We start from the raw sequence: 57,671 nt of genomic DNA, 5'->3' as shown, positions 1-57,671 counted from the left end.
CGGCATGATGATCATGATCGCTTCCATATTAAATTTTGGAGCGGTGAAGTTCGGGATCGCAAAGATCGGGGCAGCGGCAACCGCAGAGAAATCAACGATCCCACATGCAACGGCAGCGATATATCCGGCGATCACGGCGATCAGGATCGGGATAACAGATAAAAATCCCCGGAACAGGACAGAACCGAAAACGGCAAAGCCAAGTGTTACGAGGAACACGATCAGATTCTTCGGATCAATGGTCTCGTCCAAGAGTCCCGCGTTGCTTGCTGCGCTGGAGGAGAGCTCCAGACCGATCAGGGCTACGACCGGACCCATGGCAGCCGGTGGAAGAACGATGTCGATCCATTTATAACCGATCTTGTAAATGATGAATGCGAGGATACATCCGACGAAACCGACGGCAACGAATCCGCCGAGGGCATATTCATATCCGAACTTTGCGATCACGATACCGGCAGGAGCGAGAAACGCGAAGCTGGAACCGAGATAGGCGGGAGCTTTTCCCTTTGTGATAAAGATAAACATGAGGGTGCCGACACCGTTCATGAAAAGAACGATGGCTGGATTAATTCCGAATAAGAACGGAACGAGAACAGATGCGCCGAACATGGCGAACATGTGCTGGATGCTCAGGGGGATCAGAAGGTTAAAGGGAACCTTTTCGTCCACCTGAATGATCTTATGGCTTTCCATACGGGACCTCCTTGAGAACAATTGGTTTTTCAGTACTTGCGCCTGCGCCGGACGTTCCCGGTTTCAGGCATTTTTTCTATTCTATCACATTCTTGTTATTTGTCCAGAAAAATCAGGGGGAAATTGCAGGAAAGGATATGAAGTTAACGAATTTCAGGGCTTCCGCTCTTGACAAAGCTTTGGAATCTCCATATAATGACCCATATAGCCGCGTTAAAGCATGCGGTATATAATGGAAAAGCGATGAAGGGAACAAGTAGGGAAATGACCTGCTCCGCACAGAAAGCTGCCGGTGGATGAGAGGCGCGCGGACTTCTTTTTCTGAATACATCCCGGAGCTGCACACCGAAAGAGGAGACCGGATATTCCGGCGGAACGCGAGTAGGCTGTGACGGAACTGGCACCCGTTAGAAATGCCGGGGTCTTTTATGATGAGGACTCCATGAGCCGGAGCGTGCGAGCGTTTCGGGAACATCAGGTGGTAACACGAGCGTATGCCTCGTCCTTTTGGGAAACAAGGGACGGGGCTTTTTTGTACCTGTAAGGAGAATGTTCAGTGCCGGAATTGGCGGGGTGGACAGAGACTGAAAGAGTCAGGCAGCAGGAGAAAGAGCGCTTCGTCCGGATAGCAGGTCTTCATATAGAGACCAACACAGGCGGAAGAAACGAATATCCGCAGAAAATTACAGAAAAGGAGTAAACAAAAATGGGAGTTTACGAAGAGTTACAGGCCCGCGGACTGATCGCGCAGGTCACAAACGAAGAAGAGATCCGTAAAATGGTAAACGAGGGAAGGGCCGTATTCTACATCGGCTTTGACCCGACCGCGGACAGCCTTCATGTTGGACATTTCATGGCACTCTGCTTAATGAAACGTTTACAGATGGCAGGAAACAAGCCGATCGCGCTGATCGGCGGCGGCACAGGCATGGTCGGCGATCCGTCCGGACGTACCGATATGAGAACCATGATGACGGTTGAGACGATCCAGCACAACTGCGACTGCTTTAAAAAGCAGATGAGCCGTTTCATCGACTTCTCCGAGGGAAAAGCCATGATGGTAAACAATGCTGAGTGGCTTATGAACTTAAACTACATCGATTTCTTAAGAGAGATCGGACCGCACTTCTCCGTCAACAACATGCTCCGCGCGGAGTGCTATAAGCAGAGAATGGAGAAGGGCTTAAGCTTCTTAGAGTTCAACTACATGCTGATGCAGAGCTACGACTTCTACGAGCTGTTCCAGAGATACGGCTGTAATATGCAGTTCGGCGGCGATGACCAGTGGAGCAACATGCTCGGCGGTACAGAGCTTATCAGAAGAAAACTCGGAAAAGACGCTCATGCAATGACGATCACACTGCTCTTAAACTCTGAGGGCAAGAAGATGGGTAAGACCCAGTCCGGCGCTGTATGGCTGGATCCGAATAAGACGACTCCGTTTGAGTTCTACCAGTACTGGAGAAACGTCGGCGACGCAGACGTATTAAAGTGCCTGCGGATGCTCACATTCCTTCCGCTTGAGCAGATCGATGAGATGGACAAATGGGAAGGCAGCCAGTTAAATCAGGCGAAGGAGATCCTCGCATACGAGCTCACAAGCCTTGTTCACGGCGAGGAGGAAGCAAAGAAAGCACAGGAGAGCGCACGTGCATTATTCGCAGGCGGCGCTGCGGCAGAGATGCCGACAGCAGAGCTTTCCGACGCGGATCTTTCTGATGGTTCGATCGACCTCCTTTCCATCGTACAGAAATCCGGCCTCTGCGCATCACGTTCTGAGGCGAGAAGAAACGTAGAGCAGGGCGGCGTTTCCGTAGATGGTGAGATCGTGAAGGACATTAAGGCTGTATACACGAAAGAGCAGCTTTCCGGTGAAGGAATCGTTGTAAAGCGTGGTAAGAAGAACTTCCGCCGCGTGGTTGTTAAATAATATATTGCAGAATGCATTCACGAATGCAGTATGATCCGGAAGATTGGGTGAAGCCAGAGTTTTTCGGTAAATATTTTATAAAAAATAAGCTGCGCAGGGGGCTGGAATAAGTTCCCTGCGCGTGCTAATATAGAGCTGTCTGGGAACAGACATGCGCAGACGTAACTGTGGAAAAACGAAACAGTTATTGTAAATCTCAAACAGAAACGACGGATCTTACATCTTACTGGAAACAGAGTGGAAATAGCTTTCCGCCAGAATGGAGAAAACATGGATATTTTAAACGAGGCTAAGAAAAATTTTGACTACATGGTAAGGATCAGAAGACATATGCACGAGTATCCGGAAAACAGCGGTGTGGAGTATGAGACAGTAAAATATATTGCCTCTGAGCTCGATGCGCTGGGAATCGAGTATGTAGTCGTTCCGGAAGGTGGTATTATCGGACAGATCCACGGCGGAAAACCGGGAAAAACAGTTCTTCTCCGTGCCGATATGGACGCGCTTCCGATCAAGGAGAGCAAGACAAACCTCACAAAGGAAAAGGTCTGCATCTCCAAGAACGATGGAATCTCCCACGCCTGCGGACATGACGCCCACACAGCGATGCTTCTCGCCGAGGCAAAGATCTTAAACGAGAATAAGGAAGACTTAAACGGCAATATCGTCCTCCTCTTTGAGCGCGGCGAGGAAGCTGGCGGAAATATCAGAAATTTACTTCCGTATGCCGTTGAGACAATGAAATTAAAGATCGATACCTGTATGGCAACACATGTAAAATGGGATGTTCCGACAGGAACGATCTCCGCGGAGCCGGGCGCGGTATTCTCCGGTGCATACGGATTTATCATCAAGCTTCATGGCCAGGCCGGTCACGGATCCCGTCCGGATCTTGCCCACAGTGTTTTAGACTGCTTCAACAATATCTATAACCATATCAATATGATCCGCATGAAATATGTGGCTCCGACGGATATCCTGACCTGCTCCGTTGGTTTCGTAAACTGCGGAACCGTCCGCAACATTATTCCGGACGAGCTGACCTTCGGCGGTACGATCCGTACCTTCAATGTTGACGGTGCAGGCGCTCCGTTTGTAAAACAGCTGATGGATGTAGTTGAGAAAGAGTGCGAGCTCTGCCAGTGTACATATGAAATTCTTCATATGCCGGATCCGCTGTTCGAGTGCCAGAACAACGCAGTCTGCAGCGAGATCGCGAAGAACGCAGTAAGAAAATATATCGGTGAGGATGCTGTTACGGTTGCACAGCCGTGGATGGCATCTGAGAGCATGCAGGCATGCTTAAAGCTCTGGCCGGGTATCATCACCTTCACAGGTATCCAGAGCGAGGAGGCCGGAACCGGTGCAAACCATCACACACCGGAATTCGATGTGGATGAGCGCGGCATGATCTACGGTGTTGCAGCAGCACTTGGATACGTGAAAGATTTCTTAAATTACGATAAGGAGATCCCGTTCAAACCGTTCGAGGGAACCTTAAAGAATCTGGTTGAGAGAAATCTGTAAAAGCAGCAGAAATGATAAAAAATTATCCATTAACGGGTAAAAAGTCCGAATAGCAATATAAAGACCGGTGTATCAAGAAGAAATTTGATATACCGGTCTTTTTGCGCATCCGCGTGGGTACCGAGTTAAAGTCTGTGTTTGAACGAGAGATTGGCAACTGTCAAGCGGATATTCGCAATCCGCTTCGCTACTTGCTCATAACCGAATAACTGCTCCGCAGTTTATCAGAAGGAGCTTGCACTCCTCCTGATACAAGCAAGTCCCCACCCACTGCTTATTGCTTTTCGCAATTGAAGCTAGGACTTACTTGATTCGGTTAAAAAGACAGGGGCAATAAAAGCTGATAATAAGCCCCGTGTTCCGGTACAGCGCGGTTTCCGGCGGTAATGGATCCGCCAAGATAGTGGATGCCGGTCCATACAATCGAAAGACCAATTCCATTTTTTCCACCATTACCCTTATAAAAACGTTCAAAAATATGAGGGAGATCTTTCTCCAGGAATCCCGGACCATCATCCTGTATCAGAAGGATCAGCGAGTTACCATCTGTACTCATACGGATCAGAATTTCGTGCTCGGCATATCGCAGACAGTTTGAAAGAATATTTTGTATCACCCGCTTCAACAATTCCGGATCCGTGTGGATCATTAGTGGACGTGCGGCTTCAAGATGTATCACGCAGTCCTTTCGGATCGTACTCATGATATCCACGCACTCATCAAGAAACTCCATTACTTCCAGATCTGTCGGATGAAGGTCAAATGTGTGACTGTCCATTTTTGAGAGAGAAAGAATGCTTTCTACAAGGTCAGTCATGCGCAGACTTTCAGAAAGAATGATACTGGCAGCTTTCTGATGATCCTTTATGACATTGGAAACGATCCCCTGGGAATACCCGGTTATAGACGCAAGCGGCGTTTTCAGATCATGGGAAGCGTTTTGAAAAAACTGTCTTTTTTCTTCCTCAGATCTTCGGATCATTTCTTCCATCTGGTTATAGGAGCGTTTTAAAGATTCCAGTTCATTTAAAGAATAGGAATCCTGGATCTGTGCGTCTGTTTCTCCATTGATCCTCTGGATCTGAAGACAAAGATGCTGGATCGGGACAGAGATGGTTCTAGCGATTCCCCATACTAAAAAAGATGATAAAAACACAGAAGCGATTAAAATCGCAATATACAATTTCCATGCATAATTCCAGAAAACAGATGAATCCGGAATTTGGACAACAGAAACAAAATACTTTGCCCGTACAGGTGTACTGGACGGAAACACATACATACTGATGTACCAGAAGTCTTCAGAAAGTAAAATCCGGGACGGTTTTCCCGAAATCAGTTCACCTGACTGGATCATCTGTCGGCACTGTTCCTCTAAGGCAGATATCGGATAAATATTCTGGTCATTACTGGATTGAGGGAAGACAAGTTTTTGCTTGGAATTAAAAATCAAAAATATACCATTATAAGGCTGATCTCTGAGCTGCCGCCGGACAGAACGAAGCAAAGCTTTTGAAGATTCGCGCGTATTTTCCTTAGAATCTGAGGAAGTGTAAGCCGGGTCAGTGCTCAAACGATCCGACTCCGATTGAACCATTCTGATCAGATGCTCTGTTTCTTTCCTGGCAGTGTACTGTACATACCAACGAGAAGAAAGGAAAAAGGTGATTCCGACTCCGAAAGTCATCATAAAAATCACGAGAAAAACTGCAGAAAATAAACGTGTTTGGATACTCTTTCCAATCATATTGATTCGATCCCTTCTGGCTTTCGTTCGCTCATCCGATAACCAAAGCCCCATACCGTCTCGATCAAGGCAGTAGAACCGAAAGATAGTAGTTTTTTTCGAAGCCGTTTAATAAAATCCTCCGGCATATCTGCTTCAGGATTAGGACCTTGAAAATGCCAGATCTGTTCGGCTAATTCTTTTTTAGAAACAGCATTATCTGCCCGTTGTATCATATACAGCAGAAAATCAAATTCTGTCGGAGTTACATTGAGATCACGTTCCTGAATTGTGACTCTGTGGCTGACAGGAAAAAGGACCAGATTTCCACATATAAACCGAGTGACAGGATCGGTCATGCCGGCATCGTAAAAGTGCGGATCAGACCGGCGGAATAATGCTTTTACCCGCGCAACGAACTCTAATGGAAGAAAGGGCTTTGTAATATAGTCATCGCTTCCGAGAGTGATTCCCATAACACGGTCGAGCGGCGTATCTTTGGCAGATACAAAAATAATGGGAACGTGGCTTTGACGACGGAAATAGGTACATAGACTGAGACCATCGATTCCGGGCATCATGATGTCGAGGATCAGCATATTGGGTTCTTTTGCGGAAAAGGCCTGACAGGCTTCCTGACCATCTTTAAACGTCTCTACTGTAAAGCCTTCATTTTCAAGAAATAGCTGCATCATTGTACGGATATTTGACTCATCATCTACTACATAGATTAGTTTTGACATGATAAATTACCTCGTTTGTATTTATGTTTTCATATTAACATGAAAGTTTAAAACCGTAAATGATTGCCGCATTCTTGCCACACAGATGAACTGGTAATGCACACAGGGATAACGGTATGATAAACATATAAAATAATCTAATGATGGAGGTAACAAGATGAAGAAAGGTTTAAAAATTTTATGCGCGGCGTTATCGCTTACTGCAATCATGTCCTTCTCTGCGTTTGCGGCTGAGACAAGAAAAGAATATAGGGCGGAAGCGGAACCGATCCGTACTGAGATGAAAGTGATGGAGGAGCAGATGGATGCTCTCAGGGAATCCAATAAAGATTTCATGGAACATTTCAAAAATATTCATCAGAACAAAAAGGAGACAGGAGAGCTTCCGGTTGATAAGAGTGTGTGGAAAGAGGCAAAAACACTTCGTGGGAAAATCAAAACGATCCGTGAGGAAAACGGGGATTCCCAGGTAAAGAATCTTCGCGCAGAAGCGAAGGCGGCTGCCGAGAACAAAGATTTTGATACAGCAATCTTAAAATTAAAAGAAGCAGAAAAAGAAAAGGAAAAACGTCTGGAAATGCTGAAAGAGATCAATAGCATTTGGAAACAGATTGATGATCTTCTTTCTTCCGGACAATAAGTGGAGGAAATTTGTCAGAGCTGAAAATTCCAAGTGCACACAATGGATACCTTATGGCAGAATGGCATTTTTATGCATCCGGGCCGGATAAGATAAACGAAAAGAAGCTGTGGACTACGGGAACGGATGCTGAGAAAAAGCTGATTACAGATAAGATCCAGACGGCGCTTGCATGGCAGCAGCAGACGGGGATTCCGACATGGGTCGGAGCCTGGATGCCGGGAAACTATAATAAAGGAAATACATACAATGTAGAAGAGCAGACAGTATTTGCAGGATTTATGACGAAAGCATTGAGTGATGCAGGAATTCCGTTTGCGGTAAATGCAGATACAAAGTATTATAATGCGGCAGAGAATACATGGATCTCGTCCATGCAGCCGGTTTTTAAAACAATATTCCAATAAAAGAAGAAACTGTTACGAGCAGCGGAATGCGATCCGCTGCTCGTAGTAAATTATCTGAACAAACCCGCCTTTTTTTAGCGGAATCTTAACCTCTCAAAACATACTTTTCTCACAATTCCCATGTTATACTAAACATAATTCGCCGGTTACAGGATCGTGGCGCTGAAAGCCCGCATATCCTGTAACGGCATCCCCTGTTCGTGAAATACCTGGCGGAGAGAACACGAATGTGGAAAGAAACCAAGTAACAGGGCGGATTTTGAGAGAATGGGAATGTCTGCCTCAAAAAGACAGGAGAGTGGAATATTGGGAATGACAAAAAAACTGCGGGAGAAGTGGAATGAGGCGCTGCAGGCGGTACTGCCGATCATCGCGATCGTGCTGGTGCTCTGCTTTGTGATCGCGCCCATCTCCTCCAGCATCCTGCTCTGTTTCCTTTTGGGAGCAGTCCTTTTGCTTGCGGGAATGATGCTTTTTACACTTGGCGCAGAGCTTGCCATGTCACCGATGGGCGAGCGAGTGGGAACGTGCCTGACGAAGAGCCGGAAGCTTCCGGTGGTGATCGGGCTGTCCTTTCTCTTAGGCTTCATCATTACGATCTCGGAGCCGGATCTTCAGGTTCTGGCGAATCAGGTTCCGGCTGTGCCGAACATGATGCTGATCTTGTCCGTAGCATGCGGAGTCGGCGCATTTCTTGTTGTGGCACTGCTGCGAATGCTGTTCTCCGTGGCACTTCCGCCGTTGCTGCTTGTCTTTTACGGCGTGGTGTTTGTACTGGCGATGTTCGTGCCGAAGGATTTTTTAAGTGTGGCCTTTGACTCCGGCGGCGTTACGACGGGACCGATGACCGTGCCGTTTATCATGGCTCTCGGTGTCGGAATTTCTGCAACGCGAAGCGACCGTCACGCGGCGGACGACAGCTTTGGCCTTGTGGCGCTCTGCTCCATCGGACCGATCCTCGCAGTCATGATCTTAAGTATGATCTTCAAGGCGGACAGCAGCGCCTACACACCGCCGGTGATCCCGGAGATCGGTGATTCAAAAGAACTGTTCCTGCTCTTTGCGAGGGAACTTCCAGCCTACATGAAGGAGATCGCGGTCTCCTTACTGCCTATTATCTTATTTTTCATGATTTTCCAGATTTTCATGTTAAAATTAACAACAAGAAAATTAAAGAAGATCGCGATCGGTCTCGTCTATACATATGCGGGGCTGGTACTGTTCCTGACGGGAGTGAACGTGGGCTTTATGCCGGCGGGAAATTATCTCGGACAGGTGCTTGCGAAGTCTGCCCACCCGCTGTTCCTTGTTCCCATCGCAATGATCATGGGATACTTCATCGTAAAGGCAGAGCCGGCCGTGTACGTTCTCAATAAACAGGTTGAGGAGATCACGGACGGAGCGATCTCCTCGAAGGCCATGGGAATGGGACTTTCCCTGGGTGTTGCGGTTTCTCTCGGACTTGCGATGGTGCGGGTACTCACAGGGATCTCGATCCTGTGGTTTCTCATTCCGGGATACGCGATCGCGTTGGGAATCTCGTTTTTTGTGCCGAAGATCTATACAGCAATCGCCTTCGACTCCGGCGGCGTGGCATCGGGACCGATGACGGCAGCGTTTCTGCTTCCGATGGCACAGGGAGCCTGCTCCGCTCTTGGAGGAAACATCGTCACAGATGCCTTCGGTGTGGTCGCGATGGTTGCCATGACACCGCTTATCACGATCCAGGTCATGGGGCTGGCTTCGAGAATAAGAGCGAAGCGCGGAGCGCAGGAAGGAATGTCCGCGGCTCATGGACAGTCCGAGGCATACGCGGCGTTTGAGCTGCTGGATGATGACGCGATTATTGAATTGTAGGAGGTTTTATGAGCGAATTATACTTGATGGCGACGATCAGTGACCGGAACCAGAGCCGGAGATTCCTCGCCTTCTATAAAGAATATGGGATTTCCGTCACATTCCTGACGTTAGGCAGGGGAACCGCGGCGTCGGAGGTGCTGGACGCCTTCGGGTTAGAGGCATCGGAAAAGGCCGTCCAGTTTGCAGTAGTGACGGCGGCGGAATGGAAAAAGGTAAAAAAGGGCCTGGAACAGGAGATCAAGATCGATATTCCGGGAACGGGGATCGCCTTTGTGACTCCCCTGAGCAGCATCGGCGGAAAGCGGCAGCTTCGCTTTTTGACCGAGGACCGTGGATTTGAGAAAGAGGAGGAAAGCAGCTTGAAAGGAACAGACTACGAGCTTCTTGTAGTGATCGCAAATCAGGGCTATACGGATGTGATCATGGACGCGGCGCGAAAGGCCAACGCTACCGGCGGAACCGTGATCCATGCGAAGGGAACGGGAATGGAGAAGGCGGAAAAGTTTTTAGGCGTTTCCCTTGCTCAGGAGAAAGAGATGATCTTTATGGTCACAAAGACAAAGGATAAAAACGGCATCATGCAGAGCATCATGAAGGAAGCCGGGATCGGAAGCAAGGCGGGGGCGATCGTCTTCTCTCTGCCGGTGACGGAGACAGCGGGGATGCGTCTGATCGAGAAGAATGAGGACGATTAAGCTCTGTCGCACTGACCGCAGCAGATCACAGGCCTGAACGAACGGAACGGTGCCATTAGTTACTTTTCATGGGTAGGAATTTTCTGAACTGAAAATTCCGTATGATACCGTTATGACCGCGGATTTTGCCGATTCGGAATGCGAAGCATCGGCAAAATCCAGTTACAGTGCGCGGGCATGGAGTGCCCGTGTACTGTAACTGCCATTAAAAAAACGCCGCGGAAACGCCCCGAAACCATTGACACGGCATATAGAGTATTGTACAATCATTCGTAAATCTTCGACCGGTCCGGACACAGAGCGGAGCGTGCGGGGAGACAAAACATGGACGAAGCCCCGGAAGAAACCGGGCGGCGTCAAATTTATAAAGATTTAGGAGTTGATTTTTTTGGATTCAGGGCAAGCCCTGCAGGGACTGATCGTAATTGGACTTCTGGCGTTATCCGCGTTTTTCTCATCGGCGGAGACGGCAATGATGACGGTAAATAAGATCCGTGTGCGGAATCTCGCGGAGGCGGGACTCAGCCATGCCGTTGTGCTGGAGAAGATCTTAAGCAATCAGCCCAAAATGCTCAGCGCAATTTTAATAGGAAACAATATTGTCAATATTTCAGCGTCTTCTCTGATGACTGTGCTGGTCACAGACGTGCTTGGAAATAAATATGTCGGTATCGGAACCGGTGTTTTGACGCTGTTAGTCCTGATCTTTGGTGAGATCACACCGAAGACTTCCGCGACGATCTATTCCGAGACCCTGTCACTCAAGTTCGCGAAACCGATCTATTTGATCATGCAGGTCCTGACCCCACTGATCGTGGTCGTCGATGTCCTCTCCAAGGGCGTTTTAAAGATGATCCATGTGGATCCGAACAAGAAACAGGACGCGATCACAGAGGATGAGCTCCGCACGATCGTGGAGGTCAGCCACGAAGAGGGTGTGATCGAGTCCGACGAGAAGAAGATGATCTACAACGTGTTCGATTTTGGGGATTCTGTCGCGAAGGATATTATGGTTCCGCGTATCGATATGACATTCCTCGATGTGAATGCCAGCTATCAGGAGATCATGGATATTTTCCGACAGGAGAAGTATACGAGATATCCGGTCTATGAGGAGACGACGGACAATGTCATTGGCATCGTGAATATCAAGGACCTGTTCCTGATCCCGAAAGACAAGGAATTTAAGCTGCGGGATTACCTGCGTGAGCCGTATTACACCTACGAGTTTAAAAAGACGACGGAGCTTATGGTGGAACTCCGCAAGACCATGAACAGCGTTGCCATCGTTCTTGATGAGTATGGCGCGACGGCCGGGCTTATCACATTGGAGGATATGCTTGAGGAGATCGTCGGAGAGATCCGCGACGAGTACGATGCGGATGAGGAAGACAGCATCAGGAAGATCAATCCGAAGGAATATGTGATCGAGGGTGCCATGAAACTTGATGATCTCGACGACCAGCTTGGTCTGGATCTCAAGTCAGAAGATTACGACTCCGTCGGCGGCTATATTATCGGCCTTTTAGACCATCTCCCGCAGGCGGGGGAGGAAGTCACAAGCGGAAATCTCCGGTTTGTGGTGGATACGGTGGAGAGAAACCGGATTGACAAGGTGCATCTGTATATTCTGGATGCGCCGCAGAAGAGTGAAGAAAGTGAGCAGGAGAGCAAACCCGAACGGTGAAGTTACTGAACCGCGACAAAATTAGCGAAAAATGTACAGCTTTCGGTCTTGACAATTTTTTTCAAACCAATTAATATGAAACTATCCAAAAGGGGAGTAGTTGAAATGCACTGTCAACAATCGCGGCGGAAACGTCTGGTGGTGCATACCGGTAAAATGGTAACGAGACTTTTTGCAGAGAGAAATTTCTGCAGAAAGTCTTTTTTTGTTGCTCTGAGGATCCGAGAGCGATCCGATATGGCGGCAAAAAAAGACGGTCTGTAAAATTTCATGGAATCCATTGGCAGGGAAAGAGAAAAACCTGCGCATACTATTTTCAAGGAGGAGTTTTTATGGACTTTTTATGGAGTGGATTACTATCGATCACCTGGCAGCAGGTCGTCATGTATGTGGTAGGGCTTTTACTGATCTACCTGGCAATTGAGAAAAATTATGAGCCGGCCCTTCTTCTGCCGATGGGCTTCGGTGCGATCCTTGTGAATCTCCCGGCCAGCGGTGTATTAAACCAGTTTATGGAGGGTGCCGGTGAGACTCACGGAATCATCCAGTGGCTCTTTGAATCCGGCATTGAGGCATCGGAGGCTTTCCCTCTGCTGCTCTTTATCGGTATCGGAGCTATGATCGACTTTGGACCGCTGCTTTCGAACCCGAAGATGTTCCTCTTTGGTGCAGCGTCCCAGTTCGGCATCTTTTTTACGATCTTTATGGCATCACTTCTCGGCTTTGACATCAAGGACGCTGCCTCTATCGGAATCATCGGAGCGGCAGATGGTCCGACTTCGATCTTGGTATCTCAGGTGTTAAAGTCAAACTACATCGGAGCGATCGCGGTGGCGGCATATTCCTATATGGCACTTGTGCCGATCATCCAGCCGATGGCGATCAAAGCGGTTACGACAAAGAAAGAACGTATGATCCGCATGCCGTATGAGCCGGGAAAAGTAAGCCGGTTCACAAGAATCGCTTTTCCGATCATTGTAACATTTGTCGCAGGACTTGTCGCTCCGGCATCGGTCGCTCTTGTTGGATTCCTGATGTTTGGAAATCTGATCCGTGAATGCGGCTGCTTAAACAGCCTTTCCGAAACAGCACAGACGACACTCGCGAACCTGATCACACTTGTTCTCGGAATCACGATCTCCTTCTCCATGAAAGCGGATCAGTTCGTAAGCTTACAGACACTGATGATCATGGGACTTGGACTTTTCGCTTTTATTTTTGACTCCATCGGCGGCGTCATGTTTGCAAAATTCTTAAATCTGTTCAGCAAGAACAAAGTGAACCCGATGGTGGGAGCAGCAGGAATCTCCGCATTCCCGATGTCTGCCCGTGTCATTGAGAAGATGGGAATCGCGGAGGACAAGACGAACCATCTTCTGATGCATGCCATCGGAGCAAATGTTTCCGGACAGGTCGCATCGGCGGTTGCCGGCGGAATCGTCCTTGGATTCTTTATGTAGGAGGTCTGGACTATGAATGCAAATACAATGCTTGCTTTAGGAATCATGTGGAAGGGAATGCTTGGAATCTTCGTTGTGATGGGGATTCTGGCGCTCGTTGTTTATCTCCTCACGAAGGTGGGAGACCGTTAGCTTACCATCCCGCCCGCCATTCCACTCAGCGTGCACATGGCGAGGACAGAGAGAAGCCTTTTCGTGTCTTCCGTGACACCGTCCTTCTGGGCGAGGGACATGAGATATAAAAACAGAAAATAGAGAGTTCCGAGGACCAGGCCCCAGAAAAAGCGCCTGGTCCTCATTGTTTTTCCTGCGAGGATGCCGCCGAAGAAGCAGGAAATGACGTAGACGGCACAGACGGCGACGTTTACCTGGTTTTCCGGGAGACGGAACTTAAAGAGGGCGAAGGAAAGCACCACCAGAAGAATGCCGGAGAGGATATAAGTTACGATCAGGGCGCGTACCATGCGCCATACCGGGTTTGTCTGCATGAGAAAGCTCCTTTCTTGAAGGATGTACTCCGGGAGTCTTTCCGGAACTCATAAAATCGGGAACAGAAAGATTCTGAGAGGACATCATGGTGTGGGCGTTTACTTTATACAGGATATGTGAGGAAAGGCCATGCATATGCATCGCGCGGCTGATCTTGTAACTGATGAGCCGATTTGGCTGAAAAAAGCACCCGGATATTTTTCCCTTGTGGCTGCCGGACACGATCAGGAAGCTGCCTGCGGCATGTTATGCGGATAAAAAGTGGATATCTGTACCGGATTTTCCTGCATCACGGCAATAAAATCCGTTGCATAATAGAAAATCGTATGGTATAATTTCATTTAAATTCGGGGTATTATGCCCACGATAAGAGAACAGGAGGAAATGATACCATGAAGCATGTAAAAACTTTAAGTTCCAACACTTTAAAGAACAGCATGAAGAAGGGCGGCTGCGGCGAATGCCAGACATCCTGCCAGTCTGCATGCAAGACATCCTGCACAGTAGGAAACCAGAGCTGTGAAAACAGCAACCGCTAATGCGGGGCTTCGAATAAACGGAAGTTTTTAAAGAGACCCCTACGGTCGTATGATTGTAGGGGCTATTTCTTGTCTGATCAAAGAATCTGCCGGTGACGGGTTTCCCGGACAGCGATGCCGGGAAAGCCGCCACTGACAGACCGTAAAGGGCAGGTAAGAAAGAAGCCAGGAGACCACCAGATCGTGACTGTAACCGGGAAGAGACGGAACAGTCACCTGAAAATTAAGACAGTAGGAGAAAGTTAGCTTTGATACATCAGTATATAAATAATGGATACCATATTGTTTTGGACGTAAACAGTGGATCGGTTCATTCCGTGGATGCGCTGCTCTACGATGCCGTGGAGGTTCTCGCGAAGATCGTCCCGGATATGGAAAAACCGATGCCTCTCACAGATGACCAGAAAAAAGCAGTGAGAGAAGCACTGGTCTGTAAGTACTCTGCAGAAGATATTGAGGATGCCCTCTCCGATATTCAGGAGCTCATCGACGCGGAGGAGCTGTTCGCTGCGGATATTTACAAAGATTATGTGATCGATTTCAAAAAACGCCAGACGGTCGTGAAGGCCCTCTGCCTTCATATTGCCCATGACTGCAACCTTGCCTGCAAGTACTGCTTCGCAGAGGAAGGCGAGTACCATGGACGCCGCGCCCTCATGAGCTTTGAGGTCGGAAAGAAGGCACTGGATTTCCTGATCGCAAACTCCGGAAACCGCATCAACCTTGAGGTTGATTTCTTCGGCGGCGAGCCGCTTATGAACTGGAACGTGGTAAAACAGCTTGTGGAATACGGACGTTCCCAGGAGAAGGAGCACAATAAGAAATTCCGTTTCACGCTGACAACAAACGGCGTACTCTTAAACGATGAGATCATGGAGTTCTGCAATAAAGAAATGAGCAACGTGGTCTTAAGCCTTGACGGACGTCCGGAGGTCAATGACCGGATGCGTCCGTTCAGAAATGGTAAGGGAAGCTACGAACTTATTGTTCCGAAATTCCAGAAATTCGCGAAATCACGCGGCGAGAAGGATTATTTCGTCCGCGGAACCTTCACAAGAAACAACCTGGATTTCGGAAACGATGTCCTCCACTATGCGGACCTCGGCTTTGAGAAGCTTTCCATGGAGCCGGTAGTTGCAGCTCCGGAAGAGCCGTACTCCATCCGTGAGGAAGACCTTCCGCAGATCATGGATGAGTATGACAGACTCGCAAAAGAGTTTGTAAAGCGTCAGAAAGAGGGAAGAGGATTCAAATTCTTCCACTTCATGCTTGATTTAAGTCAGGGACCGTGTGTTGCGAAACGTCTGTCCGGCTGCGGTTCAGGAACCGAGTATCTTGCAGTAACTCCTTGGGGAGACTTATATCCGTGCCACCAGTTCGTTGGAAATGAAGAGTTCCTGCTTGGAAACGTGGATACCGGCGTGGTCAACACGAAGGTGCGCGATGAATTCAAGCTCTGCAACGTATACGCGAAAGAAAAATGCAAAAACTGCTTTGCGAGATTCTACTGCAGCGGCGGCTGCGCGGCAAATTCCTTCAACTTCCACGGCAGCATTACGGATGCCTACGATATCGGCTGTGAGATGCAGAAAAAACGTATCGAGTGCGCGATTATGATCCGTGCTGCTTTAGCGGAGGACGAGGAAAACAACTAAATCGATCATAGCGGTCAGGGGAAGAAAACCCCGGATTGTTATTGTAAGGATGACGGAGGCGGTGATTACGGCGGACTCCGGAATCAAGAGGGACAAAAAGCCTTTTGAACCTCGAAATCATATCAAGAAGGAGATTTTATCATGAAGAGCAACAAAGGAAAGGGACTGCTCGGCCTCCTGGGACTGCTCGTTGTGCTCGGTATCTTCGGATTTTTCGGCTATGATACTCTTCAGAAGAGTAAGCTGGTCACCGATGAGAACGGAGTAACTTCCCAGAATGGCGGAATCAAGCTCGGTCTGGATCTGGCAGGCGGCGTCAGCATTACCTACCAGGCGAAGGAAGAGAATCCGAGCGCCGAGGATATGTCCGATACCCAGTACAAGCTGCAGCAGAGAGTACAGAACTACAGCTCTGAGGCGGAGGTTTATCAGGAAGGCGGAAACCGTATCAATGTTGATATTCCGGGTGTCACAGACGCGAACAAGATCCTGGAAGAGCTCGGTAAGCCGGGATCCTTACAGTTCTATGATGAGAACTGGAATGTTGTACTGGAAGGAACCGATGTAGCTTCTGCGAAAGCTGTGATCTATAAAGACCAGCAGACAGGAAACAATAACTATGAAGTAGCGCTTACATTTACGGATGAAGGTACTAAGAAATTCGCAGATGTGACAGCAGCGAACGTCGGCAAGAAGATCGCGATCGTTTACGATAACGTGATGTACTCCAACCCGACCGTACAGCAGGCGATCACAGGCGGACAGGCCTCCATCTCTGGCATGACTTCCTATGAAGAGGCTGAGAATCTTGCGTCCACGATCCGTATCGGTTCCCTTTCCCTGGAACTGGAGGAACTCCGTTCCAACGTGGTAGGCGCGAAGCTCGGTCAGGAAGCGATCACGACAAGCTTAAAGGCCGGCGCGATCGGTTTCGGAATCGTATGCGTATTCATGATCGCAGTTTACCTCGTCCCGGGTCTTGCGGCATCTCTTGCACTCTGCCTCTATGTGGCACTGATGCTGATCCTGCTCGCGGCCTTTGAGGTTACATTAACACTTCCGGGTATTGCCGGTATCATCCTTTCCATCGGTATGGCGGTTGATGCGAACGTCATCATCTTCACCCGTATCAAGGAGGAGATCGGTCTCGGAAAGACCGTTCATTCCGCGATCAAGACAGGTTTTGCGAAAGCGTTATCCGCCATCGTCGATGGTAACGTGACAACACTGATCGCAGCGGCTGTTCTTTACTGGAGAGGCTCCGGTACAGTTAAGGGCTTCGCTACAACACTTGCCCTTGGTATCGTTCTTTCCATGTTCACAGCACTTTTCGTTACAAAGTTCACACTGAACACCCTGTATAACCTTGGCTTCCAGGATCAGAAGTTCTACGGCATCAGAAAAGAGAAGAAGGCGATCAACTTCCTCGGAAAGAGAAATATCTGCTTTATCATCTCAGCTGTCATGATCCTCGCAGGTGTTGCGGGAATGGTAATGAACAAGTCCTCCATCGGAAACGCGTTCAATTACTCCCTTGACTTCCAGGGCGGTACCTCCACAAGCGTGACCTTCAATGAGGATATGTCTCTGGAGAGAATCTCAAGCGAGGTCGTTCCGGTAGTCGAATCCATCACTAACAGTGCGGATACGCAGACACAGAAGGTTGCGGGAACAAACGAGGTGATCATCAAGACAAGAACCTTAAGCGTGGAAGAGCGTCAGGCATTAGACGAGGCACTTGTTGAGAACTTCGGCGTTGACGAGTCCAAGATCACCGCAGAGAGCATCTCCGGTGCGGTAAGTGCTGAGATGAAGCGCGACGCGGTTATGGCTACAGCGATCGCTACCGTATTTATGCTTCTCTATATCTGGGTACGATTCAAGGATATCCGTTTCGCTGCAAGTGCTGTTTTAGCCCTTGTCCATGACGTATTGGTTGTAGTTGCATGCTATGCCCTCGCAAAGTGGTCCGTTGGTTCCACAGCGATCGCCTGCCTGCTTACTATCGTCGGATACTCTATCAACGCGACGATCGTTATCTTCGACCGTATCCGTGAGAACATCAATCTCATGGGACCGAAGGCATCCACTGTTGATATTGTAAATACAAGTATCACCCAGACCTTCACACGAAGCATCAATACATCCTTGACGACCTTTGTCATGGTATTTGTCCTGTTCATCATGGGCGTATCCTCCATCCGTGAGTTCGCACTCCCGTTAATGGCAGGTATCATCTGTGGTACCTACTCTTCCGTATGCCTGACAGGCGCTATGTGGTATGTAATGACCACAAAGAAGCAGAAGAAGGATGCGGTTGAAAAACAGGCAAAGAAGGATGCTGAGAAGGCAGCAAAGGAAGCGAAGAAATCCGGAAAATAACCGGAAGAACGTCGTTTCGAAAATAACGATAAGGCAAGAGAAATATGAAATATAAGATTCTGGCAAAAGACGGACGTGCCAAACGGGCTGACGTAGAGACAGTCCACGGCACGATCCACACGCCGGTATTCATGAATGTAGGAACTGTCGCCGCGATCAAGGGCGCTGTGTCCACCGATGACCTTCGCGGGATCGGGACACAGGTGGAGCTTTCCAACACCTACCATCTTCATGTCCGGACCGGCGACAAGCTGATCAAGGAGCTCGGCGGTCTCCACAGGTTTATGAACTGGGACCGTCCGATCCTCACCGATTCCGGCGGATTTCAGGTGTTTTCCCTCGCCGGACTCAGGAAGATCAAGGAAGAGGGCGTCTACTTCAACTCCCATATCGATGGTCATAAGATCTTCATGGGACCGGAGGAGAGCATGCAGATCCAGTCAAACCTTGGTTCCACGATTGCGATGGCATTCGATGAGTGCGCTCCGCATCCGTGTACCAGAGAATACATGGAGAATTCTGTCGCGAGAACTACAAGATGGCTGGCGAGATGTCAGGCGGAGATGGCGAGATTAAATTCCCTGCCGGATACCGTCAATAAGGAACAGCTTCTGTTCGGCATCAATCAGGGCGGAACCTTCGAGGATATCCGGATCGCGCATGCGGATACGATCTCGAAGATGAACTGCGACGGCTACGCGGTCGGCGGACTTGCAGTCGGTGAGAGCCACGAGGAGATGTACCGCATCCTCGATGCGGTGGTTCCGCATCTCCCGGAAGAGAAACCGACTTACCTGATGGGCGTCGGAACCCCGGCGAACATCCTTGAGGCGGTGGACCGCGGCGTTGATTTCTTCGACTGCGTTTACCCGACAAGAAATGGCCGTCATGGTCATGTATATACAAACCACGGAAAGATCAACCTGTTTAATGAGCAGTTTTCAAAGGATATGCGCCCCATCGAAGAGGGATGCCAGTGTCCGGCCTGCCGCTCATACAGCAGGGCCTATATCCGCCATCTTCTGAAGGCAAAAGAGATGCTCGGAATGCGCTTATGCGTGCTCCACAATCTTTACTTCTACAACACGATGATGACGGAGATCAGGGAAGCTATTGAGAACCACTGCTACGCCGAGTACAAAGAGAAAAAGTTGGAGGGCGTGACAGGGAACTATAAAGACAAGGTATAAGAAAAGGAGGTGCAACGGATATGACTAACAGCCCGGCATTTTTGATTGGATATATTGTTTTAATCTTTGCTTTCATGTACTTCATTGCGATCAGACCGCAGCAGAAGGAAAAGAAAAAAATGCAGGAACTGATGGCAAGCATCGCAGTCGGTGACAGCGTGCTGACATCCAGCGGATTCTACGGAGTGATCATTGATATGACAGACGATACTGTTATCGTTGAGTTTGGCAACAATAAGAACTGCCGTATCCCGATGCAGAAACAGGCGATCGTTCAGGTTGAAAAACCGGAGGCGTAAGACCTGAAAAACAGAAAAGAAAGAGGTTCATTTCCCGTTGGTGGGAGATGGACCTCTTTTTTTACTGCGGATTCGCGTTTCTTCCTTCATCCTCAAAATGCTTCTTTAATTCCTCGAATTCACGGGCATATTTCGGGGAAACGGCGGTCGGGTTGGAGCGGATCCTGTCTTTCCGGAATGGTCTGCGCTCTTTTAAGAGAGCGGAAAGCCGTGATTCGCGCTCCTTTAACATCTCAGCAAGCTGTTCCGGGGATTTTCCGCGGAGAGCTTCCAGATGGATCCCGGTAAGATCTTTCAGACTGTCGAGTTTTCCGCCGGCCTTTGCTTTCAGCTCATCAAGGCTGACATTGGAGAGATCGCGGAGAGAACCTGCGGCGGATCCTGCTTTTTCCCGGATCGCGGACATCCCGGCAGACGGTTTTTCTTTGAGCGCTTCGAGCTTGTTTCCTGCTTTCTCCTTGAGATCTTCCAGGTTCATCCCGGTGAGGGCAGCGGCCTGGACACGTTTTGCTTCGAGCTGATCCAGAAACTCTTCCTTCGCTTCCTGGATCCTGTCTTCGGCATTCATCTTTAAGAGAGCAGTCTGTACCTGAAGGTTATCGAGCTCTGCACGGACTTTTTTCATAGCTTCCAGTGATTTTCCGAAGGCAAGTGCTTCCTTCGTGCAGACGATGGAATCATAGATAAAGATCACGGTCACGAAGAACACGAAAAACAGGTTCCACATGAGCGGCATCGCAAGGACGGCACGCTCGATCGGTTTGTGGATCACATGCGTCATAAAGATCGTCAGAAAGCCCCAGGCGATGGATGAGGTGAGGCAGATATACCCGTGAACATTGAAGGGCTGGTTGCTGTAATCCCAGTAGCGGACCTTGAAAAGCTGTTCCATCACATACCCTGTGACATATTCGAGTGCGGTCGCGCCGATAACGCCGGAGATATAGGTGAGGATCAGACTGCTCCGGAACGGGAGTGATACCCACAACATCATGACAGCACCGCTTCCGTATAACGGCAGCATCGGGATCCGCAAAAAGCCGCGGTTGACAAAATGTCTTTGCTTTAAGGAAACATAGGTGGATTCGAAGATCCATCCGAAGAAACAGTACAGATAAAAAAATGTAAGCCATTGATACCAGGTGTAAGTGTACATAAGTCTCCTTTCGGTTGTAAATATCTGTTTTTGCCGGAAACAGAGCTGCTTATTCAGAAAACAGCGTCAGGCAGCAACTGAAACGGCATCGCAGAAGATTGAGATACGGCATATGTCCTGCCGAGATTATCCATATCATACGACAGGAGACCGGAAATGGCAAGGTGGAGCTTTGCGTCCCGGAGTGAAAAGTTCTGCAGCTGTGATGGCGCTTTGCGTGAGTGAAGATGCTGCAAGAGATCACATGAGGCGCCTGAATGTGCCGAGGCACATTCTTTTCAGAATTACTGAAGATTCTTATACACCTCAAAACTCGGCTTCTTATTGCCGTTCACATCGATCAGACCGAATGCATAATGGGCGGAAAGAAGTCCCTGCTCAGAAAGGATCAGATGGCGGACTTTTCCAGCCAGGGAGAGCATATCCGCCTTCTGCATGTAATCGGTCAGAATGTGAAGGTTTTTCAGGTTGATAATATAGGTATCGGCTTTCTCCTGGACATACTGGTCATCGGAAAATACCGGATCCTCAAAGGTCTCCGGATACGCGTGCCATGCGATGCCGTAATCGGTGTCTTTGAGGGCGTTGTTTAAAACGAACTGGGAAGCGCCGACTTCGAGGACGTCCGGGATCTGGGCATGCTCGTTGATCAGAACGCCCTTGATGGACTTTGGAGTCTGATAGTGGTCGGCATAGGCCGGGACAGCCATAGAAAAACAGAGTGCAGAGACAGCACCGGTGAACAGCGTCCTGCATCCGGGTCATGCTATTACATTTACTATACCGTGAGATGGAATGAAATTCAATGGAATGGGAAGCTTCGGCAAAAAAACAAAAGAATAGGAACCACAGCCGTTTCTGTGATTCCTAAGGGGAGTATGGAAAGTATCAATTTTTTTAGGGGGACCTGCCGAAGTCGCCTCCGACAGGTATGAGTATGAAAAAGCTTTGTGTGTTCAAGTGTAATACTTGAAACAAAGGCAGGTTATCCTTTCGGATAACGTAATTGTATTATAGAGGCAAAATGTGTCTAAAATGTGAGTAAAAAATTAAAAGAAAGTAAATTTACTTAACGATTTAGAAAGAATTATGTCGAAAACAGTCGATAGATTCCGTGACGCGGATTTACCAGAGATGTGCCGCAATTTTGCCGAAGTTTAACAGGAAATTTGAACATAAATCATTCATAAATTTCTGGTATAATATGGAATAATATAAGGGACGAAGGTTGAAGATCCGATGCAGTTTTCAGCAGGAGGATTTTTAAGCTACTGACCTGATAAAACTGAATATCCATGACAGGAAAACGGGAGGTTCACAATGAAGAAAGAAAAAATAGTTGCAATACCGGCAGCACTTCTTATGACTGCCCTGCTGGCATTTCCGGCAATAGCATCGGAAAAGATCGAGGAGGTCACGATCGACATCAATGCAGTCCTGACGGATTCGGACAACCTGGAAGTGGAGGCGGATGTGTCAGATGACGGCTGCTATGTGGATGAGATCTCCATTACCAACGAGCCGAACGGAGACTGGAATGATGATACGAAGCCGAAGGTTAAGATTACGATCGGTGCCGAGAGTGACTACGCGTTTTCGTCCGGACTGAGCAAATCAGATGTATATCTTGGAAATGATGAACAGAAGGTGACATCGGTGACAAGAAGTACATCAAAATTGTATGTATATGTGACACTTCAGCAGATCTCGGATATTGATTCGGAGTATGATGATGAAGATTATGATCTGGATGTCTATGATCTCTCCTGGGACGACAGCTATGGCGGAGTTGCATATTGGGAAGGAACAGAATATGCAAAGAAATATCAGGTCCGTTTATACCGCGACGGGGACAGCGTAGGTTCCGCATACACGACGACAAACAACTATTATAATTTCTGCGGATCATTCACAAAAGAAGGCAGTTATACATTTAAAGTCAAGGCAATCCGCGGAAGTGATGAGAGCAGCTGGAAAGAGTCTGAGCCGAAGGATGTAGACCGGGGCGGAGCCGCTGCGATCTATGCGAACCGGAACGCGGCGTCTGCGTACTATGGAAACGGTACTTCCGGTTCGGGGAGCCAGACAAGCGGAAGTACGACCGGTTCAGCGAATGGCGCATGGCTCCGCGACAGCAATGGCTGGTGGTGGTGCAATCCGGATAAGACATATCCGGTCGCAAACTGGAAGCAGATCAACAATGTCTGGTACTATTTTAACCAGTCCGGATATATGGTGGAGAACCAGTGGATCCTGAATAATAACCAGTGGTATTACTGCGGAGCCGGTGGCGCGATGGTGAAGAACCAGTGGGTACAGACGAACGGGACATGGTACTATTGCGGAACTGACGGCGCGATGCTTACGAGCCGGATGATCGACGGAAAGTATTATGTTGATAAGAACGGCGTGTGGGTACAGTAAAAAATTTCAAAAACCCCTTTAAAAACAAATGCCTTTCGTATATAATAAAAACTGATATTTCGCGCCCTGTATGTGCGGTCACTTTCGTGACCGGAAATACTGCGAGATCATGAAAGCTGCAGAAATATGCAGTACAATGCAGGATATATTTTGCGGGGACAGGGTTTTCTGATAGAGAGAAGCGAGGCGCGTCCTGTATCGGACGCGGAAATAGATTCAGGAGATTTTCAGTTAGAAAGACAGGAGGAAGACGACAATGATGATGTCAAACGACATTGGAATTGACTTGGGTACCGCCAGCATCCTTGTTTATATTAAAGGAAAAGGCGTTGTTTTAAAGGAACCGTCCGTAGTAGCACTGGACAGGGAAACAAATAAAGTAATTACTTTCGGTGAGGAGGCGCGTCTGATGATCGGACGTACTCCGGGTAATATCGTAGCGGTAAGACCGCTGAGAAAAGGTGTTATTTCCGATTATACCGTAACCGAGAAGATGTTAAAATATTTCATCAACAAAGCGGTCGGAAAGAGAACCTTGAGAAAACCGCGTATCGCAGTCTGCATCCCGAGCGGTGCAACGGAAGTTGAGAGAAAGGCCGTAGAGGATGCGACTTACCAGGCAGGTGCCCGTGAGGTCTGCATTATCGAGGAGCCGGTTGCAGCAGCAATCGGTGCCGGAATTGATATCTCCAAGGCATGCGGAAATATGATCGTAGATATCGGAGGCGGTACTGCGGATATCGCAGTCATCTCTCTCGGCGGTACTGTAGTCAGCACCTCGATCAAGACGGCCGGAGATGACTTCGATGAAGCCCTTGTCCGCTATATGAGAAAGAAACACAATCTTCTGATCGGTGAGAGAACCGCTGAGGAGATCAAGATCAATATCGGCGCAGCTTACCGCCGTCCGGAGCTTGTGACGATGGAAGTCCGCGGAAGAAACCTTGTGACAGGTCTTCCGAAGACGATCGTTGTTACATCCGACGAGACACTTGAGGCGTTAAGAGAGCCGGCGATGCAGATCGTAGACGCTGTACACAATGTATTGGAACGTACCCCACCGGAGCTCGCGGCCGATATCTTCGACCGCGGAATCGTTCTTACCGGCGGTGGATCCCTGATCTCCGGACTTGATGCCCTGATCGAGGAGAAGACCGGAATCACGACAATGATCGCGGAGGAGCCGCTTACAGCGGTTGCGATCGGAACCGGTAAGTTTATCGAGTTCGCACACGGCGGAAAAGGCGCAGAAAAATAAAAATGGCAACTGTAACAGGCTATGTGGAAAGAATCAAATACCGCAATGAGGATAACGGTTATTCGGTCTTAAGCGTGGCGGACGGGGGAGAAGAATATATCCTCGTCGGCACATTTCCCTACATCAGCGAGGGAGAGCGGATCGAGGCGACGGGCCGGATGGTGGAACACTCCATCTACGGTGAACAGCTTGCGGTGGAGAGCTATGAGATAAAGGCTCCCGAGGATACACTGGCAATTGAACGGTATCTCGGCTCCGGTGCTATCAAAGGCATCGGAGCTGCTTTAGCTAAAAGGATCGTAAAGAAGTTCAAGGCGGACACCTTCCGGATCATGGAGGAGGAGCCGGAACGTCTCGCTGAGGTCAAGGGTGTCAGCGAGCGCATGGCGATGGAGATCAGCAGCCAGGTGGAGGAAAAACGGGATATGCGTCAGGCGATGGTCTTCCTCCAGCAGTACGGGATTTCCATGAACCTTGCGGTGAAGATCTACCAGCATTACGGTCCGAAGATGTACTCGGTCATCCAGGAAAATCCTTATCAGCTCGCGGATGATATCCAGGGCGTAGGCTTTAAGATCGCGGATGAGATCGCGGCGAAAGTCGGTATCTTTACGGATTCCGATTACCGGATCCGCAGCGGACTCTTCTATGCACTGCTCCAGGCGACGGGAAACGGCCATACATATCTGCCGGAGGAGGAGCTGTTTGCCAACGCATCAGCGCTCTTAAATGTGGAACCGGAGCACATGGAAAAACACCTGGTGGATCTCCAGATGGAGAAGAAGCTGGTGGTGAAGGAGAAGGACGGAAAGCGGATCATCTATCCGGCACAGTTCTACTATATGGAACTCAATACGGCGAGAATGCTGCATGATCTGAATATCCACTCGAAGATCAATGAGGAGGACGTGAAAAAACGGCTCAAAAAGATCACGGAGGCGGAGAAGATCGAGCTGGATGAGCTCCAGGAGCAGGCGGTGATGGAGGCGGTGAGCAATGGTCTCCTTATTATCACCGGAGGACCTGGAACTGGTAAAACAACGACGATCAACACGATCATCCACTATTTTGACCAGGAAGATATGGAGATCCTTCTGGCGGCCCCGACGGGGCGTGCGGCAAAGCGCATGACGGAGGCGACCGGATATGAGGCAAAGACGATCCATCGCCTTCTGGAGCTGACCGGGGCGCCTGTCGCGGATCCGAAAAATAACGGGAATTCCGGAGAAAACCGGCTGGAGGGCATGCATTTTGAACGGAACGAGGAAAATCCTCTGGACGCGGATGTGATCATCATCGATGAAATGTCCATGGTGGATATCAGCCTGATTCACTCACTCTTAAAGGCGGTGAATGTAGGAACGAGGCTGATCCTTGTGGGCGATGTAAACCAGCTTCCCAGCGTGGGGCCGGGAAATGTTCTCCGGGACATGATCGCGTCGGAGGCGTTCCCTGTGGTGAAGCTCACAAAGATCTTCCGTCAGGCGGCCCAGAGCGACATTATCGTCAATGCCCATAAGATCAACGACGGGGAAACAGTTCCTTTAAATAAGAAGAGCCGTGACTTTCTGTTTATCCGGCGCGATTATCCGGCGGATATTGTGAAGGATATGATGGTCCTCGTGCAGGACAAGCTTCCGAACTATGTCCATGCCGAGATGTCAGATATCCAGATCATGACGCCGATGCGGAAAGGCGCTCTCGGAGTTGAAGCATTAAATAAGCAGCTCCAGGAGAAGTTTAACCCGCCTGCGCCGAATAAGCAGGAGAAAGAGTCCGGCGGGACGATCTTCCGCGTGGGCGATAAGGTCATGCAGATCAAGAACAATTACCAGATCGAGTGGGAGGTCCGCAACCGTTACGGAATCCCGGTGGATAAGGGCGAAGGCGTTTTCAACGGGGATACGGGGATCATCCGCTCCATCAACAGCTTCGCGGAGACGATGGAGGTGGAGTTTGATGAGCGCCGGATGGTGGAGTACAGCTTTAAGCAGTTGGAGGAGCTGGAACTCGCCTACGCGATCACGATCCACAAATCCCAGGGAAGCGAATATCCGGCAGTGGTGATCCCGGTCCATTCGGGACCGCGGATGCTGATGACGAGAAATCTGATCTACACGGCGGTTACGAGGGCGAAAGCCTGCGTCTGCCTCGTGGGAATCCCGGAGGTGTTCCAGGCGATGGTGGATAATGAAGTGGAGCAGAAACGGTATTCGGGGCTGAAAGACCGGATTCTGGAGATAACATGAAATTTAATAAAATTCTTGATATTCTATATCCCCGCCGCTGTCCTGTATGCGGGGATATCACAGGCGGCTTCGGGCGGATGATCTGCCCGGACTGCCTTCGGAAACTTTCGTTTGTAAAATCGCCGGTATGTAAAAAATGCGGAAAAGAAATTGAAGATGAGAGCATGGAGTTCTGTCCGGACTGCATGCGCCATCCGCGTGGCTTTGAGTACGGGATCGCCTTATTAAATTACGATGAGGCGGCGAGGCATTCCATGGCGCAGATCAAGTACAATAATAAAAGAGAGTATCTGGATTTTTACGGGACAGCCCTGACAGCACGGTACGGACGGACGATCCGCCGGATGCAGGCGGATGCCCTGGTCCCGGTGCCGGTCCATGCCACGAGGAAAAAGACCCGGGGATTCAATCAGGCAGAGATCCTGGCACGGGTCATCGGAAAGAAGCTGGGGATTCCGGTGATGCCGGAAATGCTGGTGAGAAATAAGAAGACGCTGCCGCAGAAGGATCTCTCGGCGGCAGAGCGGCTTAAGAACCTTTCCGGTGCCTTCGCGGCGGGGGAGATCCCGGAGGGGATCAGGAGCGTGATCCTTGTGGATGATATCTATACAACAGGCAGTACCATCGAGGCGTGCGCGAGAGTCCTGCGGGCATCGGGAATCAGCCGGGTCTATTTCGTTGTGATCTGTATGACCGGAGGAAGATAGGACAGGAAAAAAGTGATATGCATACAGGTTATAGAATGAGAGGGACTGCATAAATATGCAAAAATACATGTATAAACGCTTGCTTTTTGTATAGGCCTGTGGTATAGTGGGTCTCATCGAAAAAGTTGCAAATCCGTATTGGGTTAGAGGAGGAACATATTATGAAAAAGGCGATTGCATTATGTTTGACCGCTGCGATGGCAGCATCACTTCTTACAGGCTGCGGTGGCAAGACTACAGAGACAACGGCAGCAGCAGAGAATAAGACAGAGACAACAGCAGGTGAGGCTGCGGCAGAAAAGAAAGATGAGGCAGCAGGAGTTGTTAAAGTGATCGAATATGATCTTACAGATGAGCAGTATGCATTCGGCGTGGATAAAGACCAGCCGGAGTTGCTTGAGCAGGTAAATGCATTCATCGCAAAGATCCAGGAGGACGGAACCTTCGATGCGATCTGTGATAAATATTTCAGTGACGGCGAGCCGGCTGCAGTAGAATCTGCAGAGTATGATGCTTCCAAGGATCAGCTTGTGGTTGCGACAAACGCATCCTTTGAGCCGTTTGAGTATGTTGACGGTGACAGCTACAAGGGAATCGATATGGAAATCGCAGCTTTGTTCGCACAGGAGCTTGGCAAGGAGCTTGTAATTGAAAACATGGACTTTGATGCAGTATGCTTATCTGTTGGTCAGCACAAATGCGACATCGCAATGGCCGGCTTAACGATCAACGAGGAGAGAGAAGAATATGTAACTTTCTCCGATCCGTATTATAAAGCATCCCAGAGACTGGTTACACTGGCAGATGATACGGCTTTTGATGACTGTAAGGATGCAGCTTCCGTAGAAGAGGTTCTTAAGGGCTTAAGCGCGAGCGACAAGATTGGCGGACAGCAGGGAACCACAGCACAGTACTTTGTTGAGGGCAGTGATGACTGGGGCTTTGAAGGACTTCCGGCCGAGTGGGTACCGTATAAGAGTGCATCTCTTGCAGTTCAGGATATGATCAACGGCAATGTGAAGTACGTGATCATTGATGCGGCTCCGGCGGAAAGCATCACAAAGGCGATCAACGCAATGCAGTAAAACCATTGGAAACACCGGTCAGAAAAGCGGGGGCAGGATACGGTTCGCTCCCGCTTTTTGACTGTATTGGAACATGGCAGAAAACGCTGTGTTTTTGCTATCTGGAGGTATTATGGGAAACTTCGGGAACAAATGGAACAAGTTTGTACAGATATTTATTGAGAAAAACGGTTACGTCAAAGTTGTGCAGGGTCTGCAGAATACGCTTCTGATCGCGGTAGTCGGCATGATTATCGGTGTTTTGATCGGTACCATCATCGCGACGGTCCGCGTCCTGCCGAAATATAAGACACTTCCGCGGGCGTTGAACGCGGTTTGCAGCTTCTACGTAGGTCTCTTCCGCGGAACCCCGATGGTCGTGCAGCTTCTGATCTTCTACTACGTTATGCTGCCCCTTATGGGGATCAAGCTGCCGGGTGTCCGTGTTGCCATGGTGGTCTTTGGATTGAACAGCGGCGCGTATATTTCCGAGATCATGCGAAGCGGTATCCAGTCCGTTGATCCGGGACAGCTTGAGGCGGGACGTGCAGTCGGTCTTGGCTTTGGCCCTGCGATGATCCGGATCGTGATCCCGCAGGCAGTAAAAAATATTCTTCCGACTCTGGGCAATGAGTTTATTGCCCTGATCAAGGAAACCTCCGTTGTCAGCTTTGTCGGCGCGGCGGATCTTTATGTTGCCTTCAACTATATCGGAAGCAACAGCTACGAGTTCATGGTCCCGTATCTTGTCATGGCGGCGATCTACATCGTTCTCGTGCTGGTGATCTCAATTCTTGTTAAACTGATGGAAAGGAGCCTGAAGAAGAGTGATAGACGTCATTGATCTGAAAAAAACATTTGGTGATCTGGAAGTCCTGAAGGGAATCAATGTGACCATCAATAAAGGTGACATCGTTGTAGTCATTGGCCCGTCCGGCTCCGGAAAAAGTACATTTTTAAGATGCTTAAACTGTATGGAAGATCCGACCTCCGGCAGCATCATTTTTAACGGCGTAGATATCGCCGATATGCGCGTGGACATCAATATCCACCGCCGCCATATGGGTATGGTATTCCAGCACTTCAACCTGTTCAACAATATGACTGTGATCGAGAATATCATGATGGCACCGGTCTATGTGCGCTGTAAAGAGTTAAAGAAGGCAAAGAGAAAAGGAACGCTGGCACCTGATGCGCCGAAAACGAAGGCAGAGATCAAGGCACAGGCGAGAGAGGAAGCCCTTGAGCTGTTACGCCGCATCGGCCTTGAGGATAAAGCAGACGTTTATCCGTCCACTCTTTCCGGCGGACAGAAGCAGCGTGTGGCCATCGTCCGTGCTCTGGCGATGAAGCCGGATGTGATCCTCTTCGATGAACCGACGAGTGCTCTCGATCCGGAGATGGTAGGTGAGGTACTGGATCTCATGAAGGAGCTTGCAAACGAAGGAATGACCATGGTCGTTGTAACCCACGAGATGGGCTTTGCGAGAGAGGTCGCAAACCGCGTGCTGTTTATGGATCAGGGAAAAATTCTCGAAGAAGCTCCACCGGAAGAGTTCTTCGCACATCCGAAGAATGAGAGAACAAAGGAATTTTTATCAAAGGTATTGTAGATTTCAGAAGGCTTCCTGCTTTCCAATGTGTGGAAACAGGAAGTCTTTTTTTGTGTAATAGGAAATTCTGAGGAATTCCCTATTACACAAAAAAGGCACTAACGTGCCAATGATGCGCACTCGCGCGAAGATGTAGCTTGTCGCAAGCGACCGCGCGAGGCGCGAGAATGTGCCAAGGCACATTCTTTTTTACACAACCGCGCGAAGATGCGGATTGCCGCAGGCTGCTGCGCCTGGCGGGAGAATGTGCCAGAGTATATTTTTGTCTGCACCAGTGGGAGACGCCTGAGTGTGGTAGGATATATCTTTTTTATAAAAAAATCCGTGGAAAGACCGTGTTCTTAAAGGAAATACTTGACGAGCCGAAATTCTTATGGTATGATATTCGGGCGAATGGAAGATATAGGTCTTTTTTTTATGCTCAAAAAACGATAGCAATGAATAGAGAAAAGGCCGCCTTACAAAGAAATTAAACGGAGGTGGAAGTCGTGCGCACTAAGATTACACTGGCATGCACAGAATGCAAGCAGCGCAACTACAACATGACGAAGGATAAGAAGACTCATCCGGACCGCATGGAGACAAAGAAGTACTGCAGATTCTGCAAGAGACATACGATGCACAAAGAAACTAAGTAATCCGGTTTGCAAGAAGGACGTGAATTTATGGGAGAAACGGCAAGTAATGAGAAAGCCCCTAAAACGGACTTTATCAAAGGCTTAAAAGCTGAATTCAATAAGATCATCTGGCCGGATAAAGATACGCTTACAAAAGAGACCGTTGTTGTAGTCGTATCAACAGTAATTCTGGGGATTGTTATCGCAGCCCTTGACCTGATCATCAAATTTGGTCTCAATATTGTACTTGGTTAAGGATGAGGTGAAAATATGTCAGAAGCACAATGGTATGTTGTACACACTTATTCCGGATATGAGAATAAGGTAAAGGTTGACATTGAGAAAACAATCGAAAACAGAGGTCTTCAGGATCAGATCTTAGAGGTCTCCGTCCCGCTGGAAGAAGTCATCGAGCTTAAAAACGGTGCTCAGAAGCAGGTCGAGCGTAAGATGTTCCCGGGCTATGTGCTGATTCATATGATCATGAATGATGACACATGGTACGTTGTACGGAACACCAGAGGTGTGACCGGATTCGTAGGACCGGGATCCAAGCCGGTGCCGCTTTCAGAAGAAGAGATGATGAGCCTTGGCTTTAAGGCACCGGATGTCGTTGTAGATTTCGCCGTCGGAGATACCGTCGTTGTTACGGCCGGCGCATGGAAGGATACCGTCGGTGTCATTAGAACCGTCAATGAGTCCAAGCAGTCCATTACAATCAACGTCGAGATGTTCGGCCGTGAAACACCGGTGGAACTGAGCTTTTCTGAAATCAAGAAAATGTGACCGTAAACGGACTAAGATCCGGACCGGTCGTCCGTACCTTTTTTAGGAAAACGGACTTTGTGCCCGCGTGGGAGGGAAATCCCCGACATTACCACATTATTTAGGAGGTGCCTAATTATGGCAAAGAAAGTTACAGGTTATATTAAATTACAGATTCCTGCCGGCAAGGCAACACCGGCTCCGCCAGTTGGACCGGCTCTTGGACAGCACGGTGTAAACATCGTACAGTTCACAAAGGAGTTCAACGCTAAAACTGCTGACCAGGGCGATATGATCATCCCGGTTGTTATCACAGTTTACGCTGACAGAAGCTTCAGCTTCATCACAAAGACTCCGCCGGCTGCTGTATTATTAAAGAAGGCTGCAAAGATCAAATCCGGTTCTGCAACACCGAACAAAACAAAGGTAGCTACTCTTACAAGAGCAGAAGTACAGAAGATCGCTGAGCTCAAGATGCCAGACTTAAACGCTGCAAGCATCGAGGCTGCTACAAGCATGATCGCTGGTACTGCTCGTTCCATGGGTATCACCGTAACAGACTGATCGTAAGCAACTGAATGGAGGACGGACCTCCATATACAGCAACAATCACGTGGGAGGGAGGACTCCCGACACTACCACAGGAGGTTTTTTATAATGAAAAGAGGAAAAAGATACGTAGAAGCGGCAAAAGCTATCGACCGCGCTACTCTTTATGATACAGCAGATGCAATCGCATTAGTTAAAAAGTCTGCTGTTGCTAAATTTGATGAAACAATCGAGGCTCACTTAAGAACAGGCTGTGATGGCCGTCATGCTGATCAGCAGATCCGTGGTGCAGTAGTTCTGCCGCACGGAACAGGTAAGACTGTTCGTATCCTTGTATTCGCTAAAGGACCGAAGGCTGATGAGGCTCAGGCTGCAGGCGCTGACTTCGTTGGAGCAGAGGATTTAATCCCGAAGATCCAGAACGAAGGCTGGTTAGATTTCGATGTAGTTGTTGCTACACCGGATATGATGGGCGTTGTTGGACGTCTTGGTCGTGTACTTGGACCGAAGGGCTTAATGCCGAACCCGAAGGCTGGTACCGTAACAATGGACGTTACAAAAGCTATCAAAGAGATCAAAGCTGGTAAAATTGAGTACAGACTCGATAAGACAAACATCATCCACGTGCCAGTAGGTAAGGCTTCTTTCACAGAAGAACAGTTAGCGGACAACTTCCAGACGCTTATGGATGCAATCAACAAAGCTAAACCGAGCACAGTAAAGGGCGCTTACTTAAAGAGCGTTACTCTTACTTCCACAATGGGCCCGGGCGTTAAGTTAAACGTAGCTAAGTTAACAAACTAGTCGATTGTGTCATTTTAACTGTCAGACATTGATCTGGTTCTGCGCCCCAGCGGCGTACAGCCGGATTGACCGTCTGGCAGTATTTTAATGCAAAAAACTAAAAAAGTGATTGACAATCCAAATATATTATGATAGACTATTCGGGTATTGAATGCCGAAGACAGCAGGTGCCGTAAGGCGTAAGGTAAAAACACCTGCCGAGGGACGTACAAAACTCACACAGAATTTTGTAAACCTCTCGGTCTGCGGACAGAGAGGTTTTTCTGATAAGCGAAAAAATGCTGTGACGGCGAATCCAATACTAAATAAAACAGGAGGTAAACCATTCATGGCAAAAGTTGAATTAAAGCAGCCGGTAGTTGCTGAGATCGCTGAAGTCCTCAACGGAGCAAAGTCTGCTGTAGTCGTTGACTACCGTGGATTAACTGTTGAGCAGGATACTGCTCTTCGTAAACAGTTAAGAGAAGCTGGTGTTTCTTATAAAGTATATAAGAACACAATGATCCGCTTCGCTGCAAAGGGAACTGAGTTCGAAGCACTTGAGCCGAATCTTGAAGGACCGACAGCACTTGCTGTTTCTAAAGAAGATGCAACAGCTCCGGCCAGAGTATTAGCTGAGTTCGCAAAGAAAGCTGACAAGCTTGAATTAAAAGGCGGCGTTGTAGAGGGAACATACTACGATGCAGCAGGTATCGGTGTAATCGCAAGCATCCCGTCCAGAGATGTTCTTCTTGGAAGACTTCTTGGAAGCATGCAGTCTCCGATCACAAACTTCGCTCGTGTTCTCAACCAGATCGCAGAGAAGAACGGCGAAGGCGCAGAAGCTCCGGCAGAGGCTTAATCCTCATCCCGGTCCTGCAGGCGGAAACACGCATCGCGTGATCCCGTCAAAGGCAGCATAGATGCTGTATAAAAGTTGTGAAACAAACGTGAAATATAAATTATTATGGAGGTAAATTATAATGGCAAAGTTAACAACCGCTGAGTTTATCGAAGCTATCAAGGAATTATCCGTATTAGAGTTAAACGAATTAGTAAAGGCTTGTGAGGAAGAGTTCGGTGTATCCGCAGCAGCAGGCGTAGTAGTTGCAGCAGCAGGCGCTGGCGCAGCAGCAGAGGAAGAGAAGACTGAGTTCGACGTTGAGCTTACAGAAGTAGGCCCGAACAAGGTTAAAGTTATCAAAGTTGTTCGTGAAGTAACAGGTCTTGGCCTCAAGGAAGCTAAGGACGTTGTAGACGGCGCTCCGAAGGTTCTTAAGCAGGGTGCATCCAAAGACGAAGCTAACGACATCAAGACAAAACTTGAGGCTGAAGGCGCTAAGATTACTCTTAAGTAATTTGACGATAAAAGTTCCGGACAGCAGCTATGAGGCAGAATGTGCTTGCACATTGTGACTCAGAGATATTGGACGGATTAACCGCATGAGCAAGAGATCCGCAGGAAGGTGACTTCCTGCGGATTTTTTTGTTTAGCAGGAAGTCACCTTACTGCTAAACAAAAAGGCACCGCGTATCTAAGCTGCGCACCCGTGCGAAGATGAAGGTTGTCGCAAGAATGTAAAAACTCTGTAAGATTCTGTATTGTAATCAATTTGACGGTGGAAAGACCGGCGCTTATGTGTTAAAATGGATAGCATGAAAATGGCAATACCTGCCCATTATACAGGATCAGGCGGGTGAAAAGGAGAAAGAATGATTCAGGAATTAGTAAAGAGATATCCGGTCCTGGATGCCGTAAAGGACCAGATCGAAGAGGCATACAAGATCTTAGAGACATGCTATGAGAACGGCGGAAAACTTCTGATCGCAGGAAACGGCGGAAGTGCCGCAGATTCTGACCATATCGTCGGTGAGCTGATGAAAGGCTTCGTAAAACGCCGCCCGGTATCTGCGGAACTCGCAGAGGCTTTAAAACAGGCAGACCCGGAACGGGGAGCGGAACTCGCGAAGAAACTCCAGGGCGGACTTCCGGCCATCGCGCTCACAAACCATGCAGCGCTTTCCTCCGCATTCGCAAATGATGTGGACGGGATGCTTTCCTATGCCCAGCAGGTAAACGGCTATGGAAAAGCAGAGGATGTGTTCCTCGGGATCAGTACCTCCGGAAACGCGGAAAATGTGATGTATGCCGCAGTGACCGCAAAGGCGAAGGGAATGAAAGTGATCGGACTCACAGGAAAGACCGGCGGAAAACTTGCAAAGATCGCAGATGTCGCGATCATCGTACCGGAGCAGGAGACTTACAAGATCCAGGAACTCCACCTTCCGATCTACCATGCGCTCTGCCTGATGCTGGAAGACAGATTTTATGCGGAATAGTACCGATATGATAATACATGTCTGCATGATGTTGAAAAATCCTATGAATGCCTGCGGACGATATCCGGATGTGCGAATGGACAGACAGCAGGAATCATGCCGGAGAAGAACCGCAACCGGGGGGAAATTATGAAGAGACGGGAATGGGCCTCGTTAATTATTCTGGCGCTGGCGGCGGTGCCCGCGCTCTTAGTTGCGATCGGACAGGTTTATGTGACAGGAGTGGATGGGATCCGGCTTAGAAGACCGGAGACGATCGAACTTCTGGCAGAGATCATTGTGCTGTTTTTCCTATATCTGTTCGCGATATGGAAAATCGATCGAAACCGGCTCAGAGCAGGAGCAGCTCTCCTGATCACAGCCGGATTCCTCTGGATCCATCAGGCGTTCACGGCGATGTTCCTGTCCGGCGCCTATGTTCTGGTCCTTTTGATGTTCGGTGCGCGCCTTCGCAGAGGGATGGACAGAAATCATGTCTGGAGAGAGTACCATGTGATCACCGGACTTGCGGATTTCCTTCTGGGAAGCGGATGTATGATCTTTTTATTCTGTATAGGATCCCTACTTTTCGGGTGCGGGATCCGGAGCTTCCGCCTGCTCACGGTGATCATTGCCGGATTTCTGATCGGTTTCCGGTTTATGGAATTAAGGACGGCAGGAGATGACGGAAAGCCGTGGAGACAGATCCCGAAGGAGACGAAGATCTCTCTGGAAATGTCCGCCTGCATCGCGATCATTCTTGCGATGGTCCTCCTGCAGGCCGGAAGAATGAACATCTGCGCCGATTACGACTCGCTCCATTATGGCCTGCGGAGTGAGTATGTCCTGGATAACGGCGGCGGGATCTATGAAAATCTCGGAATGGTCAACGTGGTATACACGTACTCGAAGGGCCTGGAGACACTGCTTTTACCGATCTCCGGACTGCCGTCCTACGGCTTTTTCCTGAGTTTCCAGATCTGGATGACGCTTGGGACCCTGATCACCGCGGGCCAGATCGTGGAACTTTTTGTCGGAAGAAAGCATGCGGTGGGCTGTATGACGCTGCTCTCCTGCATACCCGGGATCATGAACATGTCCATCACTGCAAAGACAGACTCCATGACGGTATTTATGCAGCTTGTCATGCTTTTGTTTCTGCTGCTTTACATCAGGAGAAAGAAGGACGCTTATCTGGTACTGGCGGTGGATGCCTACCTGATGACACTCGTGTTAAAGCCGACGGCGCTTGTATTTTCCACAGCGGCGGCAGGAACCGCCGGACTTTACATCCTGCTCACAAAACAGCTGAGATTTAAGTTCCACGGAAGTTTCCTTCCATCCCTTGGCTTTATGATCCCGATGTGGCTTCTCATTTGGTACCGGACATGGCTGCACACGGGACTTCCGCTGACATCCGTGTTCAACTCGATCTGGGCGGCCCTCGGCTTTACCGTGCGGTATCCGTACCGGTTTGAGAGTCTGCCGTCAAACGGCGGGACACTGATCTCCCTGGCGGGGCTCAAGCACATTTTAAAGAGGATTTACGGCGTTCTCATGGCCCCGGTGGGCGAAGATATGGCGCATGTGCGGATCGCCTGGGGATCGCCGCTGCTCCTGATCTTTCTTCTGATGGTCTGTCTGCCGGTGCTGGCGGATGTGAAGAGATCGGGACGGAAAGAAAAAAGCTCCCTGATCTGCCTGGCGCTGGTCTTTGTGACGAATGGGATCGTGAGTCTCGCGGCGCTTTATCTTTTATGGCAGGTGGATGGAAACTATTTCCTGCTCCTCTATGCACTTTCAGCGATCCTGGCGGTGATCACAGCAGGAAAATTAAAGAGCGGTTTCCTCCGCGGAACGATCTGCAGGATGCTGGTCCCGTTCCTTCTTTTTAATGTGACGATCACAGCCGTGAGCAACTGGGGGGGAACGCTGGGACTGACACCGGTGAAAATCTTCCATAAAGGATATTATGATCATATGGAAGAATCCCATGAACTGCTCGTCTCATACGGAAATGAGAAGATCTGGGACGTGCTGGCGGAAAATCCGAGAAACCGCGTCGTCGTATTCGGGGAACAGCCGGAGATGCTGCGTTTCCCGTGCAGCACCCAGAGCTATACGGACATCGAGGGAAGCGGCGGAAACTTCAATCTGTCATCCAGCCCGGAGGCACTGGCAGAGTTCTTTACATTCGCGGGAGTGGATCATATCTATCTCGGAAGCGGATACTTAAAGCCCGGAACGGACGGATTCCGAAATGTGACAGGGCTTTTAAAACAGGGGTATCTCTCAGACCTCCTGTATGAAAATGGAAACGGGCTTGCAGTATTCTCGCCAGAACCGAGAGAACTCTCCGCGGAGGAGAGCGAGGCGCTTCTGGCGGAGTTTACCGAAAAATACTGGCCCGGAGAACAGCAGTAAGGGGATAAGACATGAATTTACAGGAGAAAACCTCAGAGGCGTGGAAGAGGTGGAGCCCGGAGCTTCTGATCTTTGCGCTCCTTCTGGGATTTGGATTTTGGATCAATCGTGGAGTGGAATTAAAGGGACTTTATATGGATGATCTGTACCTCTGGTCCTGTTATGGGGACCAGTCGTTTACAGAGTATGTATTCCCGATGGGCAGCAGCCGGTTCCGCTTCCTGTTTTACCTGGCATCCTGGCTGGAACTTTTCTTTATCGGGGGACATGTGGAATGGATGGTTCCGTTCAACATCATCCTAAACGCGGGGATCGCGTACAGCATTTATCGGATGGCAGTGTCATTCAGTGATGGGAGAAAGATCTTAAGCTTTGCAGCCGGCATTCTCTACCTGTCTTCGAGAATGGCATATTATCAGATCGGACAGTTCTACGGTCTGATGGAAAGCCTGGCACTCTGGGCGGCGCTCGGGATGCTGTGGTTTCTGTACCAGTACGTGAATGAGAAAAAGGCGGGGGCGTTTCTCGCAGCCAACGTTCTGTACTTTGTGGTCAGCTTCATTCACGAGCGGTATATGGTGCTGCTGCCGCTTCTTCTCTTAACGGTGATCCTCGGCTTTGGAAAAGGTCTGGGAACGGAAAATGTGGCCGCGGAACCGGAGAAAAAAAGCGAACCGGAGCGCGCGGCAGAGCCGGGACGCAGCCGTGGAAGAGGACAGAGCCGCGGAGCACAGGGTAAGAAAGATGCAGCAGCCCGCGCGGAAGCAGCAGACACAGAAAGCAGTTTCCGCCTGCCAGGGATCCTGCTCATCTTGCTCCCGATCGTGGTATTTGGAGTGATCCAGATGATCCGTCTCCGCACGATCGGAACGCTGTCACCGGCAGGAACCGGCGGAACGGATGTGGCAGATACCTTCCAGCTCACGGATGCGATCAACCAGGCGATCAGCCAGGTGGGATTTGTGTTCGGAAGAAACTCCGGACCGGATTATCTCTGCATTGAGCCGTTTGTGGACAGCCCGGACGGGATCCGGAACCTGATCCTGGCAGCGGAAGCCGTTCTCGGAGCCGGTGTGCTGGCGGCCGTTCTCGGTATGGTGAGAGATCGGGAAGAGATTGTCTGTCATTTAAAGAACACGATCCTGTTTCTTGGATTTATCGCGCTCTGCATCGGCAGCTCCAGCGTGACGATCCGTGTCGAGATGCGTTGGGTCTATGTGGCCTATGCAGCGGCGCTCCTGTTCTTTGCTTATCTGTCCCGTGTGATGGGAAAAGCGGGGATCCTGGTACTTTTATACGGCTGTCTGATATTCCCGGTTGAGACATATTACCGGGACAACTGGGATAACCTGTATTTATGGGCACCGCAGAGCCAGTACAATTCTCTGGCGGAAAAGACATACGGAACATACGGGGACGATATCTTCGACAAAGAGATCTATATCATCGGAAAAGATTTCGAGATCAGTGATTTTAATGCAGAAACATTCCTGAAAGTATACGCAAAAGGAAAAACAAAGGTTCCGAAACTTCAGTTTATCGACAGCGATATGGACCTCAAGGAGATCACGGACAATATGGTGATCCTGTGTGAGGACCCGGAGCACAATGCGTACAACGATGTGACGGAGATCGTGAAGCGGCAGCGATTCGACACGCCGTTCGGAAGCTATGCGGACGGGTGGATCGATGAGAACGCAAAGATCGTTCTGACAAACGGGGAGAGCAGCAAGCTGACCTTGAAATGCTATTACCCCGACAAACTTACAGGCGGCGAGACCTGTAAGATCAAAGTGAACGGACGGCAGATGGATGACCTTGTATTTACGGACAATACGATGTACTACGAAATCCCAGCCGCACCGTATCAGAGATTTACGCTGGAGTTTTCGTGCAACTTTTATGTGAAAGGTGCGCGGGAACACCGCGGGGAAGAAAATCTGGCAATGGTCGTGAAGGTAGTCGACCAGTAAGCAGCCGCGGCAGCAGCTGCGCGATATCCGAGGGAACCGCTTATCTGAAGGTTTCACGAAAAAAGTGCAGCGGCTGCCGGACATGATGATGCATGGCTGTTACGGAGAAAAAAGGAGAATCAGAAAATGAATGGACAGCAGTTGGCTCCCATGACCGTGGGATTTGCCATTGCAGTGGTCCTGATCCTCGTGATCGGATTTTTCCGGAGAAAGAGGAACATGATCGCCCATCTTGCTCCCGTAAAGCGGGAATTAAAGAAGGAAAAGCAATGGCTGCGGCGCGGGGAGTATAATGCGGCAATGGTAAAAGGCCGCCAGAATCTGGAATTGTTCTTAAAGCTTGTGGCAGAGTTTAACGGGATCGAGCTTGATAATTCCGCCCAGGCGATGGCGAATGCCCGGAGCAGTTCAGATGGAAGAGGACAGCGCGAGACTTACCGGATGAACGGAAGAAAGCGCCAGAGAGTCATGACATTCCAGCAATTTGGATGGTGGCTCGATGAGAACGGGTATCTGGACCGTGTCGGAAAGTGGGAATTAAATGAGATCCGCGTGATCGGAAACAAAGCGGTACATGAAAATTATGTTTCCAAGGAAGATGCCTGGAATCAGTATAACTACATGGAAGATCTTCTGCGGATCGTTGCGGACCGCCATGCGAACCGTCATAAAAAACGGGGGCCGGAGATCAAAAAGAGCCAGACAGGACATTATGGGACAAATGTGAGAAAAACATACGGAGCGCAGACGAAAGCACGCGGTCAGAATCAGTCACAGGGACGCGGACAGTCAAAAGGACATAGCCAGAATCAGACTGGACGAAGCCAGTCAAAGAACGGTGGACAGGGAAGGCCGGAACGAGATCAGGCGAAGAGCGGCGAAGGAAAACATGAGCACGTTCAGACGAAAAGCAACCGTCAGGAACAGGCTCAGAGACGCGAAAACGGAAAGCAGTCCAACACAAAGCAGTCCGCCGCTAAGAATGGACAGAATATCAGAACAGGTGGAAATGCAGACCGGGATGCGAAGGAAAATAGAAAAGCGGCAGATCAGCCGATGTCGAAAAAGGTTCCGGAAGAGCGGAAGGTAAAAAATCCACAGAAGAAAGAATCGCAAGTCGAAGCGAACAAACTTCAGCAGAGCAGGATTGTGAAGACCGAAGCGAACAAGCCTCAGCCAGGCAAAGAAGTGAAACCGGAAACAAATAAACGTCAGCAGAATGAGAAAGCTGAGGCTGCTGTGAGTATCAAAGTACAGACAGCTGGAAAGTCAGAAGAGAGAAAGCCGCGATCCATCGTGACAGTGCAGCCGGTACAGCCGGTGATCCCAGCGGAAAAGACTGCAGGAAAACCGCTTCCGTTGATGCCGTTGGAGAAAAAAACAGAGGATGTACAGCAGGAGAAGTTAAGCTCTTCCGCAAAGAGACGCCAGAGAAGAAAGCGGGCACAGGCGGCAAGAGAGGCAGCCGGGACGTCTGGAATGAATCGTGAGTCCCGTGAGACTGCAGCACCGCAGACAAAGCCTGTCAGACCGGCAGAATCCCGCCCGGCTCGTCAGGAAGGGAACAGGACAGAACGCAGACCCCGTCAGGCCGCACCGGCGACATCCATGAGGATCGTGACACTCAGCCAGCCGGTGAGCGGACGTACAGCAGCTGATCAGATCAGGAACGAAAGTACAAGATCAGCAGTATCAAAAGCAGATAAACAACCGCAGACGGAAACACAGAAGACACAGAGTGAGAACACGGCGAAACAGGCGGCAAGACGCCGCAGAGCGAGAAGAAGACCGGCAGCGAAGACCGCAGCAGGCGGAGGAGATCATGAAGAATAAGAAAAGTTATATCTACATCGGACTTCCGATCCTTGGGATCCTCTTTTATCTGGCATATTTAAAACGCTCCGCCATCGACATGGTGTATTCCGACTATATCCGGCTGATCAATTCCTATCTGCCGGACGTCTGGAATCCGGATAAGTTCTTTGTTGCGGATCTTCTCACGAGAATTCCGGTAAACTTTTTAGAACGCGGTCTGAATGTGATGATCTTCGGCTACAGCGTTACCGTGGACCGCGTGATGGGCGTTCTCGGATTTGGGCTTTCCGCACTGGTGATCGGCTGGTACAGCAGGAAAAAAGAACTCTGTCCGGTCTGGTATGCGGCTATGATGATCGTCATGTTCAGTCTGAATAAATGGGAGATGCTGTACAACGGAACCGGATGGGCGCATTTCCTGGCATTTGGATTGTTCTTCTGGAATTATGCGCTGCTTGACCGGGTATATGAAAAAGGCTTCAGGAATGCAAAGCGGTCGGAGCTGGTATTGCTCTTTGTGCTGCCTTTCGTGATCACGATCGGGGCAGCAGGTCCGTACTGCGCGATCTATACGGTGACGATCGTACTCGCATATCTTTTTATCTATGTGCGGGATGTCGTGTGTTTAAGACAGACCGGCAAACAGTCAGATCAGAAGAACAGAGCGGAAACAGGAAATGAAGAAAGCCGGAAAAAAGATAACGGAATCATCGCTGTAATATCTCCGAAACGTTCCGGGATCGGAACGGCCCGCATGATCGCCCTGATCGCGGCAGCAGTCATCCCGTTCCTCATCTATCTCTGGAGCAATTCCCAGGCGGTGTATGAGTATTCGGGTGCGGTGAATGTGCCGCTCTTTACGGCTTTCCGACAGGATCCGAAATTTTTTATTAAATTTCTGCTTAAGTCTTTTTCTTCCATGGTTTTTGGAGTAGAATTGATTGACAGGAACTTTGCGGGAATTCCGGGGAAAGTATGGTGTGCGGTCGGTGTGATCGTACTGGTTTCGTACTTCTTCGCACTGTGGATGAATTTTTATTACCGGATCGAGGAAAAGACGATCCTGCCGCTGATGCTTTTGGCGGGCGGCGGCATGAACCATCTGATGGTGCTCGTGAGCAGATATATCTTTATGCCGAACGATAAATATGGAATGAGCTCCAGATACGCATTGCAGTACCAGATCGGTATCATCGGGATCTTCCTGACGTTTGCCCTGGCGGCAAAGTGCGGATTTTGCAGGAAAAAAGCCACACGGGCCATGCCTGTAAAGACTGTATCTATCGCTCTCGCAGCCATGTTCCTCATTGGAAACGTGATGACGACGACTGAGGAGTTCCGCTTCGGAAAATACCGGAAAGAACATAACCGGGATGAAGTAAAACAGATCTTATTAAATTTTGAAAATGAGTCAGACAACACACTGGAGGATGCGCTGGAATATCACAAACCGGGATGCCGGTCAGCGCTTACGATCCTGAAAGAAAACGGTTGGAATATATGGAGGTAGACCTATGAAAGTAGTTATCCTGGCAGGAGGATTCGGAACAAGGATCAGCGAGGAGAGCCATTTAAAACCAAAGCCAATGATCGAGATCGGTGAGAAGCCGATCCTCTGGCATATCATGAAATATTACTCCCAGTTCGGATACAATGAGTTTATCATCTGCCTGGGATATAAGCAGTATGTGGTAAAGGAATTCTTTGCAGACTATTTCCTTCACACATCCGACGTGACCTTCGATCTCGCAAACAACAGCATGAAGGTCCACAACAATTACTCCGAGCCCTGGAAGGTGACCCTGATCGATACAGGATTAAATACCATGACCGGCGGACGTGTAAAGCGCATCAGAGACTATGTCGGAAATGAGCCGTTCATGCTGACCTACGGTGACGGCCTTGCGAATATCGACCTGAAAGCGCTCGAAGAGTTCCACAGAAGCCACGGAAAGATCGCAACGATCACAGCCGTCAATATCGGACAGCGTTTCGGCGTCCTTGACCTCGAGGAGAACGGAAAGATCAATTCCTTCCGCGAGAAGAATGATGACGACGGAAGTCTGATCAACGGCGGATACATGGTCATGAACCCGGGCGTATTCGACTACATCGAGGGCGATTCCACCGTATTCGAGCAGGAACCGTTAAGAAATCTTGCAAAGGACGGCGAGCTTATGGCATACCGCCATGAGGGATTCTGGAAGTGCATGGATACCCAGCGTGAGAAACAGCAGTTAGAGGCGATGTGGCAGTCCGGAAACGCGCCCTGGAAGATCTGGGAATAAGGAAATAAAGATCCGTAATTGGAGAAGATGAGATGAACTTAAAAGAAGTTTTTGACTTTTATAAAGGAAAAAATGTCCTGGTGACGGGACACACCGGTTTTAAGGGAACATGGCTTTCCAGGATCCTGGTAAATGCTGGAGCAAACGTCACAGGATATTCTTTAAATCCGCCGACAGATCCGGCGTTATTTGACATGGCCGGTCTTGATGGAAAGATGAATTCCGTCATCGGGGACATCCGGGACCTCGTCCATTTAAAACAGGTATTTGAGGAGACAAAGCCGGAGATCGTCCTGCATCTGGCTGCACAGCCGATCGTAAGGGATTCCTACAAGGATCCGGTCTACACCTATGAGACGAATGTCATGGGCACTGTCAATATTTTAGAGTGCGTCCGCCTGAACCCGTGTGTAAAGTCATTCCTGAACGTGACGACGGATAAGGTGTATGAGAACAGGGAGTGGGAGTACGGCTACCGCGAGGTGGACCGCCTGGACGGCTATGATCCGTATTCCAACAGCAAATCGTGCTCCGAGCTTGTGACACACAGCTATAAAAAGTCCTTCTTTGCGGACGGACACTGTGCGATCTCGACCTGCCGTGCCGGAAACGTGATCGGCGGAGGAGACTTTGCGAATGACCGGATCGTTCCGGACTGTGTCCGCGCAGCGATGGCGAAGAAGCCGATCATCGTCCGCAATCCGCATTCCACCCGCCCGTATCAGCATGTTTTAGAGCCGTTAGCGGCATATCTGATGGTCGCAAAGGCACAGTATGAGGACGGGAAATATGCCGGTTACTACAACGTGGGACCGGATGACAAGGACTGTGTGACGACCGGTGAGCTTGTGGACATGTTCTGCAATGCCTGGGGAAACGGACTTTCCTGGGAGAATAAGAGCGACGGAGGTCCCCATGAGGCGAACTTCTTAAAGCTCGACTGTTCGAAGTTAAAGACTACATTCGGCTGGCACCCGCGTTACGGCGTGAAGGAAGCGATCGGACTCACGGTGGAGTGGTGCCAGGAGTATGAGAAGAACGGCGATGTTGTCGCTGTGATGGACAGACAGATCGCAGAGATGTTTCAGTAGAGGAATAGACAGGAAAGGAAAAATTATGTTTGAGAATAAGACAGAAGCAGAGGCAAGAAAAGAGATTCTTGACCTCGTAGCTGAATATGCCGATAAATTCCATAACCAGAAAAAGGAGTTCCATGAGGGAGACCGCATCCCGTATGCGTCCCGCGTGTACGACAGCAAAGAGATGGTAAACCTTGTGGACAGTTCCCTGGAGTTCTGGCTCACATCCGGACGCTACACGGATGAGTTCGAGAAGAAGCTTGCGGAGTACCTCCATGTGCGCTACTGTGCCCTTGTAAACTCTGGCTCTTCCGCAAACCTGGTAGCATTCATGACCCTGACCTCCCCGCTGCTCGGCGACCGCCGCGTAAAGCGCGGAGACGAGATCATCACTGTTGCGGCAGGTTTCCCGACGACCGTTACCCCGGCGATCCAGTACGGCGCTGTTCCGGTCTTCGTTGACGTGACGATCCCGCAGTACAACATCGATGTTACAAAGCTCGAGGAAGCACTTTCCGAGAAGACAAAGGCAGTCATGATTGCCCATACACTCGGAAATCCGTTCGACCTTGCGGCAGTCAAAGCGTTCTGCGAGAAGCACAACTTATGGCTCATCGAGGACAACTGTGATGCACTGGGATCCAGATATACGATCAACGGCGAGGAGAAATTCACCGGAACAGTCGGCGATATCGGAACTTCCAGCTTCTACCCGCCGCACCACATGACGATGGGCGAGGGCGGAGCTGTCTATACGGACAACCCGCTGTTAAATAAGATCATCCGCTCTTTCCGCGACTGGGGCCGCGACTGCGTCTGCCCGTCCGGACATGACAATATGTGCGGACATCGTTTCGACAGACAGTACGGAGAACTTCCACTGGGCTATGACCACAAATATGTATACTCCCATTTCGGCTATAACCTGAAAGCGACAGACCTTCAGGCAGCGATCGGCTGCGCGCAGATCGAGAAATTCCCGACCTTCGTGGAGCGCAGAAGACACAACTTTGACCGTCTGAGAGCCGCTCTTGCGGAGACGGAAGACCGCCTGATCCTCCCGGTTCCGGCCGAGAACTCCAGACCGAGCTGGTTTGGTTTCCTGATCACATGCAAGAAGGGAACAGACCGGAATAAACTCGTCCAGTACATCGAGAGCAAAGGCATCCAAACGAGAATGCTGTTCGCCGGAAACCTGATCAAACATCCGTGCTTCGATGAAATGAGAGCGGAGAAAAAGGGCTACCGAGTTGTCGGCACACTCGAAAATACCGACCGGATCATGAGCGATACCTTCTGGGTAGGCGTTTATCCGGGAATGACAGACGAAAAGATCGACTATATGGCGAAAGTGATCAAAGAGGGGCTGTTACAGTGAGTGAAGAAAAATCCTTTGACCTGACGAAAGTCCATGAGGTCAATTTAAAACTTTTAAAGGAGATCGACCGGATCTGCAGAAAGTATAAGATCAAATATGCCCTGGACTCCGGTACACTCCTTGGCGCAGTCCGCCACGGCGGATTTATCCCGTGGGATGACGATGTGGATGTCATGTTCACGAGAAAGAACTATGAGATGTTCGCGAAGGTCGTAAGACGGGAACTGCCGGAGGACATGTCCTTCGTGGAGCCGAATGAATACCATGGAGGAAAGGCATTCTACGACTTTATCTCCCGAGTGACGTACAACAAGAGCCAGAAATTCGAGGACTCCGGAAAGATGGAGTTTTATGACGACAAGATCAGCCGCCTGAATGTGGATTTGTTCATCGTGGACGGACTCCCGGCAGGAAAGCTCGCAAAGAAGCTCACAAAGCTCTCCCACTGCGTTCTCTACGGATTCGCCCTGGGACACCGCTATGAGATCGATTACAGCGACTATAAGGGCGTTATGAAGCTCTTTGTGGCGGTCCTTGCCAATATCGGAAAGCTGATCCCATTCCCGGTGATCTGGAAGCTCTGGAATGCTCTGTGCTGCTTTGACAGCAGAAAAGAGCGCCCGCTGTATTTCTACACGGGCTATGCGCCAAACTGGTTCTATGTGGAAATGAAGCGCGAGTGGGACGACGAGGTTGTCGAGATGCCGTTTGAGGACACGAAGTTCTATGTGCCGTCCGGCTGGGACGAACTTCTGACACAGCTCTACGGCGATTACATGAAACTTCCGCCGAAGGAAAAACAGATTCCGGAACATTCCGATATGGAGATCAAGATTTATGACTAAACTGCTTTCGGTCGTTGTATCGGTATACAACGAGGAGCTGGCGCTTCGTGAATTTTACGCGGAGACGGGGAAGATCTTAAAAACGCTGCCGACGGACTGGGACTACGAGTTCCTGTTCGTGAACGACGGCAGCAGGGATCAGTCCCTTTCGATCCTCCGGGAGTTCGCGGCGTCGGACGAAAAAGTGAAGATCGTCAACTTTTCCAGGAACTTCGGGCATGAGGCAGCGATGATCGCGGGACTGGACTATGCGGGCGGTGACGGTATCGTCTGCATGGACGCGGACCTGCAGCATCCGCCGGAATGCCTGCCGGAGATTGTGGAAAAGTTTGATGAGGGATACGAAGTGATCAGCATGGTGCGCACGAAAAATAAGACGGCGGGTTTTGTAAAGAACTTTACATCCGCAGCGTTCTACAAGCTGATCAACCACCTCTCAGACGTGAAGTTTGAGGCCAATGCCTCAGACTTTTTCGCAGTGAGCAAAAATGCGGCGGAGGTCCTCCGGAACAACTACCGGGAGAAGGTCCGCTTCCTGCGCGGCTATGTGCAGAGCATCGGATTCGAGAAGACGACGATCGAGTACGAGGCGAGACCGCGGTTTGCGGGGGAGAGCAAGTACAGCATCAAAAGTCTGTTTAAATTTTCCATCAACACGATCCTCTGCTTTTCGGACCTGCCGTTAAAACTCGGGATCTATTCCGGTGTGATTACGGCGCTTTTCGGCCTGATCATGGTGATCTATACGGTCTATACCTGGGAACTGTACGGGGCGCCGAACGGTTATGCGACGATCGTTGTCCTGATCTCGTTCATGTTTTCCGTGCTGTTTGTGATCGTCGGGATCATCGGTGAGTATATCGCGATCCTGTTTGCTGAGATCAAGGACCGACCGGTCTATATCGTGAGAGATACTGCTAATTTCGGGAAAAAACGAAAACAGGATACGATTGGACAGGACCTTCAGTGAAAAAAGGAGATTTTCTCGGCCTGACAGGCGAAAAAGCCCCGGAAACACTGGAAAAACATTACAAAATCATGAATAATTTGTGTAAATTTGAGAAAAGGACTTCAAAAATAAAAAGGAATCGTATATAATACGTGAGTATGCCGATTTCCCGGGGGATTCTGTACAGCAGGATGAGAGACCCCGTTGAATTCAGAGGAGGAATTTTATTATGAAATTATTAAAGAGAATGGCTGTGCTGTCTTTAGTAGTTCTTGCCCTTGGCGGATGTACAAAGAGCAGCATTTCAACAGATGCACCGGTGTCCGGAAGTGAAGAGATCGATCCGGCAAAGACAGAGGCAGATGACGACGACGAGACACTGCCGAGAGACCAGAATTTCCTTGTAGAGGACGAGACAGTCGAGACAACAATGTACGACTGGGAGCAGGCACAGAGCGAGTGCGACGGACTGTTCAACGATACAACTGCATTCCCGCAGTCTGTAAAGATGGAGTTCACTTATGATGAGTCCGCTTTAAATATCGGTCTCACATGGACAGTTAAGAACGATACAACAAACGATGACGCGATGGATTACGCCGTAACTATGGTAAAACAGTTCAACGACATCATCGCAGCACAGAGCATGGATCTCGAGAACTCCAGCGCTGATTCCTTCGGAACACTCTGGAACCAGTTCTCCCTTGACGTGAAAGTCGTTACTGAGGGAGGAAAGACACTCGTAGATAAGAGCTACAAAGCCGGCGAGAAGATCGACCTCAAGAGTAGTGAGTCCGCAGCAGCAGGTCCGGAGGACGTTGCCGATGATTCACCGAAGAAGCTTGACGAGACAAAGGCTGCAAAATAATTGACCAAATAATTGAAATAATTACGAAAAGGTAATCAATTTAGGATCAGAAGACGGCGGAATGTTTTCTCACAAAGTCGGGGAAAACATTCTGCCATTTTTTATTTACACGAACAACGAGCCAAGGTCCGCGCTTGCGCGAGACTTTGGCGACTGTCGCGATAACAAGGGGAAATTCGCGAAGCGTGTTTTCGCTTGTTTAAGACATGAAAAAATGACAAAGCGCCGCAGTTCTCATCATGGGAACAGATACGGCACTTTTGGTGTGTTTGTACATTTATTTTGCACACTGCTTTACAAAATACTCGAACATCGGAAGAGAGTCCACGCACTCCTTCGGGTTCGTGACCGGACCGGTCATGCGCTCCGGATGCCACTGTACGGACCAGATCGGAAGAGATTCATGCTGGATCGCTTCTGTGAAGGTGTGACCGTTGGATTCGCCCCATGCGATCGCCTGGAAGCCGTCGCCGAGTTTGTCGAGTGCCTGATGGTGGTAGCTGTTTACTTCCATGGACTCTCCGTAGAGGTTTCCGAGAATGGAATCACTCTTGATGCGCACCGGATGGCAGACTCCCTTGGAGTGGTCGCCGCCGAGCTGAGTCGGGATATCCTGGGTGAGTGTGCCGCCGAAGTATACGTTTAAGATCTGGATTCCACGGCAGATGCCCCAGATTGGTTTTTTGCGGTCCACGAACGCTTTGATGATCTTGTATTCGAGGTCATCGCGCTGCGGATCTGTGATAACGAAGTCAAACATTTTCTCCTGGCCATAGAGCTTTGGCTCAACGTCCTTGCCGCCGCTTAAGAGAAGACCGTCAGCAAGATCCGCATACTCCTCAGCGCAGTCATTGTTGACAGCGAGGATCGGGATACCGCCTGCGCGGCGGATATTCTCCGCATAGTTCTGGTTTAATGCCCATGTCGGTGTTCCGTTGGCTGCTGCACCGGTTCCACCGGTCAGTAAGATCAATGGTTTCATAATCTAACTCTCCTTTTTTCGTATTGCCCGCCTGCCTGCCCCCCTGCAATGAAGATTTCCGGGAATATCCGGCTGTTTCATATACAGACAGGTCGGAAATTTGCTCTCCCGCAGTTGTAAAAAGTTCTGACAGTCGCGAGAAATATGATATCCGGGTCAAAGAAGTCTGGTCCCGGTATCATGAGTATATGATAATTCTGCCGGTTTGGACAGAGATCATCCGCATGTATCATAAAAATTCATATCATCACGTCCGCTCAGAGCCGCCGTGGGTATTTCGGATTATCCGACGTCGAGTCCGCTGTGGTACGAATAGTTTCCGAGCTCCGCGAGGAGCGCAGATATATCCGGCGGTCCGGCGGGGACATTCGCGATCAGGAATGCATTCAGGTAGTAGTAGACCGCATTGCATTTCTTTAAGGTCTGCTGGTACAGATCCGGGAAAGACGCCGTGGAGGCGATGGAGTGATCCCATGGATTCGTCCAGACTTCATGATCCAGGTTCAGGATCTCATGGACTTTTGCGGAGAGCTTATCGGTCACCAGCTTTTTGGATGCGATCGGATGCTTTAAAAAGATGGATTCCACGGATCCGATCAGATGCGTCTTGTGACCCGCGGGATCGGACAGGATCCGGCTTCCGAAGCGGATCGCAAAGATGGACCGGGCAACCATTCCCTCCGTCACCTGAAAATTGTTCTTTTCTGTGATCTGGTAGTAGGTGCGGTTGATGCACCTGCTCAGGTATCTTGAGACAAACTGGCTTTCCTGCGTGTTCAGACAGAGAGAAGCGGCCTGATTGAATTCAGACGGCTTTTTGTGTTTGAACTTCCACAACAGGATCGCGTCGATATCATTCTCGAGCGCGGCATGGAGTCCATGACATTCGGACTTTTTCTTATCGGTCCGGAACTGGATCCTTCCGTAGACGAACGGGTGACAGATCGAATCGGCGATATAGTGGCACATGAACCCGGCGAGAAACGCCGCTGCCTCCTCTTTCTGCTGTCTTGAGCGGATCTCAGAGAGTTCAAGAAGACTGTTCTTAAAAAAGTCGTTCACCTGATACTCGTGCATATGGGAGCCGACATTGCGGTAGTCTCTGTGACGGAGGATCGGGACATTATAGAAAAAGATATCCGGTCCCTGGAGTCCAAGCTGGTACAGCCAGCGGTATTTGGATATCACATGTTTTAAATAATTGTTCGGGAGGTCATTGTAGGCTTTCACACCGAACAGATAGTGGGTCGTAAATCCCGGCACAGGGATCATCTCCTTTGAAAGAAAATGCCAAGGTCTCACGCCAGCGCGGACTTTGGCTCGTTGCCTGTGTATAAATGCTGCCAACGGCAGACACTACAGTTATTATATCATACCTGTGTGAAAATGGGAATAAAACGTAGAGAGAAACTGAGAATGGCATGTGATGGGAATGGGAGCAGGGAAACGTCATATCGTCGGGGACGGAGCTTTGAGATGAACATGATCGGGAAAATTCATGGGATCGTCTGGGGACCGTGGACGCCGGTCCTGTTTTTGATGGTGGGCTTTGTATACAGTGTGCGGATCCGGTTCTTTCAGATCAGGAAGATCCCGGACTGGTGGAATGCGACGATCGGGAATCTTTTGCATGACAGGAGTGAGCACAGGGGATCATTCCGGTCGGCGTGTACGGCGCTGGCGGCCACGATCGGGACCGGGAATATCACCGGAGTCGCGGCGGCTGTGATCGCGGGCGGGCCTGGCGCCGTGTTCTGGATGTGGGTCTCCGCGTTCCTTGGAATGGCGACAGCCTACGGGGAGACAGTCCTGGGGATCCGGTACCGGGAAAAGGGTCGGGACGGCGGCTGGAGCGCGGGGCCGATGATGTATCTGGAAAAACGGCTGGGATGTTTATGGGCGGCAGTTCTGTACGGATCGTTCTGCATTCCGGCGGCATTCGGGATGGGCAGCATGGTGCAGGCCAACGCGATCGCGGAGACCGTATCCTATGTGTACGGGATCCCGGAGGCGGCGGTGGGCGTGATCGTTGTGACTCTTGCCGGGAGTGTGCTGGCGGGCGGCGGAAAGCGGATCTTTCTCGCGGCGGAGCGGCTTGTCCCATTGTCTGCCGGGATCTACACGGCGGCAGCGCTGGCGGTGATCGTTTTGTATGCAGGACGTATTCCGGGAGTCTTTTTGGCGATCATGGCGGATGCTTTTTCGTTCCGCAGTGCAGTGGGTGGGATCGCGGGGTACGGGATCTCGCAATGTGTCAGCTATGGGATCGCGCGGGGCGTGTTCTCAAATGAAGCCGGACTCGGAAGTCTTGCGGTCTTAAACGGAAGTGCGGAGACGGCGGCGGAGGAGATCCAGGGGCAGTGGGCGATCTTTGAGGTGTTTTTTGATACGATCGTGAGCTGCACACTGACGGCGCTCGTGATCCTCTGTGTGGCGGGCAGAGGGGCGGCTTCGGAGTCTGGCGCGGAAAACGGGGCGTCGCTCACGAGTCTCTGCTTCTTTACGGCGCTTGGAAGTCCGGGCGGGTATCTGGTGGCAGTCTGTGTGGTCCTGTTTGCATTTTCCACGATCATCGCCTGGTATTATATGGGGCGGCAGGCGGCGGAGTATCTTGGAGGGAAGATATCGGGCAGGATTCCGGCAATTTATACGGCGGGATATCTTCTGGCGGCGTTTCTGGGGTGCCTTGGGGCGATGGAGACGGTGTGGCAGGTGACAGATATCTTTAACGGGCTCATGGCGGTGCCAAATCTGGCGGCGCTGGTTTTGCTTGTTGGGGAGATCGATGCGCCGGGAGAGAAGGAGCGGGATACGGGAAAGCGTGAGACGGCGGAATAAATACCGTGGTCGGCCGTGGGGCACAGCGGGAGGAGATGCTTTGGGTGAAAATAAGGGATTTCAGGTGTTCATATCTTGTTCAAAAAGTTTTCAAATTTCTTTTACACAATTCACACGATTTCTTCATGTTTTATGGATATCATATAACCATAAACAGAAAGACATCTGATACAGATGCTGCTTATAAGATTTTTTTCATAATACTCGAGCTGATAAGTGATTATCAGCTCTCCTCCCTTTTTCAAATAATCATTTTGTAGAAGAAAAGCACTCGGCGGGGTGCTTTTTTTCGTGTGTCGGCAAATCTTGAAAAATCCCGGAAAGTTTTAGTATAATGAAAGCATATTTCGTAAGAAAAACAAGACATCATATGTTCATATAAAGGAGAACGGACCGAATGGAAGAAAAGGTTTATGAATATTTAAAGGCGCTTGTGGCAGTTCCAGGAATTTCTGATACGGATGATGAGAAGATGGCGGCGGAAAGGACCGGGGAGATCTTAAAAGCGCAGTCGTATTTTCAGGTTTATCCGGAGAATTTTGGAGAGATCATGATCCCGGGGGATGCGAAAAAGCGTCCGCTGGTGTATGGACTGGTGCGGGGGAATAAGAGTTCCGGGCGGACGGTCATTTTTACCGGTCATTATGATGTGGTCGGTGTGGAGGACTATGGTCCGTTGAAACCGCTGGCGTTTTCGATGGAGGAGCTGAAGGTGGCGTTTGAAAGGGAGTACAGTGAGCGGATGAGCCGCAGGATGGCTGAGGTCCGGAGTTGTGAAGATGCGGGCGAAATGCACGGGAGAGAGGGCAGCAGTGCTGCAACGCTGCGTGCGGGTTCAGCGCATGATCCGGAGGAGGGTTTCTGGAAGGATGTTGTGTCAGGGGAGTGGATCTTCGGGCGCGGTGCGGCGGATATGAAGGGCGGACTGGCGGCAGGTCTTGCAGTTCTTGACGAGATCGGAGAGCAGGTTCTTGACGGGACGGACAGATTGAATGGAAATATCCTGTTTCTGGCTGTGCCGGATGAGGAATCTTATTCGGCCGGTATGAGAGGTGCGGCAGGATTTCTCATGGATCTCAGGGAGCGGGAAGGACTTTCCTATGATCTTCTGATCGATCTTGAGCCGATGAGCCGGGATGAGGAAGGTCAGGAGGTATTTCTCGGATCGGTCGGGAAATGTATGCCGGTGGTCCTTGTACAGGGCAGGACGGCCCATGTGAGCAGATGTTTTGATGGGATCAATGCGGTCGGCGTTTTGGGGCGGATGTTTGAGAAGACGGAGCTCTCAGCGGAGTTTGCCGAGACGTTCGACGGGGAGGTCTGCATGCCGCCCACATGGCTGAATTTCCGTGACAGGAAGCGGGAGTATGATGTGTCAGTCCCGGCCAGGGCCGCCGGATATCTGAACGTTCTGAGCTTTAGGTCGGGGCCGGAGGAGATCATCGAAAAGCTTCGGGAGTGCGGGTATGAAGCATTTTCCGGGTATATCGATAAGATGGAAGAAGAGCGGAAAAAACTGGAAGAGAAGCTGTGCGGAAGGCGAATCCTTAGAACAGAAAATGTTCCAGAAGATATTGAAAGGACAGCAGGCGGACAGGAAAAAAAGCAGGATTTTGAAGTGCTCTCTTTTGCGGAACTTGCGGAACGCTGCCGGGAAAAGGATTCTGATGGATTTGAAAGATTTTTCCGGGAACAGAAAACCCAGATGGAGCAGAAGATCCAAAACGGAGAAACAAATTATCCGCAGGCGACGATCGAGCTGATGACCGAAGTTCTGGACTGGTCGGGGATCACGACACCTTTGATGGTACTTGGGTTTGCGCCGCCACTTTATCCTGCCTACCACAGCGACCAGATGGCGGGAAAAGAGGGCGTCGGGAGTTTTCTGTTCCGGAAGATCAAAAAGGTATCGGAAAATGCCGGCTGCCCGGTGAAGAAAGTCCACTATTTTACGGGAATTTCCGATCTGAGCTATTGTGGTGTCTGCGGGGAAATGGATTTTTCCGGTTATGCGTCGGAGACTCCACTGTGGGGAGACGGTTACCGGGTCGATTTCAAGGAGATCGGGAAGTTGAATATCCCGGCGGTCCTCCTTGGCCCATGGGGAAAGGACATCCACAGACGGACAGAGCGCGTGAACCGAAAGAGTCTTCTTGTGGAGCTGCCGGAGATTTTGCTGGAGCTTACTGAGACAGCAGTGTGAACGGATCTGCAGATCAGAAACCTCCTGACTGCAGACTCGTGACAGAAGACCGGTGGAGAAAGACCAGGAAAAATAAAGGATTTGTCTAAAAACTGTAAGAGAAAAGATAAGATACTTCCATAGTTTTCTGCTATACTCCTTCATATAAGATGATACAGGGCAGGGAAGGTGAAACGGAGAGCTCCGGACCCCTGAGTAAGGACCATGTACATAAAAAGCCGGGAATTTATTCGTCAGGCGGACGTTTGGAGAAGAGGAGGAATCAGTATGAAAAAAAGAATGTTGACAGCGATCGGATTATCAGCCATGATGGCAGTTTCTCTTGCGGGATGCAGCACGAGTGTATCGGTGCCGGATACGGTGAGAGTTGAGAACGTGGGAGACAGCTCGGACGGAAAGATCACGATGGACAGCAGCGAGACCGTGAAGATCGTCCCGGACATGGCAAAGATCGTGTTCGCGGTGACGAGTGAGGCACAGAAGGCGGATGAGTGCCAGCAGAAGAATACGGAAGCTCTGAACTCTCTGACTGAATATCTGAAAGGACAGGGGATCGACGAAAAATCGATCACGACATCCGGGTACAGCTTGAATCCGCGGTATGACTGGAGTTCCGATACAAGAAAACTCATCGGATATGAGATGCAGACGGAAGTGACTGTCTCCGACGTGACGGTGGAGCAGGTTGGGACGCTGCTTTCTGGCGGAGTCAACGCCGGTGCAAATGAGATCTATTCCGTATCCTACTATTCCAGCGGATATGATGATGCGTATGCGGAAGCGTTAAAGAAAGCGGTCGAGCTGGCGAGAACAAAAGCACAGGCGCTCGCAGAGGCCAGCGGACGGACACTCGGAGATGTGGTCAGCATCGAGGAATATTCGGACAACCAGTACGGCAGATACATAGACGGCGGCGTGAACCTGCAGAAAGAAAGTGTGTCGATGGCAGCAGGAGCAGAGAATGCGGTTGAGGACATGAACGTGATGCCGGGAGAGATGGAAGTTGATGCGAATATCAAGATCGTGTTCTCCATGGTTGATTAAGAAGTAGTGTATTGGTGAGGGTACGCGGTGAGCATCCGATCAGGAGCACTCGGTAATTCAGGAAAGCTTCCGCTAAGCCTTCGTGTGACTGCTAAAGGCCGCGGGCTAAGAGAAACCAGATCCCTGAATTAAGGCGCTCCTGCTCGGAGTCTCACCGCTGCTGTATGGCATAGAGATAAAATGTTGCCATGAAAAATTGTGGACATCCGGGGCCATGCCCTGTATAATATAGGGTAATCGGCAGCCGGAAGATTCCTGGACGGCTGCAGCAAAAAAAGAATGAAGACGCAGCCAGCGGAAGAAGAAAATCTGTTTTCTGAGCCAGCGGTCGTGTCTGAGGAAAAAGGAGAAAGACAATGGCAGAAAAGAAAAATCCGGTCATTACCATCGAAATGACAAACGGCGATATCATCAAAGCTGAGCTTTACCCGGACGTTGCTCCGAATACGGTAAATAACTTTTTAAGTCTTGTAAATAAGGGATTCTATAACGGACTGATTTTCCACCGTGTGATCAAAGGCTTCATGATCCAGGGCGGATGCCCGGACGGCAACGGAATGGGCGGCCCGGGATACTGCATCAAGGGAGAGTTCTCCCACAACGGTTTCCAGAATGATCTGGCACATACCGAGGGCGTTCTCTCTATGGCCCGCGCGATGAACCCGAACTCCGCAGGTTCCCAGTTCTTCATCATGCACAAGGATGCTCCGTACTTAAACGGTGAGTATGCGGCATTCGGTCAGGTTATCGACGGTATGGACATCGTCAACAAGATCGCTGAGGTCCGCACCGATTACAGCGACCGCCCGATGAAGGAACAGAAAATCAAATCCATCACAGCAGAGACCTTCGGCGTAGAGTATCCGGAACCGGAGAAGTGCTGATAAAAAAGGAGTGAGGCCATGCAGGAGATCCGTTACGCAATGGTAGACGGTGAAAAAGTTCCTGTTCTGATCTCAGATGAAAACGAGGCTCTCCAGGCGGCGAAAGCTGCAAGGAGAGCCATTGTTGGATTATGGAGAGAAGACGGGAAGGAAAATGAATGGTGTGCGGACACATTGATCACAGATGTCGAGGATGCAGATGAAGAGTTTCTGGAGCGGATCGCAAGGCGCCATCTGGGACTGCCCTGGACGATCTGTGAGACGGAGCGGCTCATTCTCCGTGAGATCGCGGAGCGCGACTATGAGGAGATCGTGAAAAATCATGTCGATGACGGTCTGGATACGGCGGAGAAGATCGCCGGATACACGAAGCGCCACTACGAAGTGTTTGAGTTTGGATTCTGGGCGGTCGAGGAAAAAAAGAGCGGAAACCTCGCCGGTGTTGTGGGATTCCGGATCCCGCAGGATGATGCGGCCGGGGATGTGGAAGACTGGCTTTTGTCTTTTGACGATGAAAATATCCTGGATGACACGCTGGAACTCGGATACCATATCTTTCCGGAATATCGGAGACAGGGGTATGCGAAAGAGGCATGTCTGGCGGCTGTTGAATATGCGAAAGAGGAATTCGGAACAGTTCAGTTTCTCGCACGGATCGAAAAGGATAATATC

General features: G+C 49.9%; 53 protein-coding genes and 1 other annotated feature (2 of these 54 only partly in view). Of the genes, 45 read left to right on the top strand and 8 right to left on the bottom strand.

The features are described from left to right. A protein-coding gene (gene uraA / locus ACI3EW_RS14620) for a uracil permease (RefSeq protein ID WP_405579459.1) crosses the window boundary here: on the bottom strand, positions 1 to 696 show its 5' portion. Its footprint begins 558 nt before the window's first position; 696 of the gene's 1,254 nt are visible here — the first part of the coding sequence; the start codon lies at positions 694 to 696; its stop codon lies off the left edge, out of view. A 706-nt stretch (positions 697 to 1,402) separates the two neighbouring features. Here uraA and tyrS point away from each other — a divergent pair. Further along, positions 1,403 to 2,626 carry a tyrosine--tRNA ligase gene (gene tyrS / locus ACI3EW_RS14615; RefSeq protein ID WP_015553064.1) on the top strand — a complete coding sequence of 408 codons (1,224 nt, stop codon included), beginning with the start codon at positions 1,403 to 1,405 and terminating at the stop codon, positions 2,624 to 2,626. A 270-nt stretch (positions 2,627 to 2,896) separates the two neighbouring features. Next, entirely contained in the window at positions 2,897 to 4,153 is a 1,257-nt protein-coding gene (locus ACI3EW_RS14610) for a M20 metallopeptidase family protein (protein WP_242998003.1), read from the top strand. A gap of 316 nt (positions 4,154 to 4,469) precedes the next feature. On the opposite strand, the gene ACI3EW_RS14605 is transcribed toward ACI3EW_RS14610, so the two are convergent. Both ACI3EW_RS14605 and ACI3EW_RS14600 read right to left on the bottom strand, forming a co-directional pair. Next, the gene (locus tag ACI3EW_RS14605; protein WP_436975261.1) at positions 4,470 to 5,336 is read right to left on the bottom strand and encodes a sensor histidine kinase; all 867 of its coding nucleotides are present in this window, start codon (positions 5,334 to 5,336) and stop codon (positions 4,470 to 4,472) included. 560 nt (positions 5,337 to 5,896) lie between these two features. Continuing rightward, a complete protein-coding gene (locus ACI3EW_RS14600; RefSeq protein ID WP_405579466.1) occupies positions 5,897 to 6,622 on the bottom strand; it encodes a response regulator transcription factor in 726 nt (241 codons plus the stop codon). 157 nt (positions 6,623 to 6,779) lie between these two features. Between ACI3EW_RS14600 and ACI3EW_RS14595 the strand changes: the two genes are divergently transcribed. From ACI3EW_RS14595 to ACI3EW_RS14565, 7 genes are all read left to right on the top strand, one after another. Further along, positions 6,780 to 7,262, top strand: a complete 483-nt coding sequence (locus ACI3EW_RS14595; protein ID WP_405579469.1) for a hypothetical protein — start codon at positions 6,780 to 6,782, stop codon at positions 7,260 to 7,262. 11 nt (positions 7,263 to 7,273) lie between these two features. Continuing rightward, a complete protein-coding gene (locus ACI3EW_RS14590; RefSeq protein ID WP_405579472.1) occupies positions 7,274 to 7,669 on the top strand; it encodes a glycoside hydrolase family 5 protein in 396 nt (131 codons plus the stop codon). Between the two features lie 312 nt (positions 7,670 to 7,981). Next, positions 7,982 to 9,526 (top strand): DUF1538 domain-containing protein, encoded by a 1,545-nt coding sequence (locus tag ACI3EW_RS14585; protein WP_405579475.1) that lies wholly within the window; start codon positions 7,982 to 7,984, stop codon positions 9,524 to 9,526. An 8-nt stretch (positions 9,527 to 9,534) separates the two neighbouring features. Then, positions 9,535 to 10,224, top strand: a complete 690-nt coding sequence (locus ACI3EW_RS14580) for a P-II family nitrogen regulator (protein ID WP_015553074.1) — start codon at positions 9,535 to 9,537, stop codon at positions 10,222 to 10,224. Between the two features lie 388 nt (positions 10,225 to 10,612). Beyond that, a complete protein-coding gene (locus ACI3EW_RS14575; protein WP_117469063.1) occupies positions 10,613 to 11,911 on the top strand; it encodes an HlyC/CorC family transporter in 1,299 nt (432 codons plus the stop codon). A gap of 332 nt (positions 11,912 to 12,243) precedes the next feature. After that, positions 12,244 to 13,371 carry a sodium ion-translocating decarboxylase subunit beta gene (locus tag ACI3EW_RS14570; RefSeq protein ID WP_215702614.1) on the top strand — a complete coding sequence of 376 codons (1,128 nt, stop codon included), beginning with the start codon at positions 12,244 to 12,246 and terminating at the stop codon, positions 13,369 to 13,371. Positions 13,372 to 13,383: 12 nt separating this feature from the next. Further along, the gene (locus ACI3EW_RS14565) at positions 13,384 to 13,503 is read left to right on the top strand and encodes a sodium pump decarboxylase gamma subunit (protein ID WP_405579478.1); all 120 of its coding nucleotides are present in this window, start codon (positions 13,384 to 13,386) and stop codon (positions 13,501 to 13,503) included. Here the strand turns inward: ACI3EW_RS14565 and ACI3EW_RS14560 are convergent. Then, positions 13,500 to 13,859, bottom strand: coding sequence for a TIGR04086 family membrane protein (locus tag ACI3EW_RS14560; protein ID WP_215702615.1), 360 nt, complete (start codon positions 13,857 to 13,859; stop codon positions 13,500 to 13,502). The genes ACI3EW_RS14565 and ACI3EW_RS14560 overlap by 4 nt on opposite strands. 130 nt (positions 13,860 to 13,989) lie before the next feature. Between ACI3EW_RS14560 and ACI3EW_RS14555 the strand changes: the two genes are divergently transcribed. From ACI3EW_RS14555 to yajC, 6 genes are all read left to right on the top strand, one after another. Further along, entirely contained in the window at positions 13,990 to 14,118 is a 129-nt protein-coding gene (locus ACI3EW_RS14555; protein WP_405579481.1) for a hypothetical protein, read from the top strand. 134 nt (positions 14,119 to 14,252) lie between these two features. After that, entirely contained in the window at positions 14,253 to 14,399 is a 147-nt protein-coding gene (gene scfA, locus ACI3EW_RS14550; protein WP_015553081.1) for a six-cysteine ranthipeptide SCIFF, read from the top strand. A 248-nt stretch (positions 14,400 to 14,647) separates the two neighbouring features. Further along, complete coding sequence (gene scfB, locus ACI3EW_RS14545; RefSeq protein WP_142412517.1) at positions 14,648 to 16,054, top strand: thioether cross-link-forming SCIFF peptide maturase; 1,407 nt, start codon at positions 14,648 to 14,650, stop codon at positions 16,052 to 16,054. Positions 16,055 to 16,195: 141 nt separating this feature from the next. Further along, positions 16,196 to 18,436, top strand: coding sequence for a protein translocase subunit SecDF (locus ACI3EW_RS14540; RefSeq protein ID WP_015553083.1), 2,241 nt, complete (start codon positions 16,196 to 16,198; stop codon positions 18,434 to 18,436). Between the two features lie 44 nt (positions 18,437 to 18,480). Then, the gene (tgt, locus tag ACI3EW_RS14535; RefSeq protein WP_015553084.1) at positions 18,481 to 19,626 is read left to right on the top strand and encodes a tRNA guanosine(34) transglycosylase Tgt; all 1,146 of its coding nucleotides are present in this window, start codon (positions 18,481 to 18,483) and stop codon (positions 19,624 to 19,626) included. A 20-nt stretch (positions 19,627 to 19,646) separates the two neighbouring features. Beyond that, entirely contained in the window at positions 19,647 to 19,925 is a 279-nt protein-coding gene (gene yajC / locus ACI3EW_RS14530) for a preprotein translocase subunit YajC (protein ID WP_215704723.1), read from the top strand. Between the two features lie 61 nt (positions 19,926 to 19,986). Here the strand turns inward: yajC and ACI3EW_RS14525 are convergent, their stop codons facing one another. Further along, positions 19,987 to 21,081: a putative ABC transporter permease gene (locus ACI3EW_RS14525; protein WP_118531058.1), complete on the bottom strand. Its 1,095-nt coding sequence runs from the start codon at positions 21,079 to 21,081 to the stop codon at positions 19,987 to 19,989. Between the two features lie 284 nt (positions 21,082 to 21,365). Beyond that, positions 21,366 to 21,791, bottom strand: a complete 426-nt coding sequence (locus tag ACI3EW_RS14520) for a DUF5722 domain-containing protein (RefSeq protein ID WP_405579489.1) — start codon at positions 21,789 to 21,791, stop codon at positions 21,366 to 21,368. 610 nt (positions 21,792 to 22,401) lie between these two features. Here ACI3EW_RS14520 and ACI3EW_RS14515 point away from each other — a divergent pair. The 25 genes from ACI3EW_RS14515 (at position 22,402) to ACI3EW_RS14395 (ending at position 49,048) form a co-directional block, all read left to right on the top strand. Beyond that, the gene (locus ACI3EW_RS14515) at positions 22,402 to 23,505 is read left to right on the top strand and encodes a hypothetical protein (RefSeq protein WP_405579496.1); all 1,104 of its coding nucleotides are present in this window, start codon (positions 22,402 to 22,404) and stop codon (positions 23,503 to 23,505) included. Positions 23,506 to 23,761: 256 nt separating this feature from the next. Next, positions 23,762 to 24,763, top strand: coding sequence for a rod shape-determining protein (gene mreB / locus ACI3EW_RS14510; protein ID WP_015553090.1), 1,002 nt, complete (start codon positions 23,762 to 23,764; stop codon positions 24,761 to 24,763). Between the two features lie 2 nt (positions 24,764 to 24,765). After that, the gene (gene recD2 / locus ACI3EW_RS14505) at positions 24,766 to 27,012 is read left to right on the top strand and encodes an SF1B family DNA helicase RecD2 (protein WP_405579499.1); all 2,247 of its coding nucleotides are present in this window, start codon (positions 24,766 to 24,768) and stop codon (positions 27,010 to 27,012) included. Continuing rightward, positions 27,009 to 27,719 (top strand): ComF family protein, encoded by a 711-nt coding sequence (locus tag ACI3EW_RS14500; protein WP_405579502.1) that lies wholly within the window; start codon positions 27,009 to 27,011, stop codon positions 27,717 to 27,719. Before recD2 ends, ACI3EW_RS14500 begins: the two co-directional genes overlap by 4 nt. A 161-nt stretch (positions 27,720 to 27,880) precedes the next feature. Further along, a complete protein-coding gene (locus ACI3EW_RS14495) occupies positions 27,881 to 28,804 on the top strand; it encodes a transporter substrate-binding domain-containing protein (protein WP_405579505.1) in 924 nt (307 codons plus the stop codon). A 112-nt stretch (positions 28,805 to 28,916) separates the two neighbouring features. Continuing rightward, on the top strand, positions 28,917 to 29,627 hold the full coding sequence (locus ACI3EW_RS14490; RefSeq protein ID WP_021904616.1) for an amino acid ABC transporter permease: 711 nt from the start codon (positions 28,917 to 28,919) through the stop codon (positions 29,625 to 29,627). Further along, complete coding sequence (locus ACI3EW_RS14485; protein ID WP_117469075.1) at positions 29,611 to 30,396, top strand: amino acid ABC transporter ATP-binding protein; 786 nt, start codon at positions 29,611 to 29,613, stop codon at positions 30,394 to 30,396. Before ACI3EW_RS14490 ends, ACI3EW_RS14485 begins: the two co-directional genes overlap by 17 nt. Positions 30,397 to 30,884: 488 nt before the next feature. After that, positions 30,885 to 31,034 carry a 50S ribosomal protein L33 gene (gene rpmG, locus ACI3EW_RS14480; RefSeq protein ID WP_008726232.1) on the top strand — a complete coding sequence of 50 codons (150 nt, stop codon included), beginning with the start codon at positions 30,885 to 30,887 and terminating at the stop codon, positions 31,032 to 31,034. Positions 31,035 to 31,061: 27 nt separating this feature from the next. Next, positions 31,062 to 31,268, top strand: coding sequence for a preprotein translocase subunit SecE (gene secE, locus ACI3EW_RS14475; RefSeq protein ID WP_015553095.1), 207 nt, complete (start codon positions 31,062 to 31,064; stop codon positions 31,266 to 31,268). A gap of 15 nt (positions 31,269 to 31,283) precedes the next feature. After that, positions 31,284 to 31,799 carry a transcription termination/antitermination protein NusG gene (gene nusG / locus ACI3EW_RS14470; protein WP_015553096.1) on the top strand — a complete coding sequence of 172 codons (516 nt, stop codon included), beginning with the start codon at positions 31,284 to 31,286 and terminating at the stop codon, positions 31,797 to 31,799. A 117-nt stretch (positions 31,800 to 31,916) separates the two neighbouring features. Continuing rightward, positions 31,917 to 32,342 (top strand): 50S ribosomal protein L11, encoded by a 426-nt coding sequence (rplK, locus tag ACI3EW_RS14465; RefSeq protein ID WP_015553097.1) that lies wholly within the window; start codon positions 31,917 to 31,919, stop codon positions 32,340 to 32,342. A gap of 93 nt (positions 32,343 to 32,435) precedes the next feature. Further along, positions 32,436 to 33,131, top strand: a complete 696-nt coding sequence (gene rplA, locus ACI3EW_RS14460) for a 50S ribosomal protein L1 (RefSeq protein ID WP_015553098.1) — start codon at positions 32,436 to 32,438, stop codon at positions 33,129 to 33,131. A gap of 136 nt (positions 33,132 to 33,267) precedes the next feature. After that, positions 33,268 to 33,405, top strand: a sequence feature (ribosomal protein L10 leader region). Positions 33,406 to 33,459: 54 nt separating this feature from the next. Next, positions 33,460 to 33,972 carry a 50S ribosomal protein L10 gene (rplJ, locus tag ACI3EW_RS14455; RefSeq protein ID WP_118531042.1) on the top strand — a complete coding sequence of 171 codons (513 nt, stop codon included), beginning with the start codon at positions 33,460 to 33,462 and terminating at the stop codon, positions 33,970 to 33,972. Positions 33,973 to 34,093: 121 nt separating this feature from the next. Beyond that, the gene (gene rplL, locus ACI3EW_RS14450) at positions 34,094 to 34,468 is read left to right on the top strand and encodes a 50S ribosomal protein L7/L12 (RefSeq protein WP_015553100.1); all 375 of its coding nucleotides are present in this window, start codon (positions 34,094 to 34,096) and stop codon (positions 34,466 to 34,468) included. 355 nt (positions 34,469 to 34,823) lie between these two features. Beyond that, complete coding sequence (locus ACI3EW_RS14445; RefSeq protein WP_405579514.1) at positions 34,824 to 35,450, top strand: D-sedoheptulose-7-phosphate isomerase; 627 nt, start codon at positions 34,824 to 34,826, stop codon at positions 35,448 to 35,450. 129 nt (positions 35,451 to 35,579) lie between these two features. Beyond that, the gene (locus tag ACI3EW_RS14440) at positions 35,580 to 37,853 is read left to right on the top strand and encodes a hypothetical protein (RefSeq protein ID WP_405579517.1); all 2,274 of its coding nucleotides are present in this window, start codon (positions 35,580 to 35,582) and stop codon (positions 37,851 to 37,853) included. An 11-nt stretch (positions 37,854 to 37,864) separates the two neighbouring features. After that, positions 37,865 to 39,826 carry a hypothetical protein gene (locus tag ACI3EW_RS14435; RefSeq protein ID WP_405579519.1) on the top strand — a complete coding sequence of 654 codons (1,962 nt, stop codon included), beginning with the start codon at positions 37,865 to 37,867 and terminating at the stop codon, positions 39,824 to 39,826. Positions 39,827 to 39,952: 126 nt separating this feature from the next. Continuing rightward, positions 39,953 to 41,659, top strand: coding sequence for a hypothetical protein (locus ACI3EW_RS14430; protein ID WP_215702627.1), 1,707 nt, complete (start codon positions 39,953 to 39,955; stop codon positions 41,657 to 41,659). Next, positions 41,649 to 43,151: a hypothetical protein gene (locus ACI3EW_RS14425; protein ID WP_405579522.1), complete on the top strand. Its 1,503-nt coding sequence runs from the start codon at positions 41,649 to 41,651 to the stop codon at positions 43,149 to 43,151. Before ACI3EW_RS14430 ends, ACI3EW_RS14425 begins: the two co-directional genes overlap by 11 nt. Before the next feature lie 4 nt (positions 43,152 to 43,155). After that, positions 43,156 to 43,929, top strand: coding sequence for a glucose-1-phosphate cytidylyltransferase (gene rfbF, locus ACI3EW_RS14420; RefSeq protein WP_118297222.1), 774 nt, complete (start codon positions 43,156 to 43,158; stop codon positions 43,927 to 43,929). Positions 43,930 to 43,961: 32 nt separating this feature from the next. Next, complete coding sequence (rfbG, locus tag ACI3EW_RS14415; RefSeq protein WP_118322004.1) at positions 43,962 to 45,020, top strand: CDP-glucose 4,6-dehydratase; 1,059 nt, start codon at positions 43,962 to 43,964, stop codon at positions 45,018 to 45,020. Positions 45,021 to 45,045: 25 nt separating this feature from the next. Further along, positions 45,046 to 46,386, top strand: a complete 1,341-nt coding sequence (gene rfbH, locus ACI3EW_RS14410) for a lipopolysaccharide biosynthesis protein RfbH (RefSeq protein WP_118297220.1) — start codon at positions 45,046 to 45,048, stop codon at positions 46,384 to 46,386. Next, positions 46,383 to 47,231: a LicD family protein gene (locus tag ACI3EW_RS14405; protein WP_329751277.1), complete on the top strand. Its 849-nt coding sequence runs from the start codon at positions 46,383 to 46,385 to the stop codon at positions 47,229 to 47,231. The genes rfbH and ACI3EW_RS14405 overlap by 4 nt, the downstream gene beginning before the upstream one ends. Next, positions 47,224 to 48,201, top strand: coding sequence for a glycosyltransferase family 2 protein (locus ACI3EW_RS14400; protein WP_405579527.1), 978 nt, complete (start codon positions 47,224 to 47,226; stop codon positions 48,199 to 48,201). Before ACI3EW_RS14405 ends, ACI3EW_RS14400 begins: the two co-directional genes overlap by 8 nt. A gap of 208 nt (positions 48,202 to 48,409) precedes the next feature. Next, positions 48,410 to 49,048 (top strand): hypothetical protein, encoded by a 639-nt coding sequence (locus ACI3EW_RS14395; RefSeq protein ID WP_118297217.1) that lies wholly within the window; start codon positions 48,410 to 48,412, stop codon positions 49,046 to 49,048. A 277-nt stretch (positions 49,049 to 49,325) separates the two neighbouring features. On the opposite strand, the gene ACI3EW_RS14390 is transcribed toward ACI3EW_RS14395, so the two are convergent. Both ACI3EW_RS14390 and ACI3EW_RS14385 read right to left on the bottom strand, forming a co-directional pair. After that, on the bottom strand, positions 49,326 to 50,030 hold the full coding sequence (locus ACI3EW_RS14390) for a gamma-glutamyl-gamma-aminobutyrate hydrolase family protein (RefSeq protein WP_118531021.1): 705 nt from the start codon (positions 50,028 to 50,030) through the stop codon (positions 49,326 to 49,328). 282 nt (positions 50,031 to 50,312) lie between these two features. Then, entirely contained in the window at positions 50,313 to 51,302 is a 990-nt protein-coding gene (locus ACI3EW_RS14385) for a zinc dependent phospholipase C family protein (RefSeq protein WP_252197391.1), read from the bottom strand. A 204-nt stretch (positions 51,303 to 51,506) separates the two neighbouring features. Here ACI3EW_RS14385 and ACI3EW_RS14380 point away from each other — a divergent pair, with 204 nt between their 5' ends. The 5 genes from ACI3EW_RS14380 to ACI3EW_RS14360 all read left to right on the top strand — a co-directional run. Then, the gene (locus tag ACI3EW_RS14380) at positions 51,507 to 52,868 is read left to right on the top strand and encodes an alanine/glycine:cation symporter family protein (RefSeq protein WP_405579531.1); all 1,362 of its coding nucleotides are present in this window, start codon (positions 51,507 to 51,509) and stop codon (positions 52,866 to 52,868) included. A 397-nt stretch (positions 52,869 to 53,265) separates the two neighbouring features. Then, positions 53,266 to 55,071, top strand: coding sequence for a M20/M25/M40 family metallo-hydrolase (locus tag ACI3EW_RS14375; RefSeq protein ID WP_485663160.1), 1,806 nt, complete (start codon positions 53,266 to 53,268; stop codon positions 55,069 to 55,071). A 267-nt stretch (positions 55,072 to 55,338) separates the two neighbouring features. Further along, entirely contained in the window at positions 55,339 to 56,115 is a 777-nt protein-coding gene (locus ACI3EW_RS14370) for an SIMPL domain-containing protein (RefSeq protein WP_215702632.1), read from the top strand. 356 nt (positions 56,116 to 56,471) lie between these two features. Continuing rightward, a complete protein-coding gene (locus ACI3EW_RS14365; protein WP_118297210.1) occupies positions 56,472 to 56,999 on the top strand; it encodes a peptidylprolyl isomerase in 528 nt (175 codons plus the stop codon). An 18-nt stretch (positions 57,000 to 57,017) separates the two neighbouring features. Beyond that, on the top strand, positions 57,018 to 57,671 hold the 5' portion of the coding sequence (locus ACI3EW_RS14360) for a GNAT family N-acetyltransferase (protein ID WP_118531013.1). It continues 48 nt past the right edge of the window; 654 of the gene's 702 nt are visible here — the first part of the coding sequence; it begins with the start codon at positions 57,018 to 57,020; its stop codon lies off the right edge, out of view.

Source organism: Pilosibacter rotomagensis (assembly GCF_045062245.2).
In the GTDB taxonomy this organism is placed as follows: Bacteria; Bacillota; Clostridia; order Lachnospirales; family Lachnospiraceae; genus Pilosibacter.
Note: the sequence above shows the minus strand (reverse complement) of the source record. Positions and strands in the feature narration are given on the sequence as shown.

Coding starts and splice junctions, on each gene's coding strand:
- ACI3EW_RS14440 (WP_405579517.1), top strand. CDS start 35,580: ATGAAGAGACGGGAATGGGCCTCGTTAATTATTCTGGCGCTGGCGGCG.
- ACI3EW_RS14390 (WP_118531021.1), bottom strand. CDS start 50,030: ATGAAACCATTGATCTTACTGACCGGTGGAACCGGTGCAGCAGCCAAC.
- rplA (WP_015553098.1), top strand. CDS start 32,436: ATGAAAAGAGGAAAAAGATACGTAGAAGCGGCAAAAGCTATCGACCGC.
- ACI3EW_RS14525 (WP_118531058.1), bottom strand. CDS start 21,081: ATGTACACTTACACCTGGTATCAATGGCTTACATTTTTTTATCTGTAC.
- ACI3EW_RS14610 (WP_242998003.1), top strand. CDS start 2,897: ATGGATATTTTAAACGAGGCTAAGAAAAATTTTGACTACATGGTAAGG.
- tyrS (WP_015553064.1), top strand. CDS start 1,403: ATGGGAGTTTACGAAGAGTTACAGGCCCGCGGACTGATCGCGCAGGTC.
- rfbH (WP_118297220.1), top strand. CDS start 45,046: ATGTTTGAGAATAAGACAGAAGCAGAGGCAAGAAAAGAGATTCTTGAC.
- ACI3EW_RS14375 (WP_485663160.1), top strand. CDS start 53,266: ATGGAAGAAAAGGTTTATGAATATTTAAAGGCGCTTGTGGCAGTTCCA.
- ACI3EW_RS14395 (WP_118297217.1), top strand. CDS start 48,410: ATGAAATTATTAAAGAGAATGGCTGTGCTGTCTTTAGTAGTTCTTGCC.
- ACI3EW_RS14540 (WP_015553083.1), top strand. CDS start 16,196: ATGAAGAGCAACAAAGGAAAGGGACTGCTCGGCCTCCTGGGACTGCTC.
- rfbG (WP_118322004.1), top strand. CDS start 43,962: ATGAACTTAAAAGAAGTTTTTGACTTTTATAAAGGAAAAAATGTCCTG.
- mreB (WP_015553090.1), top strand. CDS start 23,762: ATGATGATGTCAAACGACATTGGAATTGACTTGGGTACCGCCAGCATC.
- ACI3EW_RS14495 (WP_405579505.1), top strand. CDS start 27,881: ATGAAAAAGGCGATTGCATTATGTTTGACCGCTGCGATGGCAGCATCA.
- rplJ (WP_118531042.1), top strand. CDS start 33,460: ATGGCAAAAGTTGAATTAAAGCAGCCGGTAGTTGCTGAGATCGCTGAA.
- ACI3EW_RS14595 (WP_405579469.1), top strand. CDS start 6,780: ATGAAGAAAGGTTTAAAAATTTTATGCGCGGCGTTATCGCTTACTGCA.
- ACI3EW_RS14445 (WP_405579514.1), top strand. CDS start 34,824: ATGATTCAGGAATTAGTAAAGAGATATCCGGTCCTGGATGCCGTAAAG.
- ACI3EW_RS14560 (WP_215702615.1), bottom strand. CDS start 13,859: ATGCAGACAAACCCGGTATGGCGCATGGTACGCGCCCTGATCGTAACT.
- ACI3EW_RS14490 (WP_021904616.1), top strand. CDS start 28,917: ATGGGAAACTTCGGGAACAAATGGAACAAGTTTGTACAGATATTTATT.
- ACI3EW_RS14585 (WP_405579475.1), top strand. CDS start 7,982: ATGACAAAAAAACTGCGGGAGAAGTGGAATGAGGCGCTGCAGGCGGTA.
- ACI3EW_RS14365 (WP_118297210.1), top strand. CDS start 56,472: ATGGCAGAAAAGAAAAATCCGGTCATTACCATCGAAATGACAAACGGC.
- ACI3EW_RS14425 (WP_405579522.1), top strand. CDS start 41,649: ATGAAGAATAAGAAAAGTTATATCTACATCGGACTTCCGATCCTTGGG.
- ACI3EW_RS14385 (WP_252197391.1), bottom strand. CDS start 51,302: ATGATCCCTGTGCCGGGATTTACGACCCACTATCTGTTCGGTGTGAAA.
- tgt (WP_015553084.1), top strand. CDS start 18,481: ATGAAATATAAGATTCTGGCAAAAGACGGACGTGCCAAACGGGCTGAC.
- ACI3EW_RS14600 (WP_405579466.1), bottom strand. CDS start 6,622: ATGTCAAAACTAATCTATGTAGTAGATGATGAGTCAAATATCCGTACA.
- ACI3EW_RS14515 (WP_405579496.1), top strand. CDS start 22,402: ATGAAGAAAGAAAAAATAGTTGCAATACCGGCAGCACTTCTTATGACT.
- rplL (WP_015553100.1), top strand. CDS start 34,094: ATGGCAAAGTTAACAACCGCTGAGTTTATCGAAGCTATCAAGGAATTA.
- rfbF (WP_118297222.1), top strand. CDS start 43,156: ATGAAAGTAGTTATCCTGGCAGGAGGATTCGGAACAAGGATCAGCGAG.
- ACI3EW_RS14400 (WP_405579527.1), top strand. CDS start 47,224: ATGACTAAACTGCTTTCGGTCGTTGTATCGGTATACAACGAGGAGCTG.
- recD2 (WP_405579499.1), top strand. CDS start 24,766: ATGGCAACTGTAACAGGCTATGTGGAAAGAATCAAATACCGCAATGAG.
- scfA (WP_015553081.1), top strand. CDS start 14,253: ATGAAGCATGTAAAAACTTTAAGTTCCAACACTTTAAAGAACAGCATG.
- ACI3EW_RS14380 (WP_405579531.1), top strand. CDS start 51,507: ATGAACATGATCGGGAAAATTCATGGGATCGTCTGGGGACCGTGGACG.
- ACI3EW_RS14580 (WP_015553074.1), top strand. CDS start 9,535: ATGAGCGAATTATACTTGATGGCGACGATCAGTGACCGGAACCAGAGC.
- secE (WP_015553095.1), top strand. CDS start 31,062: ATGGGAGAAACGGCAAGTAATGAGAAAGCCCCTAAAACGGACTTTATC.
- ACI3EW_RS14500 (WP_405579502.1), top strand. CDS start 27,009: ATGAAATTTAATAAAATTCTTGATATTCTATATCCCCGCCGCTGTCCT.
- ACI3EW_RS14565 (WP_405579478.1), top strand. CDS start 13,384: ATGAATGCAAATACAATGCTTGCTTTAGGAATCATGTGGAAGGGAATG.
- ACI3EW_RS14520 (WP_405579489.1), bottom strand. CDS start 21,791: ATGGCTGTCCCGGCCTATGCCGACCACTATCAGACTCCAAAGTCCATC.
- ACI3EW_RS14555 (WP_405579481.1), top strand. CDS start 13,990: ATGCATATGCATCGCGCGGCTGATCTTGTAACTGATGAGCCGATTTGG.
- ACI3EW_RS14435 (WP_405579519.1), top strand. CDS start 37,865: ATGAATTTACAGGAGAAAACCTCAGAGGCGTGGAAGAGGTGGAGCCCG.
- rplK (WP_015553097.1), top strand. CDS start 31,917: ATGGCAAAGAAAGTTACAGGTTATATTAAATTACAGATTCCTGCCGGC.
- yajC (WP_215704723.1), top strand. CDS start 19,647: ATGACTAACAGCCCGGCATTTTTGATTGGATATATTGTTTTAATCTTT.
- ACI3EW_RS14370 (WP_215702632.1), top strand. CDS start 55,339: ATGAAAAAAAGAATGTTGACAGCGATCGGATTATCAGCCATGATGGCA.
- ACI3EW_RS14570 (WP_215702614.1), top strand. CDS start 12,244: ATGGACTTTTTATGGAGTGGATTACTATCGATCACCTGGCAGCAGGTC.
- nusG (WP_015553096.1), top strand. CDS start 31,284: ATGTCAGAAGCACAATGGTATGTTGTACACACTTATTCCGGATATGAG.
- ACI3EW_RS14430 (WP_215702627.1), top strand. CDS start 39,953: ATGAATGGACAGCAGTTGGCTCCCATGACCGTGGGATTTGCCATTGCA.